The organism is Brevundimonas sp. (assembly GCF_035626535.1).
Lineage (GTDB): Bacteria > Pseudomonadota > Alphaproteobacteria > Caulobacterales > Caulobacteraceae > Brevundimonas.
Genome location: NZ_DASPNO010000079.1, coordinates 1 through 54,891, shown reverse-complemented (window position 1 = coordinate 54,891; position 54,891 = coordinate 1). Strand labels below are relative to the sequence as shown.

At 69.1% G+C, this 54,891-nt stretch carries 57 protein-coding genes (1 of these 57 only partly in view); 33 read left to right on the top strand and 24 right to left on the bottom strand.

Annotated features, from left to right (window positions below):
- The 3 genes in view from murD to murG are tightly spaced (at most 8 nt apart) and all read left to right on the top strand, a layout consistent with a single transcriptional unit that may run on beyond the window.
- Positions 1-144, top strand: partial view of a UDP-N-acetylmuramoyl-L-alanine--D-glutamate ligase gene (murD, locus tag VEC04_RS12450; RefSeq protein WP_324777309.1) — the end only. The gene continues 1,284 nt to the left of window position 1, outside the view; only the last 144 of its 1,428 coding nucleotides appear in the window; the start codon falls outside the window, past its left edge; the stop codon is at positions 142-144.
- Entirely contained in the window at positions 141-1,319 is a 1,179-nt protein-coding gene (ftsW, locus tag VEC04_RS12445) for a putative lipid II flippase FtsW (protein WP_324777308.1), read from the top strand. The genes murD and ftsW overlap by 4 nt, the downstream gene beginning before the upstream one ends.
- Before the next feature lie 8 nt (positions 1,320-1,327).
- A complete protein-coding gene (gene murG, locus VEC04_RS12440; protein ID WP_324777307.1) occupies positions 1,328-2,413 on the top strand; it encodes an undecaprenyldiphospho-muramoylpentapeptide beta-N-acetylglucosaminyltransferase in 1,086 nt (361 codons plus the stop codon).
- A gap of 3 nt (positions 2,414-2,416) precedes the next feature.
- Here the strand turns inward: murG and VEC04_RS12435 are convergent, their stop codons facing one another.
- Both VEC04_RS12435 and VEC04_RS12430 read right to left on the bottom strand, forming a co-directional pair.
- Positions 2,417-2,872: a hypothetical protein gene (locus tag VEC04_RS12435; RefSeq protein WP_324777306.1), complete on the bottom strand. Its 456-nt coding sequence runs from the start codon at positions 2,870-2,872 to the stop codon at positions 2,417-2,419.
- A 147-nt stretch (positions 2,873-3,019) separates the two neighbouring features.
- Complete coding sequence (locus tag VEC04_RS12430) at positions 3,020-3,493, bottom strand: hypothetical protein (RefSeq protein ID WP_324777305.1); 474 nt, start codon at positions 3,491-3,493, stop codon at positions 3,020-3,022.
- A gap of 69 nt (positions 3,494-3,562) precedes the next feature.
- Between VEC04_RS12430 and VEC04_RS12425 the strand changes: the two genes are divergently transcribed.
- Positions 3,563-4,276 carry a WecB/TagA/CpsF family glycosyltransferase gene (locus VEC04_RS12425; RefSeq protein WP_324777304.1) on the top strand — a complete coding sequence of 238 codons (714 nt, stop codon included), beginning with the start codon at positions 3,563-3,565 and terminating at the stop codon, positions 4,274-4,276.
- Positions 4,277-4,307: 31 nt separating this feature from the next.
- The gene (locus VEC04_RS12420; protein WP_324777303.1) at positions 4,308-4,778 is read left to right on the top strand and encodes a GNAT family N-acetyltransferase; all 471 of its coding nucleotides are present in this window, start codon (positions 4,308-4,310) and stop codon (positions 4,776-4,778) included.
- On the opposite strand, the gene smc is transcribed toward VEC04_RS12420, so the two are convergent.
- The 4 genes from smc to VEC04_RS12400 all read right to left on the bottom strand — a co-directional run bounded on the left by smc (position 4,775) and on the right by VEC04_RS12400 (position 10,307).
- Positions 4,775-8,212 (bottom strand): chromosome segregation protein SMC, encoded by a 3,438-nt coding sequence (gene smc / locus VEC04_RS12415; RefSeq protein WP_324777302.1) that lies wholly within the window; start codon positions 8,210-8,212, stop codon positions 4,775-4,777. The genes VEC04_RS12420 and smc overlap by 4 nt on opposite strands.
- Before the next feature lie 12 nt (positions 8,213-8,224).
- A complete protein-coding gene (locus VEC04_RS12410; protein ID WP_324777301.1) occupies positions 8,225-8,863 on the bottom strand; it encodes a thioredoxin domain-containing protein in 639 nt (212 codons plus the stop codon).
- A gap of 7 nt (positions 8,864-8,870) precedes the next feature.
- Positions 8,871-9,518 carry a DsbA family protein gene (locus VEC04_RS12405; protein ID WP_324777300.1) on the bottom strand — a complete coding sequence of 216 codons (648 nt, stop codon included), beginning with the start codon at positions 9,516-9,518 and terminating at the stop codon, positions 8,871-8,873.
- 222 nt (positions 9,519-9,740) lie between these two features.
- The gene (locus VEC04_RS12400; RefSeq protein ID WP_324777299.1) at positions 9,741-10,307 is read right to left on the bottom strand and encodes a DUF721 domain-containing protein; all 567 of its coding nucleotides are present in this window, start codon (positions 10,305-10,307) and stop codon (positions 9,741-9,743) included.
- Between the two features lie 21 nt (positions 10,308-10,328).
- Between VEC04_RS12400 and mutY the strand changes: the two genes are divergently transcribed.
- Entirely contained in the window at positions 10,329-11,402 is a 1,074-nt protein-coding gene (gene mutY, locus VEC04_RS12395; RefSeq protein WP_324777298.1) for an A/G-specific adenine glycosylase, read from the top strand.
- On the opposite strand, the gene VEC04_RS12390 is transcribed toward mutY, so the two are convergent.
- The 3 genes from VEC04_RS12390 to VEC04_RS12380 form a co-directional block, all read right to left on the bottom strand.
- On the bottom strand, positions 11,399-13,546 hold the full coding sequence (locus tag VEC04_RS12390; protein WP_324777297.1) for a glycogen debranching N-terminal domain-containing protein: 2,148 nt from the start codon (positions 13,544-13,546) through the stop codon (positions 11,399-11,401). The two genes, mutY and VEC04_RS12390, sit on opposite strands and share 4 nt — an antisense overlap.
- Positions 13,547-13,673: 127 nt before the next feature.
- Positions 13,674-14,786, bottom strand: a complete 1,113-nt coding sequence (locus VEC04_RS12385) for a glycosyltransferase family 4 protein (RefSeq protein ID WP_324777296.1) — start codon at positions 14,784-14,786, stop codon at positions 13,674-13,676.
- A gap of 122 nt (positions 14,787-14,908) precedes the next feature.
- Positions 14,909-15,988, bottom strand: coding sequence for a site-specific DNA-methyltransferase (locus VEC04_RS12380; RefSeq protein WP_324777295.1), 1,080 nt, complete (start codon positions 15,986-15,988; stop codon positions 14,909-14,911).
- Positions 15,989-16,122: 134 nt separating this feature from the next.
- Between VEC04_RS12380 and VEC04_RS12375 the strand changes: the two genes are divergently transcribed.
- The 4 genes from VEC04_RS12375 to VEC04_RS12360 all read left to right on the top strand — a co-directional run bounded on the left by VEC04_RS12375 (position 16,123) and on the right by VEC04_RS12360 (position 21,911).
- The gene (locus tag VEC04_RS12375; protein ID WP_324777294.1) at positions 16,123-17,385 is read left to right on the top strand and encodes an alpha/beta hydrolase; all 1,263 of its coding nucleotides are present in this window, start codon (positions 16,123-16,125) and stop codon (positions 17,383-17,385) included.
- A 418-nt stretch (positions 17,386-17,803) separates the two neighbouring features.
- Complete coding sequence (gene ppdK / locus VEC04_RS12370; RefSeq protein ID WP_324777292.1) at positions 17,804-20,494, top strand: pyruvate, phosphate dikinase; 2,691 nt, start codon at positions 17,804-17,806, stop codon at positions 20,492-20,494.
- Between the two features lie 184 nt (positions 20,495-20,678).
- Positions 20,679-21,203 (top strand): porin family protein, encoded by a 525-nt coding sequence (locus VEC04_RS12365; protein WP_324777290.1) that lies wholly within the window; start codon positions 20,679-20,681, stop codon positions 21,201-21,203.
- A gap of 180 nt (positions 21,204-21,383) precedes the next feature.
- Complete coding sequence (locus VEC04_RS12360) at positions 21,384-21,911, top strand: porin family protein (RefSeq protein ID WP_324777288.1); 528 nt, start codon at positions 21,384-21,386, stop codon at positions 21,909-21,911.
- Between the two features lie 71 nt (positions 21,912-21,982).
- Here the strand turns inward: VEC04_RS12360 and VEC04_RS12355 are convergent, their stop codons facing one another.
- Positions 21,983-22,246 carry a hypothetical protein gene (locus tag VEC04_RS12355; RefSeq protein ID WP_324777286.1) on the bottom strand — a complete coding sequence of 88 codons (264 nt, stop codon included), beginning with the start codon at positions 22,244-22,246 and terminating at the stop codon, positions 21,983-21,985.
- Positions 22,247-22,377: 131 nt separating this feature from the next.
- Between VEC04_RS12355 and VEC04_RS12350 the strand changes: the two genes are divergently transcribed.
- Complete coding sequence (locus tag VEC04_RS12350) at positions 22,378-22,860, top strand: hypothetical protein (RefSeq protein WP_324777284.1); 483 nt, start codon at positions 22,378-22,380, stop codon at positions 22,858-22,860.
- Between the two features lie 3 nt (positions 22,861-22,863).
- On the opposite strand, the gene ychF is transcribed toward VEC04_RS12350, so the two are convergent.
- From ychF to VEC04_RS12315, 7 genes are all read right to left on the bottom strand, one after another.
- Positions 22,864-23,961 carry a redox-regulated ATPase YchF gene (gene ychF / locus VEC04_RS12345; protein WP_324777282.1) on the bottom strand — a complete coding sequence of 366 codons (1,098 nt, stop codon included), beginning with the start codon at positions 23,959-23,961 and terminating at the stop codon, positions 22,864-22,866.
- 72 nt (positions 23,962-24,033) lie between these two features.
- Positions 24,034-24,510, bottom strand: coding sequence for a copper chaperone PCu(A)C (locus tag VEC04_RS12340; protein WP_324777280.1), 477 nt, complete (start codon positions 24,508-24,510; stop codon positions 24,034-24,036).
- Positions 24,511-24,585: 75 nt separating this feature from the next.
- Complete coding sequence (gene pth, locus VEC04_RS12335) at positions 24,586-25,206, bottom strand: aminoacyl-tRNA hydrolase (protein WP_324777278.1); 621 nt, start codon at positions 25,204-25,206, stop codon at positions 24,586-24,588.
- A 76-nt stretch (positions 25,207-25,282) separates the two neighbouring features.
- A complete protein-coding gene (locus tag VEC04_RS12330; protein WP_324777276.1) occupies positions 25,283-25,963 on the bottom strand; it encodes a 50S ribosomal protein L25/general stress protein Ctc in 681 nt (226 codons plus the stop codon).
- A gap of 142 nt (positions 25,964-26,105) precedes the next feature.
- Positions 26,106-27,200, bottom strand: a complete 1,095-nt coding sequence (locus tag VEC04_RS12325) for a hypothetical protein (RefSeq protein WP_324777274.1) — start codon at positions 27,198-27,200, stop codon at positions 26,106-26,108.
- Between the two features lie 131 nt (positions 27,201-27,331).
- Entirely contained in the window at positions 27,332-28,537 is a 1,206-nt protein-coding gene (locus tag VEC04_RS12320; RefSeq protein WP_324777272.1) for a hypothetical protein, read from the bottom strand.
- Positions 28,538-28,619: 82 nt separating this feature from the next.
- Positions 28,620-29,555, bottom strand: coding sequence for a ribose-phosphate pyrophosphokinase (locus VEC04_RS12315; RefSeq protein WP_324777270.1), 936 nt, complete (start codon positions 29,553-29,555; stop codon positions 28,620-28,622).
- A 203-nt stretch (positions 29,556-29,758) separates the two neighbouring features.
- On the opposite strand from VEC04_RS12315, the gene VEC04_RS12310 reads away from it, so the two are divergent.
- A complete protein-coding gene (locus tag VEC04_RS12310) occupies positions 29,759-30,619 on the top strand; it encodes an outer membrane protein assembly factor BamD (protein WP_324777268.1) in 861 nt (286 codons plus the stop codon).
- A 90-nt stretch (positions 30,620-30,709) separates the two neighbouring features.
- Positions 30,710-32,410 carry a DNA repair protein RecN gene (gene recN, locus VEC04_RS12305; protein ID WP_324777266.1) on the top strand — a complete coding sequence of 567 codons (1,701 nt, stop codon included), beginning with the start codon at positions 30,710-30,712 and terminating at the stop codon, positions 32,408-32,410.
- On the opposite strand, the gene VEC04_RS12300 is transcribed toward recN, so the two are convergent.
- The 4 genes from VEC04_RS12300 to VEC04_RS12285 all read right to left on the bottom strand — a co-directional run bounded on the left by VEC04_RS12300 (position 32,407) and on the right by VEC04_RS12285 (position 35,800).
- On the bottom strand, positions 32,407-33,312 hold the full coding sequence (locus tag VEC04_RS12300) for a cobalamin biosynthesis protein CbiG (RefSeq protein WP_324777264.1): 906 nt from the start codon (positions 33,310-33,312) through the stop codon (positions 32,407-32,409). The genes recN and VEC04_RS12300 overlap by 4 nt on opposite strands.
- Before the next feature lie 75 nt (positions 33,313-33,387).
- Positions 33,388-33,903, bottom strand: a complete 516-nt coding sequence (locus tag VEC04_RS12295; protein ID WP_324777262.1) for a hypothetical protein — start codon at positions 33,901-33,903, stop codon at positions 33,388-33,390.
- Between the two features lie 2 nt (positions 33,904-33,905).
- Entirely contained in the window at positions 33,906-34,703 is a 798-nt protein-coding gene (locus VEC04_RS12290; protein WP_324777260.1) for an exodeoxyribonuclease III, read from the bottom strand.
- Between the two features lie 101 nt (positions 34,704-34,804).
- A complete protein-coding gene (locus tag VEC04_RS12285) occupies positions 34,805-35,800 on the bottom strand; it encodes a hypothetical protein (protein WP_324777258.1) in 996 nt (331 codons plus the stop codon).
- 138 nt (positions 35,801-35,938) lie between these two features.
- Between VEC04_RS12285 and VEC04_RS12280 the strand changes: the two genes are divergently transcribed.
- Genes VEC04_RS12280 through VEC04_RS12255 form a run of 6 tightly spaced genes read left to right on the top strand, consistent with a single transcriptional unit; the run spans position 35,939 to position 40,814 of the window.
- The gene (locus VEC04_RS12280) at positions 35,939-37,030 is read left to right on the top strand and encodes an MBL fold metallo-hydrolase (RefSeq protein WP_324777256.1); all 1,092 of its coding nucleotides are present in this window, start codon (positions 35,939-35,941) and stop codon (positions 37,028-37,030) included.
- A complete protein-coding gene (locus VEC04_RS12275) occupies positions 37,027-37,800 on the top strand; it encodes an enoyl-CoA hydratase (protein ID WP_324777254.1) in 774 nt (257 codons plus the stop codon). The genes VEC04_RS12280 and VEC04_RS12275 overlap by 4 nt, the downstream gene beginning before the upstream one ends.
- Positions 37,801-37,834: 34 nt before the next feature.
- Entirely contained in the window at positions 37,835-38,317 is a 483-nt protein-coding gene (locus VEC04_RS12270) for an N-acetyltransferase (protein WP_324777252.1), read from the top strand.
- Between the two features lie 57 nt (positions 38,318-38,374).
- On the top strand, positions 38,375-38,938 hold the full coding sequence (locus tag VEC04_RS12265; RefSeq protein WP_324777250.1) for a DUF1285 domain-containing protein: 564 nt from the start codon (positions 38,375-38,377) through the stop codon (positions 38,936-38,938).
- Complete coding sequence (locus VEC04_RS12260; protein ID WP_324777248.1) at positions 38,935-39,597, top strand: CoA pyrophosphatase; 663 nt, start codon at positions 38,935-38,937, stop codon at positions 39,595-39,597. Before VEC04_RS12265 ends, VEC04_RS12260 begins: the two co-directional genes overlap by 4 nt.
- Positions 39,594-40,814, top strand: a complete 1,221-nt coding sequence (locus tag VEC04_RS12255) for a CCA tRNA nucleotidyltransferase (protein WP_324777246.1) — start codon at positions 39,594-39,596, stop codon at positions 40,812-40,814. Before VEC04_RS12260 ends, VEC04_RS12255 begins: the two co-directional genes overlap by 4 nt.
- Here the strand turns inward: VEC04_RS12255 and VEC04_RS12250 are convergent.
- Positions 40,795-41,664 carry an endonuclease/exonuclease/phosphatase family protein gene (locus tag VEC04_RS12250; protein ID WP_324777244.1) on the bottom strand — a complete coding sequence of 290 codons (870 nt, stop codon included), beginning with the start codon at positions 41,662-41,664 and terminating at the stop codon, positions 40,795-40,797. The two genes, VEC04_RS12255 and VEC04_RS12250, sit on opposite strands and share 20 nt — an antisense overlap.
- Positions 41,665-41,825: 161 nt before the next feature.
- Here VEC04_RS12250 and VEC04_RS12245 point away from each other — a divergent pair, with 161 nt between their 5' ends.
- The 14 genes from VEC04_RS12245 to VEC04_RS12180 all read left to right on the top strand — a co-directional run bounded on the left by VEC04_RS12245 (position 41,826) and on the right by VEC04_RS12180 (position 53,567).
- Positions 41,826-42,305, top strand: coding sequence for a DUF4112 domain-containing protein (locus tag VEC04_RS12245; RefSeq protein ID WP_324777241.1), 480 nt, complete (start codon positions 41,826-41,828; stop codon positions 42,303-42,305).
- 158 nt (positions 42,306-42,463) lie between these two features.
- Positions 42,464-43,942 (top strand): DUF2793 domain-containing protein, encoded by a 1,479-nt coding sequence (locus tag VEC04_RS12240; RefSeq protein WP_324777239.1) that lies wholly within the window; start codon positions 42,464-42,466, stop codon positions 43,940-43,942.
- A 5-nt stretch (positions 43,943-43,947) separates the two neighbouring features.
- On the top strand, positions 43,948-44,103 hold the full coding sequence (locus VEC04_RS12235) for a hypothetical protein (protein ID WP_324777237.1): 156 nt from the start codon (positions 43,948-43,950) through the stop codon (positions 44,101-44,103).
- Positions 44,100-44,378 carry a hypothetical protein gene (locus VEC04_RS12230; protein WP_324777235.1) on the top strand — a complete coding sequence of 93 codons (279 nt, stop codon included), beginning with the start codon at positions 44,100-44,102 and terminating at the stop codon, positions 44,376-44,378. Before VEC04_RS12235 ends, VEC04_RS12230 begins: the two co-directional genes overlap by 4 nt.
- A complete protein-coding gene (locus VEC04_RS12225; protein WP_324777233.1) occupies positions 44,378-44,761 on the top strand; it encodes a M15 family metallopeptidase in 384 nt (127 codons plus the stop codon). The genes VEC04_RS12230 and VEC04_RS12225 overlap by 1 nt, the downstream gene beginning before the upstream one ends.
- A complete protein-coding gene (locus tag VEC04_RS12220; protein WP_324777232.1) occupies positions 44,758-45,237 on the top strand; it encodes a hypothetical protein in 480 nt (159 codons plus the stop codon). The genes VEC04_RS12225 and VEC04_RS12220 overlap by 4 nt, the downstream gene beginning before the upstream one ends.
- Positions 45,238-45,612: 375 nt before the next feature.
- The gene (locus tag VEC04_RS12215; RefSeq protein WP_324777351.1) at positions 45,613-46,446 is read left to right on the top strand and encodes a flagellin; all 834 of its coding nucleotides are present in this window, start codon (positions 45,613-45,615) and stop codon (positions 46,444-46,446) included.
- 91 nt (positions 46,447-46,537) lie between these two features.
- Entirely contained in the window at positions 46,538-46,825 is a 288-nt protein-coding gene (locus VEC04_RS12210) for a flagellar protein FlaG (RefSeq protein WP_324777230.1), read from the top strand.
- 131 nt (positions 46,826-46,956) lie between these two features.
- Complete coding sequence (locus VEC04_RS12205; RefSeq protein ID WP_324777228.1) at positions 46,957-47,793, top strand: flagellin; 837 nt, start codon at positions 46,957-46,959, stop codon at positions 47,791-47,793.
- A gap of 266 nt (positions 47,794-48,059) precedes the next feature.
- Positions 48,060-50,816 carry a transcriptional regulator gene (locus VEC04_RS12200; RefSeq protein ID WP_324777226.1) on the top strand — a complete coding sequence of 919 codons (2,757 nt, stop codon included), beginning with the start codon at positions 48,060-48,062 and terminating at the stop codon, positions 50,814-50,816.
- A 76-nt stretch (positions 50,817-50,892) separates the two neighbouring features.
- Positions 50,893-51,558 (top strand): hypothetical protein, encoded by a 666-nt coding sequence (locus VEC04_RS12195; RefSeq protein ID WP_324777223.1) that lies wholly within the window; start codon positions 50,893-50,895, stop codon positions 51,556-51,558.
- On the top strand, positions 51,558-52,010 hold the full coding sequence (locus tag VEC04_RS12190) for a hypothetical protein (protein ID WP_324777222.1): 453 nt from the start codon (positions 51,558-51,560) through the stop codon (positions 52,008-52,010). The genes VEC04_RS12195 and VEC04_RS12190 overlap by 1 nt, the downstream gene beginning before the upstream one ends.
- A gap of 101 nt (positions 52,011-52,111) precedes the next feature.
- Positions 52,112-52,582, top strand: coding sequence for a single-stranded DNA-binding protein (gene ssb / locus VEC04_RS12185; protein WP_324777220.1), 471 nt, complete (start codon positions 52,112-52,114; stop codon positions 52,580-52,582).
- Between the two features lie 79 nt (positions 52,583-52,661).
- Positions 52,662-53,567 carry a DMT family transporter gene (locus tag VEC04_RS12180; protein WP_324777218.1) on the top strand — a complete coding sequence of 302 codons (906 nt, stop codon included), beginning with the start codon at positions 52,662-52,664 and terminating at the stop codon, positions 53,565-53,567.
- Between the two features lie 59 nt (positions 53,568-53,626).
- On the opposite strand, the gene VEC04_RS12175 is transcribed toward VEC04_RS12180, so the two are convergent.
- Together VEC04_RS12175 and lspA are read right to left on the bottom strand one after the other, a co-directional pair.
- Positions 53,627-54,190 (bottom strand): DUF3035 domain-containing protein, encoded by a 564-nt coding sequence (locus VEC04_RS12175; RefSeq protein ID WP_324777216.1) that lies wholly within the window; start codon positions 54,188-54,190, stop codon positions 53,627-53,629.
- Positions 54,191-54,250: 60 nt separating this feature from the next.
- The gene (gene lspA, locus VEC04_RS12170) at positions 54,251-54,760 is read right to left on the bottom strand and encodes a signal peptidase II (protein WP_324777214.1); all 510 of its coding nucleotides are present in this window, start codon (positions 54,758-54,760) and stop codon (positions 54,251-54,253) included.
- Positions 54,761-54,891 lie beyond the last annotated feature (131 nt).

The window sequence follows — 54,891 nt, the reverse complement described above, 5'->3', positions numbered from 1 at the left end:
GACGAGGTGGTGCTGCTGTCCCCCGCCGCCGCTTCCTTCGACCAGTATCCCGACTTCGAGGCGCGGGGAGAGGCGTTCCGCGCCGCCGTCCTAGCCCTCGGCGCAACTCCGCCAAACACCTCCAGCGGTGCTGCGTCGTCATGACCGAAAGCTACAGCCCCGCCTTCTCCCGCAATGACCAGAGCCCGATCGCCAAATGGTTCTGGACGGTCGACCGCGGTCTGCTTGCGGCGGCGCTCGGCCTGATGGCGCTGGGCGTGGCGCTCAGCTTCGCCTCCAGCCCGGCGGCGATCAATGCCGACCAGTCGATCACCGACCCCTTCCACTATTCCTGGCGGATGCTGGTCTGGGCCTCGATGGGGCTGGTGCTGATGCTCGGCGCCTCCCTGCTGTCGCCCCGGGGCGTCCGCCGCATCGCCGTCCTGGCCCTGCTCGGCGCCATCCTCACCATGATGGCCCTGCCGTTCATCGGCGACGAGGTGAAGGGCGCGGCGCGCTGGATCAATCTCGGTCCATTCAGCCTCCAGCCCTCCGAGTTCGCCAAGCCGGGCCTGATCGTCTTCGCCGCGTGGATGTTCGCCGAGGCCCAGAAGGGGCAGGGGGTCCCGGGCGTCAGCATCGCCTTCGGATTCTGGGCTCTGACCGTTGGCCTGCTGCTGATCCAGCCGGACATCGGCCAGACCCTGCTGGTCACCACCACCTTCATGGCCGTCTTCTTCATGGCCGGCGTGCCGCTGAAATGGGTGGCGGTGCTGGCCGCCGCCGGCATGGCCGGGCTGGTGTCCCTGTATTTCGCCTTCGGCCACATGCGAGATCGGCTGAGCCGGTTCCTCTCGCCGGAGACGACAGACACCCATCAGATCGACCGCGCCTCCGAGGCCATTCGCGCTGGCGGTTTGGTTGGACGCGGGGTGGGTGAGGGGGTGATGAAGCGCCACGTCCCCGACCTGCACACCGATTTCATCTATTCCGTCGGCGCCGAGGAGTTTGGCCTGGTCCTGTCGCTGGCCATGATCGGCCTCTACGCCTTCATCGTCGTGCGCGGCATGAAGCGGGCGATGAAGCTGAACGACGCCTATGAGCAGACCGCCGCCGCCGGCCTGTTCATGCTGATCGGCCTGCAGGCGTGCATCAACATTGCGGTCAATCTGAACCTGATCCCGACCAAGGGCATGACCCTGCCGTTCATCAGCTACGGCGGCTCGTCCATGCTGGCGATGGGCCTGACCATGGGTCTCGCGCTGGCCCTGACCCGCCGCCGCCCGGGCGCCTACGAGCCCGGCGCGACCCTGCCGCAGCGGCGGCGGATCTTGCCCTAGGGAGCGCCATGTCCAGAGTCTGCGTCGTCGCCGCCGGGGGTACTGGCGGGCACATGTTCCCCGCCGAGGCCCTGTCGCGCGAACTGGCGGCGAGGGGCTGGCGCATCGTGCTGGCCACCGATCACCGCGGCGAACAGTACGCTCACGCCTTCCCCGCCGAGGAGCGGATCGCCCTCGACGCCGCCACCGGCCGCGGGCCTGTCGGGCTAGCCAAGGCGGGCCTGACCATCGTGCGGGGCGTTGTTCAGGCCCGCCGCGCGCTGAAGCGGCTCGATGCGGCGGTGGTCGTCGGCTTCGGCGGCTATCCCTCGGCGCCGGCGCTTCTGGCGGCGCTCAGCCAGCGCAGGCCGACCCTGCTGCACGAACAGAACGCCGTGCTGGGCCGCACCAACCGCTGGCTGGCCCCCTATGTCGGCGCCGTCGCCTCGTCCTTCCCCAACCTGCAGAAGGTCCCGCAGGGCGTCGGAGCCCGGGTGACGCTGATCGGCAACCCGGTCCGGCCGGACATTAGCGCCCTGTACGATCGCCCGTTCAGCACTCCCGCGGAGGGCAAGCGAATCCGCGTGCTGGTCACCGGCGGCAGCCAGGGCGCGCGCATCCTCTCCGAAACGGCGCCGCGGGCGCTGGCGGCCCTTCCGGAGGCGATCCGCTCCCGGCTGAAGGTGCAGCAGCAGTCGCGCCCGGAGACGCTGGACGCGGCGCGTCAGATCTACCTCGACGCGGCCATCGACGCCGAGGTCGCCCCCTTCTTCCGCGACATGGCCCAGCGTCTGTCGGCGGCGCACCTGGTCGTCGGCCGGGCCGGCGCCTCGACTTGTTCCGAGCTGGCCGTGGCGGGCCTGCCCTCGATCCTGATCCCGCTCAAGATCGCCATGGACGACCACCAGCGCTTCAACGCCGCCAGCCTTGCGGACGCGGGCGGAGCCGAGGTGATGCTCGAGGACGAGGTCACCGTCGAAGCCCTGACGGCTCTGTTGGCCGGCATCCTTGCTGATCCCGCCCGGCTTGAGGCGATGAGCCGCGGTGCGCGGGCGGCGGCCCTTCCGGACGCCACCCGCGCGCTCGCCAACATGGTCGAGGCGGCGGCTCGCTAGAGCCTACCGCCGCCCTGCGGCCGCCGTCGCGGCGAACAGGGCGTTGGCGGCGGTCCGGGCGGCGGCGGCGTTGGCCACCGGCGTGGTTCGCGCCTGCTCCGGCGGTGCGCAGGCCGAGGCCAGGGTGATCGCGCCGGGTGATCCGGCCGGTGGAACCGAGCGTTCGGCCGGGCCTCCGTCGGTCTTCATGTGGGTTGATCCCGCATAGAGGACGGTCCGCACCGTCCGCGCCGCCCCTGCCGCGCAGTCGATCTCCCACTCCAGCGCCAGCGTATCCGCCCCGCTCGGAATGGCGTCCTTGAGGAACAGCCAGGTCCAGGTTCGCTTCAGCGGCCCGTCGTCCGTCGGCGTGGTCATGTAGCCGGCGACCGCAGGAGCGGCGAACACCTGTCGCATCGGGCCATCGAGGCCGCCGGTGGCGTCCTGCGCGAGCGCCGGTGTCGCGGCAAAGGCGAGCACACAAGCAGATGCAATCTTAGATATTGTATTCATTGAACATTCCCCCATCAGTCCCCAGCCGCACTATCGGGGGAAATCCGGGTTATGCAAACCTGCGGCGGCAACTCGCTTTGGATAAATCGCCACCGGGACAGCCTCGGGGGCGAGTCAGCCGGCCAGACGCAGCGCCGCCCGCCCGACCCTGACGGCGTCCGCCAGATTATCCGCGTCGGCCTCGCCCGCCGAGGCCGGGTCACAGGCGACGGCCAGCAGTTCCGCCGCGTCTCCGCCCGGTGCGGCGGGATAGGCGGGGGCGGGGTCCGGCGTCGAGGGGCCTTCGGCGCCGCCTTCACGAACTGACACGAAATCCAGCCGGTCGGCCGAGCGCGCCCGGCAATCGAACGCCCACCATGACCAGCCGCCCCAATAGGTCTGGCCGCCGGCTTCGAAGTCCTCCTCCGCCACTTGCAGCGCCCTCATCCGAACGGCGTCGCCCTCGCGATTGATCGTCGACAGGTCGGCGAGCACCGCGAACCGGCCCACGCCCGTCAGAACCAGGCGCGGCCCGTCCAGCGCCGGCGATATCGGCTCCGCGGAGGCCGGCGTCGCCAGCATCAGGCCGATCAGGACCGCGCGTATCATTGTTCCCATGCGCCTGTCGTAACCGCCCGTTGACCGGGTGGCGAGTAGGCTTGGCCGATGACGCGCTTCATGACACTGGACTTCGCCGATGGAGACCGCCCGGCCCTGCTGGCCCGCGTGGCCGCCATGGCGCGCGAGCCCTACGGCTATGTGGTCACGCCCAACGTCGACCATGTCATCAAGTTGATGGACGGCCGCGTCGAGCCGGACGTCTACAACGGAGCGGCCCTCAAGGTCTGCGACAGCCGTGTTCTCGCCCATCTGGCCCGGCTGCGCGGGAAGACGCTGGCTGTCTATCCGGGCTCGGACATGACCGCGGACCTGCTCGCGTCCCCCCTGACTGGCGATCTCACCATCGGCGTATTCGGGCCCGACCGGGCCGCATTCGGCGAACTCGCCGAGCGCTATCCGAGCCGGCGCTTCACCTTCATTGACGCTCCGGTGCTGACTCCGGGAACGCCCGGCTGGATCGCCGCCGTGGACGAGGCCGCCCGCGCCGAATGGGACGTCCTGCTGGCCTGCATCTCCTTTCCCAAGCAGGAGAGCTTCGCCCACGCCCTGTCCGTCGCCGGGCGCAAACAGGGGGTGGCCCTCTGCGTCGGCGCCTCGGTCGACTTCCTGACGGGCCGCCAGCAGCGTGCTCCGCGGCTCTACCAGCAGCTGTCGCTGGAGTGGCTTCACCGCCTGATGACCCAGCCGCGCCGCATGTTCCGCCGCTACGTCCTCGAGGGGCCGGCCATCTTCGGCCTGTTCATTCGCCACGAGGTGCTGGGGCGGGGTTGAAACCAGCCGCCGCCGGCATCAGCTTGGCCGTATGGCCAGTTTCACCCGCATCGACTTCCGCACCTCGGACGCCCTGTCCGTGAACGACCCCGCCGCGCGCCGGTCGCTGCTGCTGGAGGGCGAATCCCTGCATCGCCAGCTGCGACCGGCATTGGAAGCCGACTACCCGGCCCAGATCGAACGGCTGTTCGGCGAGGGCGCCCGGCTGGCCCAACTGGTCGACGAAGGCGAGGTGCGGGCGATCGGCCTGTGGCGGGTGTTCGAAACCACCTATTGCGGCCGCCGTCTCGAGATCGAGGACCTGGTGTCCAGCGAGGCACATCGCTCGCGCGGCTACGGCGCGGCCCTGCTTCGCTGGTTCGACGCCCGGGCCGTCGCCCTGGGCTGCCCCACCACGACGCTTCACTCCGGCGTGCATCGGGACCGGGCGCACAGGTTCTATTTCCGCGAGGGCTTCCACATCCTCGCCTTCCACTTCAGCCGCCCCAGCGGCGCCCGCTAGGCGACCAGCGTCTCCGCTTGGGTCAGGTCCACGCTGACCAGCTGGCTCACCCCCCGCTCCGGCATGGTGACGCCGTAGAGGCGGTCCATCCGGCTCATGGTCACAGGATTGTGGGTGATGACGATGAAGCGGGTGTCCGTCCGCTTCCGCATCTCGTCCAGCATGCGGCAGTAGCGGTCGACGTTGGCGTCATCCAGCGGCGCATCGACCTCGTCCAGTACGCAGACCGGGGCCGGATTGGCGAGGAAGACCGCGAAGATCAGCGCCGTCGCCGTCAAGGCCTGTTCGCCGCCTGACATCAGGCTCATCACTGACAGTCGCTTGCCCGGCGGACAGGCGTAGATTTCCAGCCCCGCCTCCAGCGGGTCGTCGCTCTCGACGAGCTTCAGCTCGGCCTGTCCGCCACCGAACAACGCCTCGAACAGGGTGCGGAAATTGTCGTTGATGATGTCGAACGCCGCCGTCAGCCGCTCGCGGCCCTCGGCGTTCAGTTCGTCGATGCCGTCGCGCAGCTTGGCGATGGCGCTGGTTAGGTCGGAGCGTTCGACCTTCATGGTCTGCAGCCGGTCGCCGTACTCCCCCGCCTCATCCTCGGCCCGCAGGTTCACCGGCCCCAGCGCTTCGCGCTCCCGCTCGAGCCCGTACAGCAGGCTTTCGGCCCCCGCCGCGTCGGGCGGGCGGGCGATAGCGTCGTCAGTCAGCTTCCGGCCCAGCTCTTCCGGCGACATCTGCGCCGTCTCGCGCACATTCGCCTCGGTCTCCGCCAGCTTCTCGGCGGCCGCTTCCGCCCGCGCCGCCAGTCCCGCCCGCGCCTCGCGCGCCGCCGAGGCCGCCGCTTCCGCCGCCCGCGCCGCCCGATCCGCTTCCGCGGCCTGACTTTCCGCCAGCGCCAGCGCGTCCGCCGCAGCCCGGCGCCGGGTTTCGGCCGCCGTCAGCGAGTCCAGCAGGGAAGAGCGCTGGGCCGCGAGCTGCTCCGGCGCGTCGGACGCGGCCTTCAGCCGCGCCGCCGTCTTCTCCGCGTCCTTCTCCAGTCCCGTGATCCGCGCCGCGGAATCCTTCGCCCGCGCCACCCAGCCCTCGCGCTCGCGGTTCAGTCCGTCCAGCCGCGTCTGCCGTCCGGCGACCTCGCGCGCCTCGGCGTCGCGTTCGACCCGAGCCGTCGCCGCCGCCCCCCGCGCGGCGTCTGCCGCCGTTCGCGCCGCCGCCAGTTCGGCCCGCAGCGCCTCCAGCGTCTCCGAGGGCGCCTCGGTCCCCTGCGCCTCGGCCAGCGCCGCCTGCGCCGCCTCGACCTCTCCGACCAGCCGCGCCAGCGTCTCGTCCAGCGCCTGCGCCCGAGCCTCGCGGCGGGCCTGCTCGCGGCCCAGCGCCTCGACCCGGTCCCGCGCCGCCGTAACCGCCTTGTCCAGCGGGAAGGGCGCGGCGCGGGCGGCCTTCACCGCCTCCTCGGCGGCGCGGAACGCCTCCGTCGCCGCCTTCAGCGCGCCCTGCGCCGACTCCAGCGCCGGCTTGCCTTCGTCGATCTCGGCTTCCAGTTCCGCCAGGCGGGTCCGCTGGGCCAGGCGCACGGCCGCCGGACGCGGCGCCTCGGCGCGCTGCACGAAACCGTCCCAGCGCCACAGGTCGCCTTCGCGGGTGACCAGCCGGGCGCCGACGGGCAGGCTCTTCGCCAGCGCTTCGACCGCCGCCCTGTCGGCGACCGCGCACCACGCCAGCCGCGCCCGCAACTGGTCCGGCGCCGAGACATGGTCCGCCAGCGGCTCGACGCTCTTCGGCCATGACGGCGACGGGACGTCCGCCCCGGCCCACCAGGCCGCCGCCCGCGCATCCAGCGCCGCGTCCAGATCATCGCCCAGCGCCGCCGCCAGCGCCGCTTCATAGCCCTTGTCGGCCTGGACCCGGTCCAGAGCGGGCGGATGCTCGCGCTTGCCCTGGACCAGCAGCTGGGCGAGCCCCCGCGCCTCGCTCTGCAGCCGGCCCAGCCGGTCCTCGGCCGCGCGGGCCGCCTGCCGCGCCTCCTGCTCGGCCCGCGCCCTGTCGCCGCGATCGGCTTCCGCCGCCTCGACCGCCGCCCGCGCCGCCGCCAGCTCCGCCTGAGCCTGCGCCAGCGTCGCCTTCGCGGTCTCGATCTCCGGCATTTCCAGCGGCCCCAGCGCCTCGCGCTCGGCCTTCGCTGTAGCCAGCTGCCCCTCCGCCCGGGCCACTCGCGCTTCCGCGTCGCGCTTGCGGGCGGTCTCCGCCGAGACCCGCGCCTCGACCGCCGCCACGGCGCCGGCCACCCGCTCGACCTCCGCGTCGGCCGCCTTGCGCGCCTCTTCGCTTGCGGCCAAGGCCGCCTCCAGCTCCGGACCGCGAGCCGGTGCGGCGGCGATCTCCGCCGTCAACGCTTCCACGGCCGCTCCCAGCCGCGCCAGCTCCGCATCGGCGTCTCCGGCCATCGCGGTTTCACGCTCGACATCGGCGGCGATGCGGGCGGCCTCAGCGGTCAGCCGCTCGACCTCGGCCCGCGCCGCCTGCTCGGCCATGTCCAGCCGGTCGCGCTCCAGCGAGGCGCGGTGCAGCAAGGCCCCGGCCACGGCGTCCTCCTCGCGCGCCGGCTTCAGGGCTTCCTGGGCGTTCAGCGACGCCGTCTGCGCCCGCCCGGAGGCGGTCGTCGCCTCCAGCACCGCCCGGTCGGCCTCGGCCAGCTCCTGCGTCGCGCCCTCCGCGGCTGCGCGGGCGTCGTTCCAGCGCACGAACAGCAGGGCAGCCTGCAACGCCCGAATCTCGGCGGAGATCTTCTTGTATTTCTCGGCCTGCCGCGCCTCGCGCTTCAGCCGCGTCAGGGTGGTCTCCAGCTCACGGCCGATGTCGTCCAGCCGTTCGAGGTTGGCCTCCGCCGCCTTCAGCCGCAGCTCCGCCTCGTGCCGCCGGGTGTGCAGCCCCGCGACCCCGCCCGCCTCCTCGAGGATGCGGCGGCGGTTCTGAGGCTTGGCGGCGATCAGTTCGCTGATCTGACCCTGACGCACCAGCGCCGGACTGTTGGCCCCCGTCGAGGCGTCGGCGAACAGCAGCTGCACATCGCGGGCGCGCACCTCCTTGCCGTTGATCCGGTAGGTCGAGCCCTGACCGCGGTCGATGCGACGGGAGACCTCGATGACGGCGCTGTCGGTGAAGGGCTGCGGCGCCTTCCGCTGCGTGTTGTCGATGGTCAGCTGGACTTCGGCGTGGCTGCGCGGCGGGCGGTTGGCGGCGCCGGCGAAGATCACGTCGTCCATGCCCTGGCCGCGCATCGCCTTGGCCGAGTTGGCGCCCATGACCCAACGCAGGCTTTCCAGCACATTGGACTTGCCGCAGCCGTTGGGGCCGACCACGCCCGTCAGGCCCGGCTCGATATGCACCTCCGCGGGATCGACGAAGGACTTGAAACCGACGAGCCGAAGGCGCTGGAACTGCATCCTGCTAGCGGATCACCGGCCGTCGAGCAGCGGCTGGACAAGGGGTTCGAACGCCGCCACGTCACGGGCCGCCATGGTCTCCGGCACGGGTTGGCCGTTGATGAAGAAGCTGGGCGTGGAGTTGACGCCGTCGGCGAACGACTGCTCGGCCCGCGCCTCGACCTCGGTGAACGACGCCTCGCTGGAGAAGCAGGCGTTCATCTGGTCGCGGTTCAATCCGCCGGCCGCCCCGCCCGCCGCCAGCCAGGCCACGACCGTCTGCTGCGGCGGCGGCCCCGGCTGGCCCCGCAGCTGCGACTGCCCCCGGAAGAGGGCGTCGAGCACGGCGTCATACTTCTCTTCCGGGGCGCAGCGGGCCATCACCGCGCCGGCGATAGCGACCTGTTGCGGCGGCGTCGGCAGATCGCGGAACGCCACCCGGACCTTGCCCGTGTCGACCCACCGCGCCTTGAAGGCCGGGAAGTCGTTGGTGTGCCAGTCTGCGCAGTGACTGCAGGTCGTCGACAGATAGACCGTCAGCGTCACCGGCGCGTCGGGCGCGCCCAACGTGCGGTCACCCGGGCGAACGGGCTCGACCGTCTGGGCGAGCGCCGCCGCGGGCGCAGCGATCGCAATCAGAAGCGTCAGCAGGAATCGCGAAAGCCGCTTCACCGGACGATCAGTTCTTGGCCAGTTCGGCGTCGATCGCCTTGGACAGGTCGGCCAGGCTGGTGCCCGACTGCGAGCCCGGAGTGATGATCTTCTCTTCGTTGACGAAGAACGTCGGCGTGCCCTCGACGCCCGCCGCACGAGCCTGCTGCGCGCGCTCTTCGATGGCGGCCATGCCCGCCTCGTCGGTGATGCACTGCTGGATGCGCTCATTGCTCAGGCCGGCGCCGTTGCCGACCCGGAAGAGGGTGGCGCGGGGATCGGCCCGCATCTCTTCCTGGGTGGAGAGAAGTTCGTGCACGACGTCGAAATACTTGTCCTCGCCGGCGCAGCGCGCGATCAGGAAACCGGCCACGGCGATCTCTGCGGGCGGCGTCGGAATCTCGCGGAACACGTAGCGCACCTTGTTGGTGTCGATGTAGGTCCGCTTGAAGGCGTCCCAGTTCTCGGCCTGCCAGGCGGCGCAGACGTGGCAGGTTACCGAGGCGTACTCGACCACCGTCACCTTGGCGTCTTCCGGCCCCATGGCCATGTCGCCCTCGGCGGCCCCGCCGGGCCCGCCGCTGTTGCAGCCGGCCAGGGCGACCATGGCGGTCAGGGCGGCGGCGGTGATCGCCGCGCGGCGGCTCATGGCGGCGTATCGGGTCGTGGCGCTCATCGAGTCGTCCTCACTGGCACGGGGATGGGAGGAGCATCGCGCGATTCCCCGAAAATGCGCGTGCCCGGGTCGGTGCGACGGACCGGTTTCGGCCAGTCTATCGCTGAACAGCCGATCTAGCCAAAGAAGATCGACCGCGCCAGCGGCTCTCGCGCCCACCCGGACTCCGCCTCAGGATCAAGGCGCCACCGTGACCTCCACGCAGCGCGGCCTGAAGCGGCCTCACTCGCCGGCGCGATCGCGGCCCTTCTGCGGATCACTCAATACCGCCCGGCCCAGCCGCTCCAGAGGCCCTTTCAGCGGATCGGGCGCGTCGGCGACGGCGGCCTTCAGCTCCGCTTCCTGATGCGCGGGCAGGGGGCGGGGACCGGAGCGCGGCCGGGGCGGCGGCGGCAGGCCGACCGGCGGCTTGACCGGGCCCTGGGCGATCCTCAGCTTCTCCACGCTGCCTGCCCCCAGGAACAGGTTGACCCGCTGCAGGATCTCCTCGGACTGGTGCTGCACCAGCAGGGCGGCAGGTCCCGCCACCCGAAGTTCCAGCGTTCCGCCGGCGCCTCCACGCCCCTTGGTCAGCTTCTGCGGCCGGGTCACCCGCGCCAGGCGTTCGCCGACGATCTCCGTCCAGCGCGGCTCCAGCGCGGAGGCGCCGCGGCCGAATTTCGCGTCCAGTTCCTTGATCAGCCCCTGCAGCGCCCGACCGGCCTTCGGCGCCGGTCGCGGGGCGGGGCGGGTGCGCCTCCGCGACAGGATTTCGCGGGCCTCGGCGTCGGTGGGCAGCGTGCGGCGCATTTCCGGTTTATAGCGCGGGGAATGTCTCCCGTCCCCGCTCAACTCCCGGCACAGATCGTCGACGATCCAATCGCCGTCCGGGCGGCCCTGCTGGACTGGTACGACCTCCACCGGCGTGTGCTCGCCTGGCGGCCGGGCCCGGAAGCGCCCCGCCCCGATCCCTACGGGGTCTGGTTGTCGGAGGTCATGCTGCAGCAGACGACGACGCCGCATGCGACGCCATATTTCAAGGCCTTTACGCAGCGCTGGCCGACCGTCTCAGATCTCGCCGCGGCTGCCGACGAGGACGTGATGGCCGCGTGGGCGGGGCTGGGCTACTACGCCCGCGCGCGCAACCTGCTGGCCTGCGCCCGGGCCGTGGCGGGTGAGCACGGCGGTGTCTTTCCCGAAACCGAGGCAGGCCTGCTCGCCCTGCCGGGGGTGGGCGCCTATACCGCCGCCGCCGTCGCCGCCATCGCTTTCGGCCGCGCGGCCAATGTCGTCGACGGCAATGTCGAGCGCGTCATGGCCCGGCTCTTCGCCGTCGAGACGCCGCTTCCCGCCGCGCGCCCTGACCTGCGACGGCTGGCTGGTTCGCTGGTCGCCGAAGATCGCCCCGGCGACTGGGCCCAGGCCCTGATGGACCTCGGGGCCACGGTCTGCCGGCCGGGTCGGCCGCTTTGCGAACGCTGCCCGCTGACCGTGTGGTGCGCCGCCTTCCAGTCGGGTGTTCCTGAACGCTTCCCCCTGAAGGTCAGAAAGGCCGACCGGCCGCGACGCCACGGCACGGCCTGGGTCCTGCGTGACGGCGAGGGTCGGGTGGCCCTGGTCCGGCGGCCCGCAAAGGGGCTTCTCGGAGGCATGCTCGGCCTGCCGACCTCGGACTGGACGGCGGCTGCGGGCGAAGGTCCAGCGCCCGTCCCGGCGCCGGCGGATTGGCGAGACGCCGGCGCCGTGGAGCACGTCTTCACCCATTTCGCGCTGACGCTCGAGGTGCGCGCGGGCGAGGCGCAACCGGGCGTGGGCGAGGGAAATTTTGTCTGGACGCTCATGGAAGACGCGCTCGCCGCCCTCCCCACGGTCTTTCGCAAGGCGCTGCAGCGCGCTCTCGCCTAGCCCAGCGTCCGCACTGTGACATTGCCCTCGCTGCGCCGGGGAATGGCGACCGTGTGCGCCCCCATCTGATGGAAGGCGAGGTCCACAACGGCGTCGCCCAGCTGCAGCCGGGTGATGTTCAACCGGTCGATGCCCGACGGCAGCAGCGGCTTGTTGATCTCGACGACGCCTTCGATGGCGTCGATGCGGATGCCCAGCGCGGCCTGCAACATCAGGAACACCGATCCCGCCGCCCAGGCCTGGGGCAGACAGGCCACGGGATAAGCGATGGGCGGCTCGCCCGGGATGCGCTCGAACCCGCAGAAAAGCTCCGGCAGGCGCATGTGGAAATGGGTGGCGGCGGCGTAGATTTCGCCGAGCAGCAGGGCAACGGCCCGCCGCTCACCGTAGCGCGCCATGCCCGCCGCCGCCATGGCGGTGTCGTGCGGCCAGACCGAACCGTTATGATAGCTCATCGGATTGAACCGCGCCTGGCCCGTCGCCAGCGTCCGCAGACCCCAGCCCGAGCGGAACTCGGCCCCGAGCATCCGCTTCGTCACCGCCCGCGCCCGCTCCCGCGACGGCAGGCCAGTGAACAGCAGGTGTCCCGCGTTCGACCCGATCGAGCGGCATTGCTCGCCGTCCCCGTCGAGAGCGATGGCGTAGAACTGCTCGTCCTCCATCCAGAACCGCTCCTCGACGAGGGCGCGCACCGCGCCGGCCCGGGCCGCCCATTCCGCCTGGCGCTCGTCGCCGATCAGCCGGGCCATGTCCGCCATCGCCTCCCAGGCGGCGAAGGCGTAGCCCTGCACCTCCAGCAGCGCGATGGGGCCCTTCGGGAACCGCCCGTCGCGGTGGAAGATCGAGTCCTCGGAATCCTTCCAGCCTTGGTTCGCCAACCCCGACTCGGCGGCGCGCTGGTAGCTGATCAGGCCATCGCCGTTGATGTCGCCGTGCTCCTTCATCCAGCCGACGGCGGCCAGCAGATTGGGCCACAGGGTGCGGATCGTGGCCGCGTCGCCCGTGCGCTTCAGATAGGCCCCCGCCAAGGCCACGAACAGGCAGGTGGTGTCGACGCCGCCGTAGTAGAGGCCGAACGGCACCTCCCCCAGCGCCGACATCTCGCCGGCCCGCGTCTCGTGCATGACCTTGCCCGGCGCCGAATCCTGAAATGCCGAGAATTCCGTCGCCTGCCGCATCGCCAGATAGGTCAGCACGCCCTTGGCCAAGCTAGGATCGAGCCACAGCATCTGCCAGGCGGTGATGATCCCGTCGCGTCCGAACGGCGTCGAGAACCACGGCACCCCGGCATAGGGATAAGGCCCGGTGGGCAGGTCGGTGGTCAGCAGCGCCACGTCGGCCCGCGACTGATCCAGCCAGTCGTTGAAGCGCGGATTGCGCGGTCCGCGGATCGAGGCCCCGCGCCGGCGTCGCGTGCGCATCGCCACCCGGGCCTGCACCGCATGGAACCGGAACCGCGCCTCGTCGGGTGCCTCGCACGCTCCGACCCCGCATTCGATATAGAGATCCATCCGCCGGCCCTTGGGCAGGCTGAGCATGAATTCGGCCCGTGAGGCGGTCAGCCGGGCGGGGGGTTCCGAAAAGGCCAGGCAGCTGCTGCGCTGCACGCCATCGACGCCCAGATAGCGGAACATCACCCGGCGTCCGTCGGCGGTCGGGGTCTCCTGAGTGCCCCGTTTCGCCCGGAGCGAGCCCCGCACCTGGAAGATGTCGGCGAAATCGGCCGCGAAGTCGAAGGCCAGCGGCAGCAGCACGTCCTCGACGCCGTGATTGACCATTCGCACCCGCTCGAACATCCGCCGGTCGCGCACGAAGCGTCGCCGTTCGATATGGATCACCCCGGCCGGCGCCGATCGTCCGCCCATCGGCGGCAGCGGCCGGTTGGTCGAATGGGCGGTGAAGAAGACGTTGTCCTGGCTGACCCCCGAGCTCAGCCGCGAGGGTCGCGCCAGACCCGCCGTCATCACGAACCGCGACAGCAGCCGGGTGTCGCGGTCGAACAGGCCGTCGGCGCCGCCTTTCATGTCGCCCCAGATGTCGGCCACCACGAATGTGTCCGCATCCTTCAGCGCCATCAGCTGCTCAAGGCCATCCGGGTCCTGCGACTCGGCGGCCGTGACCTGAACTGTATAGGCGTCGTCCATACGGAACCCCGGATCGGCTGCGGCAAGGACCCGACAGGGTCGCGGTCGAATGCGGACCCTTGATGACGGCAATAGTACGCTAATGGACAAACCGGCCGGAGGTTCAGGCCCTCGTCCCGCGCACCCGTCAGGCCAGGCTGGCGAAACTGCGGTCCTCGCGCGGCCGCAGCGGTGTCACGACAGTCTCCAGCGGCTCTTCCGCGAAGGGGCGGCGGGCCAGCAGGTCGCCGTAGACGTCGAGATAGCGCCGGGCCATGGCCGTGGCCGAGAAGCGTAGCTCGAACCGGGCCCGGATCGCTTCCCGGTCCAGCATGTGCGCCCGGCCGGCGGCCGCTATGGCCTGTTCCAGCGTGTCGACCAGATAGCCCGTGGCCCCGTCCTCGACGATCTCGGGGGCCGAGCCGCACCGGAAGGCCACCACCGGGGTCCCGCAGGCCATGGCCTCGATCATCACCAGACCGAAAGGCTCCGGCCAGTCGATCGGGAACAGCAGGGCCTCGGCCCCGCCGAGGAAGGCCGACTTCTGGTGGTCGCCGATCTCGCCCACGAATTCGACCAGCGGATTGGCCTCGACCATCGGCCGGATCACGGTCTCCCAGTAGACCTTGTCCTGCGGGTCCACCTTGGCCGCCATTTTCAGCGGCTTGTTCAGCTTGGTGGCGATCTCGATCGCCCGGTCCGGCCGCTTCTCCGGCGAGATGCGTCCCAGGAAGGCGAGGTATCCCCTGGGCGTTTCGGAGAATTTGTAGAGGTCGCCGGGCATGCCGTGGTGCACCGTCGCCTTCCAGTTGGCCAGCGGCAGCGGGCGCCGCTGGTCGTCGGAGATCGATACCAGTCCGAACTCGCTCCAGCGCTCATAGACTCCTGGCAGGTCCTTCAGGTCCAGCCGGCCGTGCAGGGTGGTGACGGTCCTGTCGGCATACCGGGCGAAGAACGGAAAATGGATCATGTCGGTGTGGAAATGGATGACGTCGAAATCCTCGACGCGCTTCAGCACCTCCGCCAGCTGGCTCATGTGCGCAGCGAGATCTGACTTGAGCGGATTGGGATCGAGCCGGATCGCCTGGTCCCGCACGGGGATCAGCCGCGCCCGCGTCTCCGCGTCGGCGGCAGCGAACAGGGTCACATCATGCCCCAGTTCGACCAGGGCGTCGGTCAGATGGGCGACCACGCGTTCGGTGCCGCCGTATAGTTTCGGCGGAACCGCCTCATAGAGGGGCGTGACCTGGGCGATCTTCATGGCGCGCGCTCTCAATGTCGGAAATCAGACATCGAGATTAACCTTCGCATTTGCGAAGGGTTCCTCGCCTACGGCCGGTTTTTCAGCCGCTTCTACCGGGGGTTACAACGTTACAGGGGGTGCTACTGCATGCCCGCGCGGACCTCGGCCCGCAGGGCGTCGATCGACCGCAACCCCTGATCCGACTTGAACCGCCAATAGGTCCAGCCATTGCAGGCGGGGGCGTTCTCGAAAAGCGCGCCGAGCTTGTGGATCGAACCGCTCAGCGACCCCGAGACCAGCGAACCGTCGGCCCGCACCCGCGCCTCCCGCTCACCCTTGGGGCAGTAAAGCCGATCGCCCGGCCGCAACAGACCGGCCTCGACCAGAGCCCCGAACGGCACCTTGGGCTCGGCCCGTTTGGAGCCCATGACCACCAGGTCTTCCGGGGCAGCCGGAACCACCCCCTTGATCCGCTTCTCGGCGACCTTGGCGTAGCCCTCGTCGCGCTCGATGCCGATGAAGTGACGGCCGAGCCGCTTCGCCGCCGCGCCGGTCGTGCCGGTGCCGAAGAACGGGTCCAGCACCACGTCTCCGGGCCGGGTGGCCGCCAGCAGGACGCGGTGCAGCAGGGCCTCCGGCTTCTGCGTCGGATGCGCCTTCTTGCCGTCCGCGTCCTTGATCCGCTCCTCTCCGGTGCACAGGGCGAAGGTCCAGTCGGAGCGCATCTGGGTGTCTTCGTTGAAGGCCTTAAGCGCGTCGTAGTTGAAGGTGTAGCGCTTCTGCTCCCGGCTCCGCGCGGCCCAGATCAGCGTCTCGTGGGCGTTGGTGAACCGTGTGCCCTTGAAGTTCGGCATCGGGTTGGACTTGCGCCAGATGATGTCGTTCAGCACCCAGAAGCCCAGGTCCTGGATCGCCGAGCCCAGGCGGAAGACGTTGTGATAGCTGCCGATCACCCAGATCGAGCCTTCAGGCTTCAGCACCCGGCGGCATTCCGCCAGCCAGGCGCGGGTGAACGCGTCATAGGCGGCGAAGCTGTCGAACTTGTCCCAGTCGTCGTCCACCGCGTCGACCAGGCTGTTGTCCGGCCGCAGGAGGTCGCCGCCCAGCTGCAGATTATAGGGCGGGTCCGCGAAGACCATGTCGACGGACGCGTCGGGCAGGCCCTTCAGCACCTCGATGCAGTCGCCCCTCAGAACGACGTCGGTCTTCAACCCGGACATTCAACTCGGCCCCGTACAGCTTGGAGATCGAGTGGTGAATCATCGCGGTTAAGGGCGGGTTATCTCCCGCGTTTTCACGGAACGAACAGAGGTGCGGCGGTGTTGGGCTGGCGCGCCTCTCCGAAAGTATCCCGATGATCCTGTTCGCCTTTCTTCAACGTCTCTTCGCCATCGGGTCACTCGCCGTTTTCGCCGTGGCCGGCTGGCTTCTGTGGCGTTGGTACGACGCCTGGCACGTGGCGGAGACGCTGGGTCTGACGGAGCCGTCCACCGCCCTCCTCTGGTGGGGCGCGGCCCTGATGAGCTTCAGCCTCCTCGGCCGGCTCCCGATCCTGATGCTGCTCGGCCGTGGTGAGACCACTGGACCCGCCCGCCGCGCGGAGGCCGTGACCGTACCCGGTGCCGACGGCGCCGCCCTGCACGTCGAGATGGAGGGCGCCGGCCAGGGACCGATCCTCGTCTTCACCCATGGCTGGGGCCTCTCCGCCCGCATCTGGGCCGAGGCCCGGGCGGACCTCGGCGCGCGCTTCGGCCTGGTTTTCTGGGACCTGCCGGGTCTCGGTCGCTCAAGCCGGCCCAGCATCGGCTATTCGCTCGAAGGTTTCGCCGAAGACCTGCACGCGGTGATCGACAGCCTGCCGGAGGACCGCCCGATCATCCTTGTCGGCCACAGCATCGGCGGCATGACGGTCCAGACCTTCTGCGCCCGCCATCCCGAGCTGCTGAACCGCCGGGTGGCCGCCATCGTGCTCGAGAACACCACCCACACCAATCCGCTGGAGACGATGATCTTCTCCCGGGTGTTCAAACCGCTGCAGCCGGTGGTCGAACTGGCCTGCAAGCTGGACATCGTCCTGTCGCCGGCGTTGTGGCTCATGAACTGGCAGGCCTGGCTCAGCGGTTCGACCCATGTCGCCGCCCGTCTCGCCGGCTTCGGAACTCGTCCGACACGCGAGCAGCTGGACCGCACCGCTCGCCTGCCGACCAAGAATTCTCCGGCGGTGCAGGCGCGGGGCAACCTCGCCATGCTCCACTGGTCCGTGACCGACCGCCTCCCGCGCATTGACGTGCCGGCCCTTGTCTTCGTCGGCAGCCGCGATCTGATCACGAAGGACCATGCGGGCGAGGCCATCGCCGCCGCCCTGCCGCAGGCCCGGCTCATCCGCGTCGAGGACGCCGGTCACATGGGCCCGGTCGAGAAGGCGGCCTTTTACAACGAGCAGATCGGTGATTTCGCCGAGTTCATCCGCCTGCTCCGCAGCCGTCCCGTCGCGCCGTCGCGCCGCTCCTTCCTGTCCACCGACGCCGACCTCGTGCCACCCGCCCGGCCGGATGATGAACCGGTCGAGCGGGGAGGGCCGGGGCTCAGCGCGGGCTCGGCGGCGCGCCCCATCTAGGCCTCTCCGTCGAATGGCCTGCCGTCCCGTACCCTGCCATCCCGGCCAATCCTCGCCGTTCACCGCCATCCCGCACCTCTCGCGAGCAGTGGCGGAGGCTTGGCGCGGCCCGTCTGCGTCCGCTTCTGACGCAGGCGCGTGCTCTCATTGCACAACGGGGGCGAACGGCTCTGCAGGAGGCCGATGGACCCCCGGAGCGTCTGGTCGGGGAACGGGAGAACGGCGCGGGAGCGTAGGGATGGCAGGGGTTTCGCGATTGTCGGATGACAGGGCCGCCGCCCTCGGCCGGAACCGTCACGACCGCTCACGTTTTGTTACGCGCTCAGCCTCGCCTTGCCGCCCCTCGCGCGCTAAGCGGGGCCATGCACCGCGAGCGGAGCGAGTCCGCCGCGTTCGATCACGGCTCAGGGGCTGGTAGATGACTCAGTGGGTGTACGGCTTCGGCGGCGGGTCCGCCGACGGCGACGCGTCGATGAAGAACCTTCTCGGCGGCAAGGGCGCGAACCTCGCCGAGATGTCTTCGTTGGGGCTGCCTGTGCCCCCCGGCTTCACCATCACCACCGAAGCCTGCGTCCACTACTATGCCAACGGCCAGACCTACCCCGCGGACCTGGAAGCCCAGGTCGCCGCCGGCCTGAAGAAGGTCGAGACCGTCGTCGGCAAGATCTTCGGCGATCCGAAGAACCCGCTGCTGGTCTCGGTGCGCTCCGGGGCCCGCGCCTCGATGCCGGGGATGATGGACACGGTCCTCAACCTCGGTCTCAACGACGAGACGGTCGAGGGACTGGCGGCCCTCAGCGGCGACCGGCGCTTCGCCTTCGACAGCTACCGCCGCTTCATCACCATGTACTCCAACGTCGTGCTCGGCCTCTCGCACGACGATTTCGAGGAGGTGCTGGACGATCACAAGGACCGGCTCGGCGTCACGATCGACACCGACCTGTCGGCTTCGGACTGGGAGAAGGTCGTCGCCGATTACAAGCGGGTCGTCGAGGATCATCGCGGCCATCCGTTCCCGCAGGACCCGAACGACCAGCTGTGGGGCGCCGTTTCGGCGGTCTTCGCCAGCTGGATGAACGACCGGGCGAAGTTCTACCGCCGCATGCACGACATCCCCGAGAGCTGGGGCACGGCGGTGAACGTCCAGTCGATGGTCTTCGGCAACATGGGCGACACCTCGGCCACCGGGGTCGCGTTCACCCGCAACCCGTCGACGGGCGAGGCGAAGCTGTATGGCGAGTTCCTGATCAACGCCCAGGGCGAGGACGTCGTCGCCGGCATCCGCACGCCCCAGTCGCTGACGAAGGCGGGCCGCGAGGAGATGGGCGAGACCGCTCCCTCGATGGAAGAGGCCATGCCCGAGGTGTTCGGCCAGTTCGTCGACGTCGTCGGGCGGCTGGAGAGCCACTACCGCGACATGCAGGACATCGAGTTCACGGTCGAACAGGGCCGGCTCTGGATGCTGCAGACCCGCAACGGCAAGCGCACCGCCAAGGCGGCGCTGAAGGTCGCGGTCGATCTCGCCGCCGAAGGAGTGATCACGCAGGAGGAGGCCATCGGCCGGGTCGAGCCGTCGGCGCTGGATCAGTTGCTGCACCCGACGCTGGACCCGAAGGCCGAGCGCAGGGTCGTGGCCGCCGGCCTGCCGGCCTCGCCGGGCGCAGCCACGGGCAAGGTGGTGTTCGACGCCGATGAGGCCGAGCGCCTGTCGCAGCTGGGCGACGCCGTCATCCTGGTGCGCGAGGAGACCAGCCCGGAAGACATCCACGGCATGCACGCGGCGCGCGGCATCGTCACCGCCCGCGGCGGCATGACCAGCCACGCGGCGGTGGTCGCCCGCGGCATGGGCCGCCCGTGCGTGTCAGGCGCCGGCGAGATCCAGATCGACGGACGGGCGGGAACCTTCACCGCCCGCGGCCGAACCTTCAGGGCAGGAGAGGTCATCACGATCGATGGCTCGAAGGGCGAGGTGCTGGACGGCGCCGTACCGATGATCGAGCCCGAGCTGACGGGCGACTTCCAGACCCTGATGGCCTGGGCCGACAAGGTCCGCCGCCTCAAGGTCCGGGCTAACGCCGAGACACCGCTGGATGCGAGGACGGCGCGTGGTTTCGGGGCCGAAGGCATCGGCCTGTGCCGCACCGAGCACATGTTCTTCGACGACGCCCGCATCGCCGCCGTGCGCGAGATGATCCTCGCCGACGATGAGGCGGGCCGAAGAGCCGCGCTGGCGAAGATCGCACCCTTCCAGAAGGCCGACTTCGTCCAGCTGTTCGAGATCATGACCGGCTTGCCGGTGACGGTGCGTCTGCTCGACCCGCCGCTGCACGAGTTCATCCCCCACAGCGAGGCCGAAATCGATGCGCTTGCCGCGACGCAAGGTCTCGACGCCGCCAAGCTGAAGCGGCGGGCGAAGGAGCTGCACGAAACCAACCCGATGCTGGGCCACCGCGGCTGCCGTCTCGGCGTGGCCTACCCGGAGATCTACGAAATGCAGGTCCGCGCCATCCTCGAGGCGGCGCTCGAGGTGAAGAGGACCGCCGCCGAGGCGCCCATCCCCGAGATCATGCACCCGCTGGTCGCCCTCGGACTGGAGATGAAATACCTCCGCGAGCTCACCGACCGAACCGCCGAGGCTGTCTTCGCCGAGGCCGGCGATCGGGTCGAATATCTGGTCGGCACCATGATCGAATTGCCGCGCGCCGCCCTGCGCGCCGGCGATCTCGCTCAACACGCCGAGTTCTTCTCCTTCGGCACCAACGACCTGACCCAGACCACCTTCGGCATCAGCCGGGACGACTCCGGCCGTTTCCTGCAGGCCTATATGGACAAGGGCATCTTCGAGACCGATCCGTTCGTCCGCCTCGACCAGGAGGGCGTCGGCGACCTGATCCGTATCGCCGCCGAGCGGGGCGGGGCGGCCCGGCCGGACATCAAGATGGGCATCTGCGGCGAGCATGGCGGCGACCCGTCCTCGATCGCCTTCTGCGAGCGGGCCGGCCTCAGCTACGTCAGCTGCTCGCCCTACCGTGTCCCCATCGCACGCCTCGCCGCGGCCCAGGCCGCGCTCGACGCCCCTTCGGGCGCGGAACGGGAGAAGGACCGATAGGAATCAGGCCGCCAAAATAAGAACACGATAAGGTCACGGTTGGCGTATCGTCGTCTGTGTCATGTCGTGCACAGTCCAGGTATAGTCGTGGCGGTTGCTGGAACGCCTTCGACCACGACCCATTTGTGTCCCGCTGGATGGGGCTGGTCACCGCAGAAGTGACCACATCTAGAGGATGCAAAAAATGCGTAACGTTCTTCTCGCGACTACTGCCCTTACTCTTCTCACCGCCCCGGCCATGGCGCAAGACCACGGGCCGGTGACCGGATCGCTCGGTTACACCCAACTGGACGGCGATGACGGCGACCTCGGTGCGATCACCGGCCGGATCGGCTATGATTTCACCCGCAACTTCGGCGTCGAGGGCGAGGCCTCGGTCGGCGTCAAGGACGGGGAAGTCATGTTCGGCGGCGTCAACACGACGCTTGAGCACGAGTACGACGCGGCCATCTACGGCGTCGCCAAACTACCCGTGAGTGAGAATTTCGAGCTCTTCGGCCGCGTCGGCTACGGCACTACCGAGGTGAAGGCCTCCACGGCCGGCTTCGCCGCCACCGAGGACGGCGAGAGCCTCAACTACGGCGTTGGCGCCAACTACTTCTTCGACGGCCGCAACGGCATCCGCGCCGACTGGACCCGTCGCGACTTCCAGGAGGACAACGGCGGCGAACTGGACACCTACGGTGTCAGTTACGTCCGCCGCTTCTGACCGCGTCAGGCCCGCGACCCCGGTCGCGGGCCTTCGACCTGCATAACGGCGTGTGTGCTCCGGCAGCTACAGCAACGCTTATGTCCTCGCCCGATGACTTGTAACGGTGAAGGTGGCTCCACACCTCCGTCGTTAGGGGGGCGTGGTGGCGAAAGCCACTTTTCTGGAGCCAACAAGCACATGCGTAACCTGCTAATCGCAACCGCCGCCCTGTCCGCGTTCGCCGCCCCGGGGGCGATGGCGCAGAGCGTCTCGGCGCCGCAAATCTACGGCACGCTCGGCTACAGCCAGCTCGACGCCGAAGGGCTCGACTTCGGTGCCGTGACCGGTCGGCTCGGGGCCAAATTCACCCCGCACCTCGGCATCGAAGGCGAGGCGTCCTTCGGCGTCACCGACGAGGAGGTCGCCCTCGGCATCCCCGGCACGACCATCGAGCAGAAGTACGATGTGGGCGCCTACGTCGTCGGCTATTTGCCGATCAACTCAAGCCTCGAACTGTTCGGCCGCGTCGGCTACGGCACGACGGAGTTCGAGGCCACCGCCACTGGCGTCACCACGGACGAGTCGTTCGACGGCCTCGCCTACGGCGCCGGGGGGAACTGGTTCTTCGACGAAAACAACGGCGTCCGCGCCGACTGGACCCGCCGCGATTTCGGAGACGACGGAGAAGCCGATGTCTGGTCGCTCAGCTACATCCGCCGCTTCTGATCCCTCGTCCTGAACGACGAAGGCCCGCGGCTATGGCCGCGGGCCTTTTCGCTGGCTGAAAACAGGATGGCTCAGGCCACGCCCGGCTGCAGAGCCCAGCGCATCGATCCTTCGCCGAACGGCTTGAAGAACAGGTCGCGATAGCGTTCGAATACCTCGACGATCCGGTTGGCCAGATCCTGGGCGACGGTCTCGCCCCGCTGTCGCTTCATGGCGGCGACGCACTGGACCACGTCCTTCTGATGCGCGGAACCGCCCATGCGCTTGAGCACCGCGGCGACGTCCTGCGCCAGCGGATCGATCTGCGCTGCCCATGGATTAGTGTTCTGAGTCATCCGGGACACCCCCTTGTTCTCGACACAGGGGAACCGGTCGCAAATACTGGCGAGGGATGCAAGCGTGACCGCGAATTCGTGATCGGAGCGAAGGCGGCGGAGCCGACACGTCCTGTGAGCGTTTTTAGCTCATGACACGGACCTGCCTGAGCCTGTTGGCCGCCCTGCTCGCCGTCGCCGCCTGTGATCGCCCGGAGCCCAATCCGGCGACCGATCCGGCCGAGCCCGTCGACACGCCTGAAGCCGCGGCACCGCCTGCCGCGCCGCCGCCCGGTTCGGGCACGATCCAGCCCGGCGCCGGCCCGCGTAGCTTCGTCGGCCGCTGGGCCGCTGACGTCTCCTGGTGTCCGAACACGACAGGACCCGAACAGCCGATCGAGATCACGACCACCCGTTTCGAGGGCTACGAGAACAGCTGCGCCATCGCCTCGATCGATCAGGTCGCCGACGGCTACGAAGCCACCCTGACCTGCACGGCCGAAGGGGTGGTCTCCAGCGAGCGGGTGCGCATGGCGGTGGCGGGCCAGGCTCTGCGCCTGACGTGGCTGAACCGTGACAACGCAGTGGTCACCCTGACGAAATGCACCACGCTGGAGGACACTCCGGCCGGCTAGGTCTCAGCCGTTGAACAGGAAATGCATCACGTCGCCGTCCTTGACGACGTAGCTCTTGCCCTCGGCCCGCATCTTCCCGGCCTCCTTCGCCCCCTGCTCACCCTTCAGGGCGACGTAATCAGGATAGGCGATGGTTTCGGCGCGGATGAAACCCTTCTCGAAGTCGGTATGGATCACGCCGGCCGCCTGCGGCGCGGTTGCGCCGATCGGAATGGTCCAGGCCCGCGCTTCCTTGGGGCCGACCGTGAAATAGGTCTGCAGGCCCAGGAGGGCGTAGGCTTCACGGATGAGGCGGTTCAGGCCCGGCTCCTCCAGGCCCATGCTCTCCAGGAACTCCGCCTGCTCGGCGGGATCGAGCACCGCCAGTTCGGAATCGATCTTCGCCGAAATGATCACGGCCTTGGCGTTGTCGGCGGCGGCGCGCTTCGCGACCAGATCCGACAGCTCATTGCCCTTGTCGGCCGACGCCTCGTCGACGTTGGCGACGTAGAGGGCCGGCAGGGAGGTCAGCAGCTGCAGCATGTGCCACGCCTTCTGGTCCTCCTTGTCGACCTGCACCACGCGGGCCGGCTTGCCGGCGCGCAGGGGCGTCAGGGCCATGTTGATCAGGCGCAGCGTCTGCTGCGCCTCCTTGTCGCCGCCCTTGGCCCGCTTCTCGACGTTGACGACCCGCTTCTCGAGACTTTCGAGATCGGCCAGCATCAGCTCGGTTTCGATGATTTCCAGATCCGAGACCGGATCGATGCGGTTTTCGACATGGGTGATGTCGTCGTCGACGAAGCATCGCGCCACGAAGGCGACGGCGTCGCAGTCTCGGATGTTGGCCAGGAACTGGTTGCCCAAGCCCTCGCCCCGGGAGGCGCCGCGCACCAGACCGGCGATGTCGACGAAGGTGATGCGCGAGGGGATGATTTCCTTCGAGCCCGCGATCTGCGCCAGCACGTCGAGGCGAGGCTCGGGCACGGCCACGTCGCCGGTGTTCGGCTCAATGGTGCAGAAGGGATAGTTGGCCGCCTGGGCCGCCGCCGTCTTCGTGAGGGCGTTAAAGAGGGTGGACTTGCCGACGTTAGGCAGGCCGACGATCGCGACTTTCAGAGCCATGGGGGCTGAGTTTTCCTTGGTGAGCGCAAGCCTTTAGCGGGTCGCGGCCGGTTTGTCAGGCCAGAGCCGCGCTCAGTGCGCCGCGTGGCCGGAGTCGGTCAGAGCCGGCTGGCCGACCGCCGCCGCGACCTCGACCGGTGCCGCCGAGGCGAAGGTCAGCGTCAGCGGCACGGTGTCGCCCGCCTTCAGCGGCTCGGTCACGGCCAGCAGCATGATGTGGTTGCCGCCAGGCTTCAGCTCGACCGTCTGGCCCGCGGGGAGGGGCAGGCCCTCCTTGAGCTCATGCATCATCATCATGTTGCTCTCCATCCGGCTCTCGTGAACCTGGGCGCGGCCCGCGATGGAGCTGGAGACGCTCACGAGCCTGTCGTCTGCTGCAGCAGTGAGGGTCAGGTAGCAGCCGGTGGTCTGGCGCCCGACCGGCGTCGGACGGCACAAGGCGCCCGAAACCTGCACCGTCCCGGCGGCATCGCCTTGCCTTGCGGCCTCGCCCTGAGAGCAGGCGGTCAACGCCAGCGAGGCGAGGACGATCGTGAGGGCGCGGGACATGGGGAGAACCTTCCGAGGGGTGGCGCGGTCTATCGTTCGCCGTGCCCGTCGGCAAGGCGGCCGGCTGTCACAGGCTCAACCGTCGCCTCTCGCCGCCTGCCGGGGACTGAATTTCGGCGCTGGGGCCAGTCGCATGACTTCGGCCTGGTAGCGGTCGTCGTCCCCCGCGATGGCGAAGGGCAGTGCGTCGGCGACCGCACCCAGCAGAGCCTCCAGCCACGGCTGGTCGGCCTTGTGGAAGTCGCTGAGGACATAGCCGTGCACCAGCTGGGGCTCACCGGGGTGCCCCACGCCCATGCGTCCCCGGCGGAAGTCGGGCCCAAGCTGACTGATGAGCGATCTCACGCCGTTCTGGCCCGCCGCCCCGCCGCCTGCCTTCATCCGGAAGCGGCCCGGCGCCAGATCGATCTCGTCGTGGAAGGCGATCACGTCTGATGGATCGACCTTGTAGAAGCGCGCCGCCTCAGCGACCGCCCGGCCGCTCTCGTTCATGTAGGTCTGCGGCTTCATCAGCAGGACGCGCTCGCGGCCTGAGGAGGTCTCGACCTCCCCTTCGCGGATCACCGACTGGAATTTGGCGCGCTCGGGTCCGAACGACCAGCGGCGGGCGATCTCGTCGGCGGCCATGAAGCCGATGTTGTGGCGGTTGCCCTGGTATTTCGGGCCCGGATTGCCGAGGCCGGCGATGATGATCATGGCGGGTTCCGGAAAAGGAAACGGCCCCGTCCGTCGCCGGATGGGGCCGTTCCAGTAGCAGCTTGTCGCGGGAGGATCAGCCCTCGGCGGTGTCTTCCGCGGCTTCAGCTTCGTCAGCGGCACCCTGTTCCGTCGCTTCGACGTCGGCGGCGACCTCGGCGTCGTGGGCTTCGTCAGCGGCGGCCGAGATGGCGGCCGAAGAGGTCTTGATGGAGGCGATCACGAAGTCGCGGTCGGTGATGGTCGGCTCGACGTCGCCGGTGCCCTTCAGGTCGGTCCAGCGGATGGTGTCGCCCAGCTTGTGACCGGCCAGATCGACGATCAGGTCTTCTGGAATGTGGTCGGCGCGGACCTTCACCTCGACCGAGTGACGGACGATTTCCAGCGAGCCGCCCTGACGGAAGGCTTCGCACTGATCCTGGTTGATGAAGTGCACGGGCACTTCGATCTTGATGGTCTGCGTCGCGTCGACCCGCATCAGATCGAAGTGCAGCGGGCGGTCCGACACCGGGTCGAACTGCACGTCGCGCGCGATGACCGGCTGGGTCTCGTCGCCGTACTTCAGCGTCACCAAGTGGCCCAACAGCTTGCCGGTGTAGAGCGACTTGCGGAAATCGCGCTCGTTCACCGAGATGGCGACGGGGGCCTTGTCGCCGCCGTACAGCACGCCCGGGACCATGCCCGCACGACGCGCGGCGCGGGCGCCGCCGGTGCCGACGCCGTCACGGACATCAACGTTCAGAATGATCTCGGCCATCTGGCTCGCCTCAACAACAGAAACGCCGCGCTGACTAATCGCCCGCGCGGCGGGGTCCTCGAACCCTCGAATTCAAGAGCGCGGGCTATTACACGCAGACGCCCGGGGACGCAACCGTCTGGACGCCCGGATTGCGCGCGGATCAGCCGTCGCTGTTCAGGGCCGCCGTCGCCGAGGCCGAGGCAGCCGCGGCCCCGGCGGCGACCGGGGTCTGAACGGGAGCCGGCTCGGAGCCTGCCACCTCGGTGGTCGGCGCCGCGATCGGAGCGGGCGTGATGTTCTGCGCCGTGCAGACAGCCAGGTCCCGGGCGACATGGCGGCCGACACAGAAGATGTCTTCATAGCTGGGGCGCGACGCGGCCAGACACTGGAACAGCATCAGCTTCGACATGTTCAGGCAGAACTCGCTGTTCTGCTCGACCGTCAGAGCCTCGGTGTTGGCGCGGGCGTCCTCGCCTCCGGCGCCCAGGGCGGCCAGCGCGGCCAGCGCGAGTGAACGCACCACCGCCGGCGTGTACGGCGGGCCGGAGCGGGCCGAGGTTACGCCAAGGCCCGAACCGCTGTTGGCGGCGGCGAACAGCCGGGCCGATTCCTCGGCCGAGGGCAGCATCTGGACCGCCGAGAGCGCCTTGGCGCCCTGCAGCCGGGTATCGCGGTCGGCGATGTGGACGGTGGCCCAGCGACGGCGCGGGTCGGAACGGCCCTGGATCGTGTAGGCGTCTTCCTCGACCGCATCCGCGATGGCCAGCATGGCGGCGGAATCCTTCCCGATGGCCTCGACGATCAGACCGGCCGCCGCCTCGGCGCCGGGCAGGGTGGCGGCATAGGCCGGGTCCGCGATGATCCTGGCGACCATTTCCTGCCGGACCGTCGGATCCACGGCGTAGGTGCGGACGCCCTGAACGAATTCGGGAGACTGAAGGGCGAGGATCGAGCCATAGGCGATCATGCCGCGGGACAGCTGCGCGGGCTCATACGACGCGCCCTTGCGAATGGCGGCCTGGATCGATTCGGCGTTCGGGAAGCCGGCTTCGATGGTGCCCACGTCTCGCATGAAGGCCACGTAGATCGAGGCCGCCTGCGCGACTCCTTCGTTCAGGCTGAGAGCCGGAGGCGGCGGCGGAGGCGGCGGCGGGGCGGGTTCGGGCTCCGGTTCTGGCGTGGCGCAGGCCGCGAGAACGGTTATCGCGGCGATTGCGGCCAGCGACAGGCCGCGGCGAAAACAAGCCTCAAGCATACGAAATCCCCACCCAGGACGCTCGGCGCCATCTTCCAGCGCCGGAACTTCGACCACTTATAACGCGGCCAAAGTGGTTCCACGAGCGTTAATGCCAGCTTGGCCGCAGCGTGAGGGGCGGGAAATTTCGATTATTCAGACGGGGCGCGGCCCGGCTCGGTGTTCAATCTTTCCGTTATCGACGGAGCCGGGCGCGGAGGAGCGGCCGGCGCGGGCCGCGATACCGCCGGCGCCGTCTCCCTCGGCGCCGGGGGCGGCGGGGTGATGATGATCGGCTCAGGCGTCGGGGCCCGTGTCTCGACAGGAACGACATCCGACACCGTGACGATCGGCGCCGGCATGGCCGCGCCCCGCGAGCAGGTCGCCAAGTCGCGGACGATGTGTCGGCCGAGGCAGAACATGTCCTCGTAGTTGGGTCGCGAGGCTGCGAGGCATTGGAAAAGGTTCAGCTTCGACATGCTGAGGCAGCCATGGCTGACGCGATCGAATTGCAGGGCGTCGGTATTGGCCGTGGCGTTGTCTCCCGCGTAGCCCAGGGCGGCGAGCGCGGCGAGCGCCAAGGCGTTCACCACCGCCGGCGGGTAGGGCGGCTTGCGTGGTTCCCCGCTGACCGCCAGCGCGCCGCCGCCGCTGTGGGCGGCCGCGAACAGACGCGACGCCTCCTGCGCGGACGGAAGCATCGTCTGGGCTGAGCGGACCTTGGCGGTTTCGAGCCGACCTTCGCGATTGGTGACCTCGGCGACGCCCCACGGCCGACGCGGGTCGTATGGCGCCTGGATTGCGTAGGCGTCGTTCTCGATCGAGTTCGCGGCCCGGCCCAGAGCGTTGATGTCGGCCGCCAGCGTCGACATCACGAGACCCGCGGCCGCCTCCGCGCCTGGCAACGTCGAGGCGTAGCTGGGATCGGCCACAATGCGGCCGACGAGTCTTTCGCGCGTCACCTGATCATCGGCGAGCGAACGAACGCCGGAGACGAACTCCGGAGACTGGAGAGCGAGGATCGATGCATAGGCCACCAGCCCGCGCGAAATCTGGCCGGGATCGTAGGCCGAGCCGCGTCGCAGCGCCGCCTGGATCTGTTCCGGATCAGTAAAACCGCCCTCGAGCGCGGCCATGTCACGGCTGAAGGCCATATAGACCGCCGCGGCGTCGGCCACGCCCTGGTTCAACCTGATGGGCGGCGGCGTTCGGGCGGCGATCGCCGCGGCTTCGGCGGCGGCGACGCGAGCCGCCTCAACCTCAGCCCGGGTCGGAGTGTCGGAAGCGCAGCCGGCCAGGAGGGCGGCGGCGGCGAGGGCGGCGGTGGACAAGCCGCAGCGTGAGAAAACCGGACGCATCAGGACTCCTCGGATTACCGGCGTCCAGCAACGCCCAACCTGACGGCGCAAATGGGGCAGCCGCCGATAGGGTTCCGTGAATCTAGTCGAAGAGCTTCGAGACGGATTCCTCGTTGGCGATGCGCCGGATGGCCTCGCCGATCAACGGAGCCACGGAAACCCGGCGGATTTTGGCGCAGGTCAGGACCTCATGGGGCTGTTCGATGGAGTCGGTGATGACCAACTCCTTCAGCGGACCGTCGGAAACCCGTTGCACGGCCGGTCCGGACAGGACGCCATGGCTGATGTAGGCCGAAACCTCCGTCGCGCCCTTGTCGATAAGGGCTTGGGCCGCATTCACGAGGGTGCCGCCGGAATCGACGATGTCGTCAAACAGGATGCACCGCCGCCCCTCGACGTCGCCGATGATGTTCATGACCTCGCTCTCGCCCGCCTTGGGCCGCCGCTTGTCGACAATGGCGAGATCGGCATCCAGCCGCTTGGCCAGCGATCGCGCCCGGACCACGCCGCCGACGTCCGGCGAGACGATCATCAGGTCGTCACCTTTGCGGTAATGCTCCTTGATGTCCTGCGCCAGAACCGGCGTGGCCAGCAGATTGTCCGTCGGAATGTCGAAGAAGCCCTGGATCTGACCGGCGTGCAGATCCATGGTCAGGACCCGATCCGCTCCGGCGCGGGTAATCAGATTCGCCACCAGCTTTGCCGAGATCGGCGTCCGACCGCCGGTCTTCCGGTCCTGCCGAGCATAGCCGAAATAGGGCATCACCGCCGTGATCCGCTTAGCCGAAGCCCGCACGAGGGCATCGGTGATGATCAGCAGCTCCATGAGGTTATCGTTGGCGGGATAGCTGGTCGACTGGATGACGAAGACGTCCTCGCCGCGGACGTTCTCCTCGATAACGGCGAACACCTCGTTGTCTGCGAATCGCTTCACGTCGGCCTTGGTCAGCGGCATGTCGAGATGGGCGGCGATGGCTTGGGACAGGGTCCGGTTGGAGTTGCCAGAGAGCAGCTTCATGTCCGGTCATCCTTTCGCCGTCATCGCCCGGCTGAGAATACCGCCGTCGCGCTGGCGCGCTTCATATCAGGGGACGGCTCCGCCACAAGCGCCGAGAGTCTTTTTGGCGGACTTCTTCCCGCATTGGCGCGGGGTTGTCGGCTGGTGTAGAGATCGCGTCACGTATCCGGGGGCGCCGATGGGTGGATGCCCGCCGGCCTGTCATGTTGAGGTCGTCCTTGCCTGCTTCCAAGTTTCGCGCCGGTCTGATCCTGGCGGCCGTGGCCGTCTCGGCCCTGACGATTTCCGCCTGCGGCAACCGGGGCAACCGCCCGCGTCTCGCCTACGAGGAGCGGCCGGTCGAGGCCCTCTACAACACTGGCTACCAGCGTCTGGAAAGCCGGCGCTGGGGCGACGCCATCGACTATTTCCAGGAGGTCGAGCGCCAGCATCCGTATTCGGAGTGGTCACGGCGCGCGATCCTGATGCAGATCTACGCCCACTATCAGAGCAACGACTACGCCGAGGCGATCGCCGCCTCGGATCGCTTCATCCAGCTGTTCCCGGGCAATCCGAGCGCGCCCTACGCCTTTTACATGAAGGCCCTGTCCAACTTCGAGCAGATCACCGACGTCGGCCGCGACCAAGGTTATGCACAGGCGGCGCTGGACGGCCTGCGTGATGTGGCCCGCCGCTATCCCGGCACTCCCTACGCCATCGACGCCACGGTCAAGATCGACATGGTCAACGACCAACTGGCGGGCAAGGAGATGGAGATCGGCCGGTATTACCAGCGCGCCGGCCAGCCGCTGGCGGCGCTGAACCGGTACAAGACCGTCATCGACAACGAGTCCTACCAGCGCACCTCGCACACGCCGGAGGCTCTCTACCGCCTGGTCGAAGTCAATCTGCAGCTCGGGCTGAAGGAAGAGGCGACCCGCAACGGCGCAGTGCTGGGCCACAACTACCCGGGAAGCCCGTGGTACGCCGAGGCCTACGCCCTGCTGACCGAGCAAGGCCGCCAGCCCGATGTCGCGCCCGAAGGCGAGCGTGAAAGCTGGCTGCGCCGTCTCATCCCGGGCTGACGTCCGTTTCTGACGCACAGGGCGGTTATCACGGGCGATCATCGCTAGACTGAGGGCCATGGCGAATCAGACCCGGACCACCGCGCCCTCATGCTGACCGCCCTTTCCATCCGCGACATCGTGCTGGTGGACGCGCTCGATCTCGAGGTCGAGGGCGGCCTGACGGTGCTGACCGGCGAGACCGGGGCGGGCAAGTCCATCATCCTCGACGCGCTGGGTCTGGCCTTGGGCGCCCGCGCCGACGCCGGTCTGGTCCGCAGCGGAGCGAAACAGGCTTCCGCCACCGCCGTCTTCACAGCGCCCGACGACCCGTTCCTGATCCAAATGATCTCGGAGCGCGGCTTCGAGGTCGCCGCCGGCGAGGAGTTGATCCTGCGGCGCACCTTGGCGGCCGACGGCCGCAGCCGCGCCTTCGTCAACGACCAGCCCGCCGGCGTGACGGCCCTGCGCGAGATCGGCCAGGCGCTGGTCGAGGTGCACGGCCAGCACGAGACCGTCGGTCTGCTGGACTGGAAGACCCACCGGGCCCTGCTCGACAACTACGGCGGCCTGCAGCCGCAGCTGGCGGGCGTCGCCGCCGCCGCCGAGCGGCTGAAGACCGCGGAGCGGGCTGTGGCCGATCTGAAGGCCGCCGCCGCCGCCGCCGCGGCCCATCGCGAGGAGCTGGAGCAGAACCTCGCCGACCTCGACGCGCTCGATCCGCGCGCCGATGAGGAAACCGAACTGGCCGGCGAGCGGGCTCTGCTCGGCGCGGCGGAGAAGGCCATCGCCGATCTGGCCGACGCCAGGACTTCGCTGGGTGGAGACAAGCTGTCGCGCAATCTGGCCGCCGCCCTCCGCGCCGTCGAGCACGCCCGCCAGCGGGCTGGGCAGGCGGGCACGGATCCCGAGCATCCACTGCTGAAGAAGCTGTCGGCGGCCGCCGAGGCCATCGATCGGACGCTGGTCGAGGCCGAGGAGGCTATCGCCTGCGTCGACGCCGCCGCGGACGCTTTCGATTTCGAACCGGGCCGGTTGGACAAGGCCGAGGAGCGGCTGTTCGCCCTGCGCGCCGCCGCCCGCAAGCTGAACGCCTCGGTCGAACTGCTGCCGACGCTGCGGGTCCGCTTCCGGGAACAGCTGAAGCTCATCGAGGACGGGGCCGAGGCGATCACCGCCGCCCAGCGCGCCGCCTCGGCCGCCCGCGAGGCCTATGACCTCGCCGCCATGCTCCTGACCTCCGCAAGGGAAGCGGCGGCTGATCGGCTGACCTCGGCCGTCATGGGCGAGCTGGGCCCGCTGAAGCTGGACCGCGCCCGTTTCCGGGTGGCGTTCGAACCGGTGGCGGATGGCCGGCGTGGACCGCTCGGCATCGAGACGGTACGGTTCGAGATCGCCACCAATGCCGGGACGCCCTTTGGGCCGCTGGACGCGATCGCGTCAGGCGGGGAGCTGGCCCGCTTCGCGCTCGCCATGAAGGCGGCGCTGGCGGAACGCGAGGATCAGCGTCAGCCGGTAATGATCTTCGACGAGGTTGATCAGGGTGTCGGCGGGGCCGTGGCCTCGGCCGTGGGCGCGCGGCTGCAGCGGCTGGCGCGGGGGGCGCAGGTTCTGGTGGTGACCCACAGCCCTCAGGTCGCCGCCCGTGGCCACGCCCATTGGAAGGTTCGCAAGGCTGATCACGCCGGGCTGACCACTACGACCGTCGATGCGCTCGATGAACCGGCGCGGCGTGAAGAGATCGCCCGCATGCTGTCCGGCGCGACCATCACCGACGAGGCGCGAGCCGCCGCCCGGGCCCTGATCGGCTAGGCGCCGAGAATCCAGCCTTCTTCCTGTTCGACCCGGGTGATCAGCGCGTCGTCTGCTCCTTTCGGCGGGGCGAAGGCTTTCGACAGGTCGCCGGTCTCATCCATTTTCGCCAAGGCCTCGGCGGTCGCGCGGACCTGCGCCTGATCCTTGAACTCGCCGGGGTTCGGCCGGCCATCGAACATCGAGGGCCAGACCTCGACCACCAGTGCGGACAGCGGTTCGACGTCGGCGGCGTCCAGAGCCCGCCAGCCCGTCCCGAACGGCCATACCGCTCCGGACGGCCCCAAGCTCTCCAGCAGGCGGCGCACGGCCGGGATGCCGACCAAGGTCTGGCCGCCGACGGCGCCCGCGCCATGCATCTGCCAGACGCTCTTGGGCTGGAGCCTGCCCTTGCGGACCGCGTCCTCGGTCGCACGGAATTCCGGGATGTCGGCCCCCGCGCCGGCCGGGGGCTTGGTCGTGGTCAGCCAACGCTGGGCCTGCTTAGCGGGCGCGCCCCACATCGGCCAGGCCTCGTCGGTCATCAGCCGGTTGATCTTGGCGGCCACCTGATAGCGGTTGTTGGTGTTGTCCGGCTTGTCGACGACGTTGGACGCGATAAATTTCCACATCGCCTGCCATGGTGTTCCGTTCAGCTTCAGCCGCTCCGCCGTTCCCGCCGGATAGCCGAAGTTGAAGTCGAACCCGATCAGCACCCGGTCGCCGCGCTTGCGGTGGTCGGCCAGCAGCGACGCCAGCAGTTTCTCGCCCTCGGCCCGCGTGGCGACGTTATGCGTCTCGGTATAGAGCCGGAAGCGCACGTCCCGCTTGGCCACGCCAATCCAGACCGACTGATCGCCGAGTTTCTTGCCCTCGGCGGCGGTCCAGTCAGCGATGATATAGGCGTCAAACAGGCGGGCCACGGCGGGCGCTCCGGAATACTCGGGCGGCAGGGATTGGGCGCTTCTAGCCTCCCGGCGGCGGAGGAGGAAGGGCGATCAGCCTTTCAGCAGCGCCTCAAGGTGCGACAGCCAGCGTCGACCCAGACGCAGAGCCTCGCCGGGCGAGCTGGTCTGGACCGGCAGGGTCGCATCCCACAGGGCGAGTTCGAACTCGGGGTGGCGGGCGTCGCCGAACATCAGCCTCAGGACGACCTGCTCCGCGTCCGGCGCGAGGATGTCGAGCGACTTCCGGGTCTCCCCACGGCGGACCCGTGCGACGACGTGGCCATCGACGATGATCTCACCGCCGTCGATTTCCTCGAAGGCGTAGACCAGCCCGGCGGCGCCCCGGTTCCAGAGCACGGCGATCTGGGCGCCGTCGAAGTCGAGGCCCGCGGCGCGACCCTCTGCGGGCGACAGCGCCTCCGCCTCCGGGATGGCGCCGAGGGACTTCAGAAGGGCTCGGCGCATTCGGCGCACGGGCTCCATCCACCAGGCCAGGACCAAGGCCGCAGTCGTCAGCGCCGCCGCCGCCAGCGCCACAAGCAGGATGACCCGGAGCGCCTCGGCCATGTCTAGTCTTCCAAATCGATCACGACCGGAACGTGGTCTGACGGTTTGTCCATGTCGCGGGCGTCGCGGTGGGTCTCGATCGATCGGAAACGGTCGGCCGCCTGCGGTGACAGCAGGTGGAAATCGATGCGGATGCCGTGGTCGCGCTGCCAGGCGCCCGCCTGATAGTCCCAGAAGGTAAAGGTCCCGGGCGGCTGGCCGCCCAGGTCTCCGGCGTCCGAAAGGCCGAGATGGCGCAGCGCCTGGAAAGCGGCCTGGCTCTGGGGCTGGAACAGGGCGTCGCCGACCCAAGCCGCGGGGTTTTTGGCGTCAGCCGGAGTGGGAATGACGTTGTAGTCGCCGCACAGGGTGAACGGCTCCTCCAGCGCCAGCAGATCGCGGGCATGGGCGTACAGCCGGTCGAACCAGGCCAGCTTGTAACCGAACTTCTCCGTGCCCACGGGATTGCCATTAGGCAGGTAGATGCAGCCGACCCGAACCGGCCGCGTCGCCTCTACGACGGCTTCGATGTAGCGGGCCTGTTCGCTCTCGGCCTCGTATCCGGACGCATCCACGCCGGGCAGTCCACGCCGCACGTCGGACAGCGGGTGTTTGGAAAGAATGGCGACGCCGTTGTAGCTCTTTTGGCCGTGGGTCTCGACGTTATAGCCGAGGCTCTCAAAGGCCTCCCGAGGGAATTTCTCGTCCACGCATTTGATTTCCTGGAGGCAGGCGACATCGGGCATCGCCGCCTCCAGCCAAGCCAGCACGGTCGGCAGGCGGGCGTTGACCGAGTTCACGTTCCAGGTGGCGATGCGCATCGGCCATGATTACGGCGCGTCGGGGGCCTCTGTGAAGCGCCGATCGCCCAAACAAAACGCCCCGGAGCGAACCCCGGGGCGTCGTGTTGATAATCCGCCCGTTACTGTTCGGTGGTCGCCGGAGCAGCGGCGGTCAGGGTGCAACCGCCGGCGATCGTCGCGGCCTCGGCGCAGGGGTGAACCCGCTGGGCCGTGAAGGTGTCGCCGACGCGGGCGAAATAGCCGTCGCCGGCGCCGCACTTCACCTCGTAGACTGTCAGGCCCTGGGCGTCGCGGCCGACCCGGCGGGCTTGCTGCACGTCACAGGCTGCGGCGTCGGTGCCGGCCAGGACGGTGCGCCATGCGCCAGTCGTTTCCGCGGCGGTGGAGTAGCGGCAGGTGTCCTGCTGCAACGCCAGGTCCCAGCAGGGCGTGGCCTGCCAGGCGCCGCCGGCGTTTTCGAGCCAGTAACCGTCGCGGTCTGCGCAGCCGATCTCATAGATGACGTTGCCGGCGGTACTCTTGCCGATGGCTGAGCCCTGGTCGACGGTGCAGTCGACGCCGGCGGCGCGGGCGTAGGCCGACAGGACCGGCACCGGATTCAAGTTGACCGGCAGGGTGCACTGCTGACCCACGTCGGCGGCGGGATCGCGCAAGCGCGTGGTCTCGGCCTGACCGGCCAGTTCGAGGCAGTTGAAGGTCTGCGGCGGCGTCGAGCTGACGGCGAGGTAGCCGGGTCCTTCGGCGCAGGTCGCTTCATAGGTCGAGTGCTGTTCGGCGGTGACTCCCAACAGGGTCGCTTCCGACACCTGGCAGCTGACGCCGGCGGTGGTCAGGATCGCCTGCGCCGCCGCCCTGTTCTCTTCCGGCGTGGCGGCGGGTGCAGGTTCAGCCTCCTGCTGGTTGCGATTGCGGTTGCGGCGATTCCCGCGCTCGTTGGCCCCGTCGCTCATCCGGCCGGGCAGGACGCGGTCTCCGCGGATGGTGCCGCTGGCGCGGTCGGAGACTTCGTCTCCCCCCCGCGTGTCCGGAGGATCCTGGGCCAGAACGGGCTGGGCCGCGAGCAGGGTCAGCGCCATCGCGCCGCCGATCAGCGCAAGCAACTTCTTGTGGAACACGGTGAAACTCCGGGAAGGGCAATCGTCGGGAAATCCTTGGCCGCCGGTTGTGGCGGGGTCAAGGCGACAGAGTCGAGGGTGCTGGACGGGCCTCCCGGCTTGGGCCTATCCTGCCTAAGTTGCGATTGGAGACGGACTTTGGCGGACGGCGTCGCATTGTCGGACAGCGGGAGGACGTCGCGCGAGGTGCGCGGCCTGATCTATCCGTTCGGCCCGCCGCCCGGGTCCGGCGAGGCTGTAGAAGTCGCGCCCGATATCCTCTGGATGCGGCTGGCGATGCCGATCGCCCTCAATCACATCAACGTCTACGCCGTCCGCGATGGTGAAGGCTGGGCGCTCGTGGACACGGGACTGGACCTGGCCGCGACACGCGAGGAATGGGAGCGCCTTCTGACCGGGCCGCTGGAAGACCGTCCTGTGACCCGGGTCATCTGCACCCACATGCATCCGGATCACATCGGACTGGCCGGCTGGCTGTGTGCGCGGTTCGAGGCGCCGCTCGAGATGGCACGGCTGGAATATGTCACCGCCCGGATGCTGCTGGCCGACACCGGACAGGCCGCACCGGAAGAAGGCGCGGTCTTCTATCGAGCGGCCGGCTGGGATGACGCGCAGGTCGAAGGCTATCGAACGGGGTACGGCCAGTTCGGGCGCTTCGTCTCGCCGATGCCGGCGGGGTTTGCGCGGATGCGCGAAGGCGGTCGGGTCTGGATCGGCGGTCAGGACTGGCGCGTCGTCGTCGGCGAAGGTCACAGTCCGGAGCACGCCTGCCTGTGGCGCGAAGCTGACGGGATCGTGCTGGGCGGGGACCAGATCCTGCCGAAAATCTCATCCAACGTCTCCGTCTGGCCGACGGAACCGGACGCCGACCCTCTGGGGGACTGGCTGGCCTCGCTGAAACGGATGAAGACCGTCTTCCCGGACGAGGTGCTGGTCCTGCCGTCCCACGGGGAGCCGTTCCGCGGCGTGCAGGCGCGTCTTGAGGCGCTGATCCGTGGGCACCTCGCAGCCCTGAAGCGGCTGGAGCGGACCTTGCGTACGCCCTGCCGGGCGGTCGATGTTTTTCCCGCCTTGTTCGCACGCCCGGTCGGCGACGGGGTGCGGAGCATGGCCACGGGCGAGAGCGTGGCGCACCTCAACTACCTGCTCCACCGGGGCCGCGCCTCCCGCAGCCGGGATGCCGACGGCGTGGACTGGTGGACCGCAAACAGACAGGGACCAGCGGCGTGACCGACCACATCCAGACAGAGTTCGCCGGCGGGGTCCTGACCGTGACGCTCGCCCGGCCCGAGAAGAAGAACGCGATCACCCAGGCCATGTACGCCGCCCTGTCGGACGCGGCGGAGCGGGCTCGTACAGACGATAGCGTGCGGGTGCTTCTGTTCCGCAGCCAGGGCGACAGCTTCTCGGCCGGAAACGATATCGCCGACTTCATCGCTCTCGGCTCGCGCGGTCAGCAGCCTCTGGACATGTCGGTGTTCCGCTTCCTCAAGGCGCTGGCGGACCTGGACAAGCCGGCGGTGGCGGCGGTGCGGGGGCGAGCGGTCGGCATCGGCCTGACGCTGCTGCTCCACTGCGACATGGTGGTGGTGGCGGAGGACGCCCTGTTGTCCGTACCCTTCATCAATCTCGCCCTCGCGCCCGAGGCGGCGTCCTCGATGCTGCTGCCGGCGGCGATCGGACACCGCCGGGCGTTCGAGATGTTCGCGCTCGGCGAACCCATCGACGGGCGGACAGCGGTGGCCTGGGGGCTCGCCAATCGTGCGGTCGCGGCTGATCAGGTCGAGGCGACGGCTGCCGAACTTGCCGGCAAATTGGCGGCCCGTGCGCCCAACTCGATCCGCAAGACGAAGAGGCTGATGCGCGACGCCGAGGCCCTGTGGGCGTTGATGCAGCGCGAGGGCGAGGCCTTTGGCAGCCAGATGTCGAGTCCGGAAGCGATGGAGGCTTTCATGGCCTTCAGCCAGAAACGCGCGCCCGATTTCTCGAAATCCGGTTGATTCGCCGGCGCGGGGCCCTTAGGTGCGCGCGCCCATGTCCGCCACGTCCGCCCCGTTTCCCGTTCCGCACATCGATGCGGAACTTCCCGCCGACGTCCTCGCAATTGAGGCGCTGGTGCTGGCCGCCTTCGGCCCGGGCCGCTTCGCTAAAACCGCCGAGCGCCTCCGCGAGCGCGCGACCGTGGCGGTTGGGTTCGTGGCGCGCGATGGCGCGACCTTGCTCGGCTCGGTGCGGCTATGGTCGATCACGGTGGGCGGCCGGCCCGCCCTGTTCCTCGGGCCGATCGCGGTCGCCGCTGACAACCGGAGGGCTGGCTTGGGAGCCGAGCTGGTGCAGGCCTGCCTGACCTGGGCCGCAGACGCGGGACGGGGCGTGCTGCTGGTCGGCGACGCCCCCTATTTCGGCCGCTTCGGCTTCGAGGCGGCGCCGGATGTGCGCCTGCCCGGTCCGGTCGATCCGCGGCGCGTTCTCTGGCGCGGTGAAAGCGCTGCGGCCGGAGCGGTCGTGCCGGCCTGACTTTGGAACGGCGGATAGAGGATTGCCAGCACGGCCGGGAACCTTAAGTCTGCATCCATGCCCGTCCCCGCCGACAGCAAGACTGGACTGGCCTCTGTCGCCGAGGCGGCGCAGCCGCCGGGCAGTGGCCTGCCCCCCGTGCACCTGTGGAACCCGGCCCATTGTGGCGACATCGATATCCTCATCCGGCGCGACGGGACGTGGCTGCACGAAAACTCGCCGATCAGCCGACCCGAACTCGTGCGCCTGTTCTCGACTGTGCTGCGCAAGGACCCCGACGGTTATTGCCTCGTCACCCCAGTCGAGAAGCTGACGATCCGGGTCGAGGATCTGCCGTTCCGGGCGGTTGCTGTGGCCGGGGTGGAAGGCACCCTGTCGTTCACGACGGATGTCGGCGATGTGGTCGAGGCCGGGCGGGATCACCCGATCCGGGTAGACACGGACCCTGTTACGGGCGAGCCGTCGCCCGCCCTGCACATCCGTGCGGATCTCTGGGCCCGCATCGTCCGGCCGGTGTTCTATGAGCTGGTTGAACGGGCGAAGGTCGAGGAGGACCGACTAGTGGTCCGCTCTCGCGGCGAGGCGTTCGCGCTCGGCCCGCCCGGAGCCGACGTCGCATGAGCCTCATCTCTCTGCGCCAGAGGCTTGTCGAACGGCTTTCACCGGCCTCGAGCTGGCGGCCGGATGGCGTTCCGTTGCGGTCCGATTTCGATCTGAACCCCGACACGGCCCGGCCCGGCCAGACGCTGCGGCCGGCGGCCGTGCTGGTTCCGGTCATTGCCCGGCCCGAAGGCGCGACGGTGCTGTTGACGCGCCGCTCCGACAGCCTCGCCAGTCACACGGGGCAGATCGCCTTCCCCGGCGGGCGGCTCGATCCCGGCGAAACCGCCGCCCAGGCCGCCCTTCGCGAGGCATGGGAAGAGGTGGCGCTGGCGCCCGACAGCGTCGAGGTGCTGGGGATCGGCGACGGGTACGAAACCGTCACCGGATTCTTGGTCACGCCCGTGGTCGGCTGGCTGACCGAATCGCCGGTGGTGTTCCCGTCGCCCGACGAGGTCGCCGAGGTGTTCGAGGCGCCGTGGGACTTCCTCATGGACCCGGCCAACCATCGCCGCGACTTCTATGATCCCGAAAGCGGCCCGCGGCGCTGGTTCTGGGCCATGCCGTGGCGCGAGCGCTACATCTGGGGCGCGACGGCCGCCATCGTACGGGCGCTGCGCGCGCGGCTCTACGGCGACGAGGGCGAAGCCGCCGCCGCCGTCGACGAAGACGCCGCGTGACGCACCGCCTCTCAGACCAGCCATGGCTGACCGCCGCAGCCACACGCGCCGTGATGGCCGCGCTTGAAGCCTCCGGAGGGCCGGGCTGCGCCCGTTTCGTCGGCGGCTGCGTGCGCAATGCCCTGATCGGGCGACCTGTGGCCGACATCGACATCGCCACCACCCTGAGGCCGGAAGAAACTGAGCGAGCCATCCGGGCGGCCGGGCTGAAGGCCGTCCCGACCGGCATCGCCCATGGCACGGTCACGGCCGTGGCGGAGCGCAGACCGTTCGAGATCACCACCCTGCGCCGCGATGTCTCGACTGACGGGCGCAACGCCACAGTGGCTTTCACCGGCGATTGGGCCGAGGACGCCGCCCGTCGCGACTTCCGCCTCAACGCCCTCTACGCCGACGCAGAGGGGCAGGTGTTTGATCCCACAGGGAAGGGCGTCGCTGACGCGCTGGCCGGTCGGATCGTCTTCGTCGGCGATCCCGAGACCCGCATCCGCGAGGACTTCCTGCGCGTCCTGCGCTTCTTCCGCTTCCACGCCTGGTACGGGCGCGGGGAGCCGGACGCCGCGGCGCTCGCCGCCTGCCGCGACCTCGCTCCCGGTATGAGCCGCCTTTCGGCGGAGCGGGTCTCCAGCGAGCTGATGAAGCTGCTGTCGGCGGAAAATCCCCGCGCCGCCGTGGCCGCCATGGCCGAGGCCGGCGTGCTCGCGCAGGTGTTGCCGGAGGCGCGCCTCACGCCCCTGTTCGAGGCCGCGGTCGTGCAGGGCGCCGAACCCGTGGTTCGGCTGATGATGCTGCTCCCGCCTGATGACGCCGTCGTCCGGGAAGCCTCCGCCCGGCTGCGCTTCCCCAACGCCACGCGCGACCGGTTGGTCCACGCCGCTCTGGTGCTCCCCGCCATCAGCCTGTCGATGACCGATCGGCAGGCTCGCTCCGCCCTGTATGGCCACGGCGCGCGGGCCTTCTCGGACGCGGTCCGCCGCCGGTGGGCCGAGGCTCCGGACCGGGCCGTCGACGCCCGAAGGCTGCTGGCGCTCGCGGAGGGCTGGACACGGCCGCCGTTGCCGGTCGGCGGACGGGATCTCGCCAGGCTGGGCGTCGAACCGGGTCCGGAGACCGGTCGCCTGCTCAAGGCCTTCGAGGAGGCGTGGGTCGCCGACGACTTCCCCGCCGCCGGGCACGCGGAGCGGTTGCGGGCCCTGGTCAGTCAGCAGCGCGGGTGAACTCCGTCACCACCGGGCGATGGTCGGAACCATTCGGGCGGCCAAGCCGACGGCGCACGAAGGCGAGATCCGGCGTGGCGTAGACCTGATCGATGGTCATGGCGAGTGCGGCGGGCGCGGCGGCAGGCCAGGTGCCGGGAAACCCCGGCGCCGGATGCAGGCCGAGGTCGCGCCTCACCTGCTTGCCAATGCGGGCGCTCGACACGCTGTTGAAGTCGCCCGCGACGACGACCGGCCCGGTCAGGCCATCGACCACCTTCTGCAGGCTTATGGTCTGGCTGATCTGGCCCCACTGTTCCTGGAAAGGCCACGGCCGGGTCAGATGAACGCCTACGATGTTCAACCGGCCCAACGGAGTCCGCGCCACGGCCGCGACTGCGTGAAGGCCATCGGGAGGGTCGGCCAGGGCCGTCAGTGGATAGCGGGAGCCGATCACCGACCGGGATGGCCCCCGTGTCTGGTCCATCCGCATCGAGGCGGCGCGATGGGGATAGCCTTCCAGCACCTCATCGATCCGGGTTGCGGCGTCGCGGCCGAGTTCGATCAGCACCACCACATCGGCGTCGGCCTCTTCGATCGAGGCGCGGATCGCGGCGACATCGTCGTTCAGATAGTAGAGATTGGCCGAGTACAGCCGCACGACCGGTGCGCGCGCATCGGCCTCCGGCCCGGCGGGAAACCACTGCGGGCCGACGGCTATCAGCAGGGCAAGGCACGCCGCCAGCCCGTGGAGGGCCGCGACCTTCAGCCGGGTCAGGAGCAGCAGCAGGCTCAACACCGCTGTCGCGACCAACGCCGGCGCGGTGAACTGGGCGAGGATATCGAACCAGCGATGGCCGATGCCGCCCACCGCAAAGAGTCCAAGGCCCAACGGCGCCGCCAGCGCGAGTCGGATCAGGACATCGACCCTGCCGGTGGGCGTCCAACGTCGCCGCCACCCTCGCAGGCCTTGCCTGAATTGTTGAACGGGCGGCGTCATGGCGCGTTACGGTCTCGCTTCGGGAGGGCTGAATGGCAAGACGAACCATCGGCGATATCGAGAAAATCTGGACCAATGTCGAGGGCGTGAAGAAGCTCTCGGATCGGGCGGTGGGCATCGGTCCATTCGGCATCGGCCTCGACGGCCTGCTGACGTGGGTGCCGGTGGTGGGTACGGCCTACACCCTCGGCGCGGCCGGCTGGCTGCTGATCCAGGCGGCGCGGGTCAAGGCCTCGCCGGCCACCGTGGTTCGGATGCTGGGCTACCTCGGGCTGGACAGCCTGACGACGGCCGTGGGGGAGGTGCCGTTTCTAGACTTCGTGCCCAGCGTGGTCGACGTGTTGTTCCCCGGCCACCTGATGGCGGCGAAGGCGCTGCAGAAGGACATCGAGACCACCCACTGGGTCGAGGCCAGCGAACGGGAGGCGCGGGCGTCTGGCGAGCACGAACGGCACGTGGCCGAGATGCGGCGCAGGGGCGGGCTGCGGCGGGTGGCCTATCTGCACGACTGACCACCGTTATCGAGTGCTGGCATTTCGGCGCCAGTCCGCAATCTTTTCCGACCCAAGTCTCTGATCTGACACGACATGACGCGCGGCCGAGCGTCCTGAACGCGCCGCAGGAGCGGGCGGGCGCAGACTGATCTCCGAAGAGTTTTCGGAGACTTTCAATGAGCGATGACCAGACCGCCCGCCTCGGCCTTCCCTATCTGGCGGCGGGCCAGATGCAGAAACATGTAACGCTGAACGAGGCCCTGACCCGGCTCGACGCCGTGGTCCAGACGGCTGTCGTCAGCCGTACGGAGCCCACCCAGCCGGCGGCTCCGCCGGACGGCGCCCTGTACATCCTGCCCGCGGATCCGGCCGGAGCCGCATGGAGCGGCCGGCCCGAGGGAGCGTTGCTCCGTGCCGAAGCGGGCGGCTGGACCGTCGTCGAGGTTCCGGAGGGGCTGGTGGCCCTGGTGCTCGACGCCGGCGAGGTGGTGGTGCGCGAAGGCGGGGGCTGGGTCCCGCTCGGCGAACGTCTGGACGTGATCCAGAGTCTGACCCGGCTCGGTCTCGGAACGACCGCGGACGCGCTCAATCCGTTCTCGGCCCGCCTCAACAAGGCCCTGTGGACCGCGCTGGAGGGCGGCGACGGAGGTGACGGCGACCTACGTCTGACCTTCAACAAGGAAGGACCCGCCGATGTCCTGTCGCTGCTCTTCCAGAGCGCTTGGGCCGGGCGCGCCGAGCTCGGGCTGATCGGCGACGAAGACCTGAGGCTGAAGGTCAGCGCCGACGGCTCGACCTGGCGGAACGTCTGGGCCGTGGATCGAGCCTCGGGACGGGTCAGCTTCGACGTGGGCGCCACGCGGCGCGCGGTGACGGTCCTGACGGCCAATGGCAGCTACGCCGTGCCGGCTTGGGCGCGGACGATCGAGGCCGTAGCCATCGGCGGCGGCGGCGGAGGAGGATCGGGGGCGTTCGGCGCCGTCGGGTCGCGGTTCGGCGGCGGCGGCGGCGGCGCGGGCGGCGTCGGCCGCGGAGTCTGGCCGGCCGACCAGTTGGCGTCAGGCCTGAGCGTGGCCGTGGGCGCTGGTGGCGCGGGCGGAGTCGCGACGGCAGGGGCCGGTGGCGGCGGTTCGGCCATCTACCTGGGCTCGACGATCCTGCTGGTCGCCACGGGCGGGGGCGGCGGCGGCGTGGGGGGAGCCGTCAGTGGCGCGGCCGGTGTCGCGGGGGCCGGTGTTCCCAACTCCAACGGAGGCGGAGCCTCCAGCGTCACAGCCACGGCGGCGGCCGGCAAGAGCCTCGACCGACCGGATGCGTCCGGCGGAGGCGGCGGCGGGGGCGGTCTCGACGGTGCGGGAACTGTCCGCTCGGGCGGGGCCGGTGGCGACGGCGGCGTGCTGGCGCTCAAGGCGATCGGCGGCGCGGGCGGGGCGGGAGCGCCGGGAGCAGCCGGGTCGGCGTCACCCCTGCCGACGCTCTATTGGGCCGGTGGCGGTGGCGGCGGTGGCGGATCTACAGCTTCGGGCGGCGGTCATGACGGTGGCGGCGGCGGTTCGGCCGGCGGCGGCGGCGGTGGCGGAGGAGCTGGTGAAACCGCGGGTGGCGCTGGCGGCCCGGGTGCGGCCGGCCGTGTCTGGCTGATCGCCCAAGGATGAGCGCCATGACCCGACACCGCAATCAGGTCGATCCCATCCTGCTGGACTTCGATGCCTGGGAGGCCCCGGTCCGCCTCTCGGACGACGATTTCTATGCCGAGGTGGGCGCCCAGCGCCGCCTTCGCGGCCGTCCCGTCGACGAGCGGGAGGACGAACGATGAGCGAGCCGACCGACACCCCGGTCACGCCTTCTCCGCTGGCGGAAGGCCGCTGGCTTTGGCGCAGGCTCTATGTGTTCGCCAGCACCGGCGCCGGTTGGCTGCTGCTGGACCGCCTGATCGCCCTGACTCCGCCGGAGGCGGCGCTTCCGCTGGCCAAGGGGCTGATGGCCCTGCTGGCCCTGACCATGATCCTGTATCTTGTCGCGCCGACGGCCCAGCAGCTGATTGCCAGCCTCCGATCGCTGCGGCCGCCGTCGGGCGGGGAGGGACGCTGATGGGTTTCCGTCTCTCCACACGCTCGCTGAAGCGGCTGGACGGGGTTCATCCCCGGCTGGTCGCCCTGGCGCGCGAGGCCATCGCCCTGAGCCCTGTCGACTTCATGGTCACCGAAGGTTTGCGGACGAAGGAACGGCAGATCGCGCTGGTCCGGGCCGGCGCCAGCCGCACGAAACACTCCCGCCACCTGACCGGCCACGCCATCGACATCGCGGCCATGGTCGATGGTCAGGTGCGTTGGGACTGGCCGCTTTATCCGCGCATCGCCGCAGCCTTCAAGGCGGCGGCCGCCCGACAGGGAACGGCCATTGTCTGGGGCGGCGACTGGCCGACGCTGCGGGACGGACCTCACTTCGAACTCGACCGGAAGGTGTTCCCATGAGGATCCCCGTCCTGCCGTTCATGCTGAAGCCGGCCGGCTGGTTGATTGCGGGCCTCCTCGCGGTCGCTGCGCTCATTCTCCTCGTGCAGACGCTGGGATTCCGCTGGGACCCGTTCGATCGTACCCACCGGAGGCTGGAGGCGGCGGAGGTCCGCGCCGAGATGGCCGAGGCCCACGCGGCCACCCGCCGTCTCGAGGTCGCCGGCGCCGCCGTTCAGGCCCGCCGTCTCGAAACCCATCATCGACAGGCCCTGGATCTCGGCCGGGCCACCGCCCGCGCCGAGGCCGGGGCGAGGAGCTCCAATGACGCTGAACAACCCCTGGATCAGGCTCGCGCCGCTCGCCTTGCTGGGCATGATCGCGAGCTGTGCCGCCTCGCCCCCGGCATCTGCGCCGCCCCCGAGGCTGAACCTGCCGTCGGTGGTCACGACACCCTGCCGGCTGGACCGACTGCCGGAACGGCCGACCCTGCCTGACTTCGAGGTCTCCTATATAGCTCGGGGCCAACGACTCGCGGAATGCGATGCGGCGCGCGCCCTGGCGGTGGAGACCCTGCTGACCGAGCGGGCGCTGCAGGACCGCTGGCGCGCAGAAGCGGCGCCGCGCCCTTGAGCTCGCCCTGCGCGAGTCCAGGCACCTTCTGCCGGGCCAGGCGGCAAATCCTGCCGGGCCCCCGGCACATTCTGCCGGGCGGCGGACGTGCTTAACAGGATCTAACCTAGCGAATTCAACGAAACTCGCCGTGGCACGGGGGATCCGGCGCTGGTCCCGTCCTTGCTGCGATGCAGCCGAGCAAAATGCTCCCGGCAGCCAAAATGGCGCCGGACACCTTGAAAGAAGGACTACGTGCCATGGCGCTGAACAGCGTTAACACGAACGTGGGCGCGATGATCGCCCTGCAGAACCTCTCGGTCACCAACAGCCAACTGAGCACGGTTCAAAACCGCATCAACACCGGCAAGATCGTCTCGTCCGCCAAGGACAACGGCGCTATCTACGCCATCGCTCAGGGACAGCGCGCTGAAATCGGCGCCCTGAACGCGGTCAAGGACAGCCTGAACCGCGGCCAATCGGCCCTGGACGTCGCCCTCTCGGCTGGTGAGTCGGTCGCCGACCTGCTCAGCCAGCTGAAGGAAAAGGCCCTCGCGGCCACCGACAAGAGCCTGACGACCTCGGCTCGCTCGGCCCTGAATGAAGACTTCAAGGCCATTCGTGACCAGATCGCCACCGTGGTGTCGAACGCCAAGTTCAACGGCGTCAATCTGCTGGACAACTCGACCGGCACCAACGGCTACAAGGCCCTCGCCAACACAACCGGCTCCACCATCAAGGCCGCGGGTGAAAACCTGTCGCTGGGCGGCGCCAACGTGACGGTTGCGGCCACCACGACCATCGGCACCTCGACCCTGGCCACCACGGCCCTGGGGCTGGTCAACGCCTCGATCGACAATGTTTCGGCCTCCCTGGCTCGCCTGGGCACCGGCTCCAAGTCGTTCGGGACCCACCTGACCTTCGTCGGCAAGCTGCAGGACACCATCGAAGCCGGTGTCGGCAACATGGTCGACGCCGATCTGGCCAAGGAAAGCGCCCGACTGCAGTCTCTGCAAACCAAGCAACAGCTCGGTGTGCAGGCGCTGTCGATCGCCAACTCCTCGACCTCCATCCTGCTCGGACTGTTCCGCTAAGGATCGACCGGAAGGGCGGGGCCTCGCGGCTCCGCCCGACCGATCCGGGCCGCACCACGGAGACGCCGGCTAACCGCCGGCGGAAGGAGAGATGCAGAGCAATGCCAAGATAGACCCCATCGGCGCCGGCGCCGTTCCGCCCGCCGCCGCGTCCACCGCGAGCGGCGATTTCCACGATTCCCGGTTCGCGCAGGAGGCCGAGCGCGCCGCCCGCTACCGGCTGATAATCGAGGAGGGGCCGCAGTCTGGGTCCTTTATCTACAAGACGCTGGACCGGATTACCGGCGAGGTCGTCAAGCAACTGCCCCGCGAACAGGTCGTCGACCTGATGCAGGCGGTCGAGTACAGCGCCGGCTCGGTGATCGACACCAAGGCCTGACGCACCAGCGTAACTGCAATATACCGCCGCGCAGGAGCGATCTGCGCGGTTGAAACGCGTGGTTAGCGGCCGTTAACCATGTGTGCACGGTTCGCCCCATAGCCTTGGCCAAACCTTGAGGGCCGAGTCGGATGACGAACAGCGTCCATACCAACACTTCCGCCGCGATCGCGCTGCAGAATCTGACGCGCACCAATGAGCGGCTGGGCGACGTCCAGAGCCGGATTTCGACCGGGCTGAAGGTCCAGGGCGCGAAGGACAACGCTGCCATCTGGGCCATCGCCCAGCAGCAGCGGGCGGATGTCGGGGCGCTGAGCGCCGTCAAGCAGAGCCTCGACCGGGCCACCTCGATTGCCGACGTGGCGCTGTCGGCGGGCGAATCGGTCTCCGACCTGCTGAACCAGCTCAAGGAAAAGGTCGTCGCGGCGAAGGACACGTCGCTGAAGACCCAGTCGCGCGAACTGCTCAACGCCGACTTCCAGGCCCTTCTGAAGGCGATCGCCTCGGCCGTGGACAATGCGACCTTCGATGGCGGCAACATTCTTAACGGGACGCTGACCTCGGGCATTCGCTTCCTCGCCAACGCCGACGCTACCTCGTTCGTGACGTTGTCGGCCAAGGATCTCAGCCTGAGCGGCTCGATCATCGAGCTGTCGATGTCGGACAGCCTGCTGACGATCACCGGCGCGACCCAGGCCCTGACCCGGCTCGACAACTCGATCACCCAGCTGAACGCCTCGCTCGGCGAGATCGGCGCCCAAGCCAAGCAGATCGAGGCCCACAACAGCTTCGTGACGAAGCTGGTCGACACGCTGGAATCCGGGATTGGCAATCTCGTCGACGCCGACCTCGCCAAGGAAAGCGCGAGGTTGCAGGCATTGCAGGTTCAGCAGCAGCTGGGCGCGCAGTCGCTGTCGATCGCCAACCAGGCGCCGCAGGTCATCCTGTCGCTGTTCCGGGGCGGATAGGCCTCAGATCCGGCCGGCCCCCGGGCGGCCAATGTAGACGGGCGCAGGCCTCCGCCGTTGGGCGCGGTGGCCGAATCCGTACAGGGCGAGCAACGATCTCAGGGCTTCGACGAAGGCAGACATGACGCACGTCTCCTGCTTCAACGGCGAGGGTTCAACCGTCGCCGGCGGTCATTGTTCCCTGAGTCGCGCTCGGAGTCGCTCTGCGGACGGATGTTAAGACCTCATTACGCCCGTCCCGTCACACTCGCGGCCGGGAGCCCGGCGTGATCAACAACAGCTATCTTCTGGGATTGTTCGGCGGCACGGCGCCGTTGGCGCTGGACGCGACGACGGCCGCCACGCTGAGGCAGGCCGCGCGAAAGCAGCCGACGCCGCCGTGGTCCACCAGCGTTGACCCTCCCAAGGCGGACGCCCTCGTGCGTGCGGCACTCGGCGGCCGGAAATTCATCAACGAAGACGCCGCCCAGCTCGACACCAGAACGGCGTCTGCGGACTACCGGAAGCTCTTCGCCCTCTATCAGGGGCTCGACACGCTCAACGCCCTGGTCAACCGGTCGGCGACGAAGGGCGTCAGCAGTCTCGAACTGGCGCAACTGGGCAAGCGCTTCTCGGCGGGGCTGGCCGAGGTCGGATCATGGCTGTCCACCGCGGAGTTCGAGGACATCCGCATGGTCCAGGGCACGTCGAAAATGACGAGCAAGACCACCGCGGCGGTGCCGCGCGATAGCGCCCGGTCGATCACGGGCCCGATCCACGAGGGCTCGGTCGATTCGCCGGTGGCCGCTTTCCAAGGCGATACCCGCTTCAGCATCACGATCAAGGTGCCGGTCGGGATCGACGGTTCACAGACGACGGCGGTGCCGATCGATCTCGCCGACTTGGGCGGGACGCCGCGCACGCTCGGCGCCGTCCTAGACCACATCAACAGCAAGCTGGAAGCGGCCGGATTCCAGACCCGGATCGGGCGCGAGCAGATCAAGGCCGAGGCCAAGACCATTCAGGTGAACGGCAAGGCGGTGACTCTGCCGGCAGGGCCGGACAAATGGGCCCTGGTCATCCGCGGCACGTCGACGGAGACTGTGGGTTTCACCGCCCCGGAAGCGTCCGACGCCGTATACGTGGTCCAGTCGGCCGGCGCCGAAGGCGGAGCCCAGCTGCTGAAATTCCAGAGCGACGGCGGGACGGCGGCCCAGCCCACAGGCGGCGGTGTTGGGGAAACCCAATGGGTCGCGGGGCGGCTGTCGCAGGACGCGCTGCCCTCCGGCGTCGAGAACGTCCGCGCCAGCGCCACGGGGCCTGACGGTTCGCTGTGGATTGTGGCGGATGTCACGGCGGGGCCCGACACCCAGCCAATCAAGGGTCTGCGGGACGTAGCCCTGATGAAGTACGACACGGCCGGTCGGTTGGTGGCGACCCGGACGCTCGGTGCGGCGTCTACCGCTAACGGTTACGCCATCGCGATCGATGCGAACGGCGACGTGGCGGTGGCGGGATCCGTCACCGGCGCGCTCAACACCACGGCGGCCGATGCGGGCAAGACCGGTGATGTCGCCGAGGTCGCCGACAGCTTCGTCACGGTGTTCGACAAGGAAGGCTTCGAGCTCTGGAGCCAGCGCCGTGGCGCCCGCGCCGCCGACGAGGCGACATCGGTCAGCTTTGGCGCCGACGGAACCGTCTATATCGGCGGCCGCGCGAAATCGGCCGTGACGGGCGCTGCCGCGGTCGGCGGCTGGGACGGCTATGTCCAGGCCTTCAAGGCGGGAGAGCCGTACCCGACCGCCGGCATCGTCTCCAAGGCCATAGCTGCGACCCAGTTCGGGACGAGCAGCGACGACAGTGTCGACGCGGTGACGGTCGACGGCGCGAACCTCTACACGGCCGGCGTCGAGAACGGCCGCGCCGTCGTGCGCCACTTCACCCTCGACGCGGAGGGCGTCCCGACGCTGGCGTCGGCCCGTGACCTCGGGGAGATCAGTGGCGAGATCTGCGGGGTCGCGGTCTCGGGAGGACAGGTCGTGGTCACCGGCGCGAGCCGCGACAGCGGCCTGTCAGCGGGAACCGCGACCACGGCTCACTCCGGAGGCCGGGATGTCTTCGTAACGGTCCTGTCGGGGGATCTCACCTCCTCGGCCGCCGATCGAACGACCTGGTACGGCGGGGCGGGGGAGGATAGCGCCGCCGACGTCAAGGTTCATAACGGCAAGGTCTGGATCACAGGCGTGGCCGATCGCGATCCAGTGGCGGATGCAGAGGATCCGACCAGAGGGTATCTGGTGCGGCTCGACCCTCTGACCGGGGCGGTCGAATACGAGAAGACCTGGTCCGGCGATGGCGACCAGGCGCGTCCGTTGACTCTGGCCGTGGCCTCCGGCGGCGCCAGCGTCCTGGACCGGTTGGGCCTGCCCCAAGGCGAGATCGACCAGAGCGATTCGAAACGTCTGATCGACGCGACCTCGCTTCGTGTCGGCGACCGGTTCTATATCAGCCCGGCCGACGGTGGCCGTTCGGTCTCGGTCACTATCGCCGCCAAGGACACCCTCGCCACACTGGCCCGCAAGATCGAGATAGCCTCGAATGGCAAGCTCAAGGTGACGGTGGCTTCCGAAGGCGGCTCGGTGACCGGCAAGGAGGGCGAGATCACCACCACCACCGGCGGCTTCCAGCGCCTGTCGATCATGGCGCGCGATGGAAAGTCCGGCGCGGTGCTGACCGCCGGAGAGACCGGCCGCGACGCCTTGGCAGGCCTCGGTCTTTCATCCGGCTATATCGGCGCCTCGGCGGGCGACGATGTGCGCAAGACCTTTGGCCTCGATCTGCCGGGCAGCCTTCGCCTCACTGACGCCGCGTCGATCAAGACCGCCGGCGAACGCCTGCAGGCGGCCATGAAGGCGGTCCGCGACGCCTACCGCTCGCTCGACCCGGGCGCCAGCGCCTCCGCCGCCGCCAATGGCCCGGTTCCGGCCTATCTGACCAACCAGCTGGCCAACTATCAGGCGGCTCTCGCGCGTCTCGGCGGCTAGGGCGATCAAGGACGAAGGTCGTTGACGCGGCATGGCCCGCCGGGGTTATTGGACTCTCCAGCCGCGCGAGCCTTCCATGCCCCAGGACAACCGCACACTCATCGCCATCGGAGCCGGCGTGGCGGTTGTGGCCGCCGTGGCGATCGCGCTGGTCTTTTCGGCGGGACGCGACCGCGATTCCGCCCCGCCGCCCGCCGCGCAAGGTGGGCTGACGGTCGATGTCGCCGACGCGCCTGAGCTGAACACGACCCGCGAACTGCGTTGCTATGTCGACGGGCAGTTCGCCGGCATGGCGACGCTGGCCGACTGCGCCCGCCGCAACGGGGTGGCGACGGATGCTCTCGATGTCGGCGTCGACGAAACGGGAGCGCTGGTCGCCCTGCCGGCCGCGCCTGTGATCGAACCGCCGGCGGATGTCGCCACCGCAGAGCCGGAGCCCGCGCCCGGAGCCATTGAGCCGGGCCAGCCCGAACAGCCGCCGGTGCAGACCGCCTCGGGCGCCCAGTGCCTGCGCCACACCGGGGCCGACTGGCGCGCCCTGTCCTCGAACATGACCCTCAACGCCTGTGTGCAGGCGCTCTACTCCGGCACCTGCGTTCGCCCCGGCGACGCGCTCTACGGTCGTTGGGGCAACACGACCCTGAGGCTCGTGCCCCGGCGAGTGGAACAATCGCCCGACAACAATCGCTTCCGCACCCTCGTCGAACAGGATCGAAGCTGCCAGTTCCCGGATCTCCGTTGATGACTCGTGTCTCCTTTCTGCTGGCGATCGGCGCCGGCGCGGCAGCCGTCGCGGCCTGCAGCCAGTCGGTCGAGGCTCCGTACGAGCCGGGCGTCTGTTTCGCCGTGGAGGCCGGCGCCGAGGGCGAAGCGCCTGTTTTCAACAAGCTGGCAGAGGATCAGCCGCAGCTCGAACATTGCGCCGCGCGTCTCGAGGAGATGCGGCTGAACTTCCTGCGCCATGGCGGCAGCCGCCAGGAGATCACCGGCGCCTACCAAGGTCAGTACCTCTTTATCGACCGGGAGGGGATATGGGTCAGCAAGTCGCTGGATGGGCCCCGTTTCATCTTCATGGCCCGGACCGGAGACGGGCGCCTCGCCTGGCCGGGCGCTATTTCAAGAGACGAGTCCGGCAGGCCGGTCGGTGTAGCGGCGCCTTCTGAGCCGCCGTCGGCGCCTGCAGCAGGGCAGTAGAGAACAAAACTGGAACATTTGTCCGCAATCGACTAGGTTGCGGCGGAGAAATCAACCGGCCAGCGACGAAGCACGTCAGGGCCTACAAAAAGGATTCGGTGATGGCGGGCAGCGTCAACAAGGTCATTCTGGTCGGCAACCTGGGCAAGGACCCGGAAATCCGCACGCTCAACTCCGGCGAACGCGTCGCCAACCTGTCGCTCGCGACGTCGGAGCAGTGGCGCGACAAGGCGACCGGCGAACGCAAGGAGAAGACCGAGTGGCATCGCGTGGTCATCTTCAACGAGAACATCGTCAAGGTGGCTGAGAATTACCTGAAGAAGGGCTCGACGGTCTACGTCGAGGGTTCGTTGCAGACCCGCAAGTACGAGCAGAATGGGGTCGAGAAATACACCACCGAGATCGTGCTGCAGAAGTTCCGCGGCGAACTGACGATGCTGGGCGGCCGCGACGGCGGCGGGGCTCCGCGCGGTGGAGACGACGACTATTCGTCTGGCTTCTCGACGGGCGGCGCCAACAAGCCGAGCGGCCCCAAGGAAAGCTACGACCTGAACGACGACATCCCGTTCTAGGGCCGGTCTCCTGCGGGTCGAAACGGTCGGTTACCGCCTTTGAGGGGCGGAGCGTTGCTGGGCGTGGCATAGGCGTCCTGTGATCACTCCCGACAAGCCGCACAGCCCGCTCAGCCTCATTGAAATCGCCGCCATCGTAGCGGTGGTGGTGATCTGGGGAGTCAACAACGCCGCGGCCAAGCTGGCTACGGAGACCATGCCGCCGCTGCTGGTCGGCGCCTTGCGCTTCGCCATCGCGGCGATCTGCCTGGTCCCGTTCGTGCGCCCGCCGTTTCCGAACTGGAAGAGCCTGCTGATCATCGTCGGGCTTGGCGGGCCGGTTCATTACGGCCTGATCTATGTGGCCTTCTGGCTGGCGCAGGATGTCAGCCCGGTGTCCGTGGCGGCGCAGCTGTGGGTGCCGTTCACCGCCCTGTTCGCCTTCATCCTACTGCGCGAGCGTCTGTCGCGGTACGCACTGATCGGCATGGGCGTCGCTTTCGCGGGTGTCGCGTGGATGACCTTGGACCCGCACGCCATCACCGACTGGAAAGCCATCCTCGTTGGGATTGCGGCCAGCGCGGCCTGGGCCATGACGACGGTGATCGCCCGGCGGACGACCTCCATTCCGCCGCTCAAGATGCAGGGCCTGCTGGCGCTGGTGGCCCTGCCCACCCTGGCCTTCGGTTCGGCGGTGTTCGAGCGAGGGCAGGTGCAGGCGATCCAGGACGCAGACGCCCTGGTGTGGGCCTGCGTCGTTTGGGCCGGGCTGGTGTCGTCCGTGCTGGCCACAACCCTGGTCTTCTGGCTGGTCCAGAAGCGTGAGGCCGGACGGGTCACGCCTTACCTTCTGGCCACGCCGGTGGTCTCGATCCTGATCGGATGGCTGTTCATGGGCGACGTGCTGACGCCGCAGATTCTCACCGGCGCGACCCTGACTATCGCCGGCGTGGCCGTCGTGGCTCTGGCGGAGCGGGGCTTGAGAGCCGGGGCGGCCAAGGCCTGAACGCAAGAAAGGCCCGGATGCCGGTCGCATCCGGGCCTTTCATGTGCGTGACCGGAACCCTACAGGCCGGGGAGCTTGAACCCGGTGTCGCGGCGCGGCGCGATCACGATGCCGGCGCGGCCGCCGGTCAGCGCCTGCAGCCGCGCGTATTCGCTGGCGGCGTCGATAGTGACGGCGCCGTTGGCGGTCTGGGTGGTCGTCGGCGCCTGAGAAGCCGCGTCGTCACGACGCCAGAACAGGATGCGATTGGCCCAGCCCTCCTCCTTGTGGGCCAGATCGCCGAACTCGTCGTCGATCACGTAGCGGGCGAGGGGATCGGCCCGGTCGCCGCCGGCCTGGGAGACCAGAACCTGCTCGCCGGGCGAACGGGTCACCGCCTGCCGCTGACCCAGAAGGATCTGGCGGGCGGCCGATTCAGGAGCCAGCTCCTGCGGGCGCGGCTGGCCCGGCGCCGGCGGACGCAGGCCATACTCCGGCGGCACGGTCAGCGGCGCGGTCGACACCGTCAGAAACTCGTCAGGCGTCACCTTGGTCAGGCCGATGCTCTGGCGCATGCTGCTGCATCCGCCCAGCACGAGGGCCGAGGCGGCGAGAGTCAGGACGGCGGTGCGGGTGAGGCGCATGGACAATCTCGGCTGGGCGCGCCCGGAAGCGCGCGCGTAAACCCTAGAGGAAGCGGCTGATTACGACTTTTCGGCGGCGACGCCAACCTTGGCCGCCCTTTCGGACAGGATGCTGTCGAGGATGAGCAGGATCACCCCGATAGTGATGGCGCTGTCGGCGACGTTGAACACCCACGGAAAGACGCCGGTGCCGGAAAAGTCGAGGAAGTCGACCACGAAGCCGAAGCGAATGCGATCGATCACATTGCCGATGGCGCCGCCCATTATCAGGCCGATGGCGCTGACCAGCAGGCGGCGATCGGCCTTCAAGGCCCACCAGCCCAGAACGCCGGCGACGGCGACCGAGAAGACGCTGAGCATCCATCGCGCCGAGCCGTCGCCGAACAGGCCGAAGCTGACCCCCTCGTTATGCACCAGGGTGATGTTAAAGATCGGTGCCCAGATCGGGTGCGACTGGCCCTCGAAGCGCAGGCCAAGCCCGTTCAGGACCCAGGCCTTGGTCAATTGGTCGACGACGATGATCAGGAGGGCGAAGCCGTAGGCCGCCAGGGCGATGCGTGGGATTTTCATTCGGGTCGCTGAAAGGTGAGACCGTCCGGTTAGCAGGCGGCGCGCCGGGCGCGAAGGGGCAATCGTGTCGCGTCGAGCCGGGCCGGCGTCCGGGGTTGCCGGGGGCGATGCGAGCCGTCAAATGTCAAGGT

What these genes read in the sequence shown, in the direction of transcription:
- VEC04_RS12375 (WP_324777294.1), top strand. Translation starts at nt 16,123, where the DNA reads ATGATCCTGTTCGCCTTTCTTCAACGTCTCTTCGCCATCGGGTCACTC.
- lspA (WP_324777214.1), bottom strand. Translation starts at nt 54,760, where the DNA reads ATGAAAATCCCACGCATCGCCCTGGCGGCCTACGGCTTCGCCCTCCTG.
- VEC04_RS12245 (WP_324777241.1), top strand. Translation starts at nt 41,826, where the DNA reads ATGGCAAGACGAACCATCGGCGATATCGAGAAAATCTGGACCAATGTC.
- ssb (WP_324777220.1), top strand. Translation starts at nt 52,112, where the DNA reads ATGGCGGGCAGCGTCAACAAGGTCATTCTGGTCGGCAACCTGGGCAAG.
- VEC04_RS12260 (WP_324777248.1), top strand. Translation starts at nt 38,935, where the DNA reads ATGAGCCTCATCTCTCTGCGCCAGAGGCTTGTCGAACGGCTTTCACCG.
- VEC04_RS12420 (WP_324777303.1), top strand. Translation starts at nt 4,308, where the DNA reads ATGGCCAGTTTCACCCGCATCGACTTCCGCACCTCGGACGCCCTGTCC.
- VEC04_RS12230 (WP_324777235.1), top strand. Translation starts at nt 44,100, where the DNA reads ATGAGCGAGCCGACCGACACCCCGGTCACGCCTTCTCCGCTGGCGGAA.
- VEC04_RS12295 (WP_324777262.1), bottom strand. Translation starts at nt 33,903, where the DNA reads ATGGCCGAGGCGCTCCGGGTCATCCTGCTTGTGGCGCTGGCGGCGGCG.
- VEC04_RS12340 (WP_324777280.1), bottom strand. Translation starts at nt 24,510, where the DNA reads ATGTCCCGCGCCCTCACGATCGTCCTCGCCTCGCTGGCGTTGACCGCC.
- ppdK (WP_324777292.1), top strand. Translation starts at nt 17,804, where the DNA reads ATGACTCAGTGGGTGTACGGCTTCGGCGGCGGGTCCGCCGACGGCGAC.
- ftsW (WP_324777308.1), top strand. Translation starts at nt 141, where the DNA reads ATGACCGAAAGCTACAGCCCCGCCTTCTCCCGCAATGACCAGAGCCCG.
- VEC04_RS12330 (WP_324777276.1), bottom strand. Translation starts at nt 25,963, where the DNA reads ATGGCCGAGATCATTCTGAACGTTGATGTCCGTGACGGCGTCGGCACC.
- VEC04_RS12380 (WP_324777295.1), bottom strand. Translation starts at nt 15,988, where the DNA reads ATGTCCGGGTTGAAGACCGACGTCGTTCTGAGGGGCGACTGCATCGAG.
- recN (WP_324777266.1), top strand. Translation starts at nt 30,710, where the DNA reads ATGCTGACCGCCCTTTCCATCCGCGACATCGTGCTGGTGGACGCGCTC.
- VEC04_RS12205 (WP_324777228.1), top strand. Translation starts at nt 46,957, where the DNA reads ATGACGAACAGCGTCCATACCAACACTTCCGCCGCGATCGCGCTGCAG.
- VEC04_RS12225 (WP_324777233.1), top strand. Translation starts at nt 44,378, where the DNA reads ATGGGTTTCCGTCTCTCCACACGCTCGCTGAAGCGGCTGGACGGGGTT.
- VEC04_RS12315 (WP_324777270.1), bottom strand. Translation starts at nt 29,555, where the DNA reads ATGAAGCTGCTCTCTGGCAACTCCAACCGGACCCTGTCCCAAGCCATC.
- VEC04_RS12350 (WP_324777284.1), top strand. Translation starts at nt 22,378, where the DNA reads ATGACACGGACCTGCCTGAGCCTGTTGGCCGCCCTGCTCGCCGTCGCC.
- VEC04_RS12290 (WP_324777260.1), bottom strand. Translation starts at nt 34,703, where the DNA reads ATGCGCATCGCCACCTGGAACGTGAACTCGGTCAACGCCCGCCTGCCG.
- VEC04_RS12175 (WP_324777216.1), bottom strand. Translation starts at nt 54,190, where the DNA reads ATGCGCCTCACCCGCACCGCCGTCCTGACTCTCGCCGCCTCGGCCCTC.
- VEC04_RS12265 (WP_324777250.1), top strand. Translation starts at nt 38,375, where the DNA reads ATGCCCGTCCCCGCCGACAGCAAGACTGGACTGGCCTCTGTCGCCGAG.
- mutY (WP_324777298.1), top strand. Translation starts at nt 10,329, where the DNA reads ATGTCTCCCGTCCCCGCTCAACTCCCGGCACAGATCGTCGACGATCCA.
- VEC04_RS12190 (WP_324777222.1), top strand. Translation starts at nt 51,558, where the DNA reads ATGACTCGTGTCTCCTTTCTGCTGGCGATCGGCGCCGGCGCGGCAGCC.
- VEC04_RS12195 (WP_324777223.1), top strand. Translation starts at nt 50,893, where the DNA reads ATGCCCCAGGACAACCGCACACTCATCGCCATCGGAGCCGGCGTGGCG.
- VEC04_RS12360 (WP_324777288.1), top strand. Translation starts at nt 21,384, where the DNA reads ATGCGTAACCTGCTAATCGCAACCGCCGCCCTGTCCGCGTTCGCCGCC.
- VEC04_RS12240 (WP_324777239.1), top strand. Translation starts at nt 42,464, where the DNA reads ATGAGCGATGACCAGACCGCCCGCCTCGGCCTTCCCTATCTGGCGGCG.
- VEC04_RS12425 (WP_324777304.1), top strand. Translation starts at nt 3,563, where the DNA reads ATGACACTGGACTTCGCCGATGGAGACCGCCCGGCCCTGCTGGCCCGC.
- VEC04_RS12320 (WP_324777272.1), bottom strand. Translation starts at nt 28,537, where the DNA reads ATGCGTCCGGTTTTCTCACGCTGCGGCTTGTCCACCGCCGCCCTCGCC.
- VEC04_RS12390 (WP_324777297.1), bottom strand. Translation starts at nt 13,546, where the DNA reads ATGGACGACGCCTATACAGTTCAGGTCACGGCCGCCGAGTCGCAGGAC.
- VEC04_RS12310 (WP_324777268.1), top strand. Translation starts at nt 29,759, where the DNA reads ATGTTGAGGTCGTCCTTGCCTGCTTCCAAGTTTCGCGCCGGTCTGATC.
- VEC04_RS12365 (WP_324777290.1), top strand. Translation starts at nt 20,679, where the DNA reads ATGCGTAACGTTCTTCTCGCGACTACTGCCCTTACTCTTCTCACCGCC.
- VEC04_RS12220 (WP_324777232.1), top strand. Translation starts at nt 44,758, where the DNA reads ATGAGGATCCCCGTCCTGCCGTTCATGCTGAAGCCGGCCGGCTGGTTG.
- VEC04_RS12405 (WP_324777300.1), bottom strand. Translation starts at nt 9,518, where the DNA reads ATGAGCGCCACGACCCGATACGCCGCCATGAGCCGCCGCGCGGCGATC.
- VEC04_RS12325 (WP_324777274.1), bottom strand. Translation starts at nt 27,200, where the DNA reads ATGCTTGAGGCTTGTTTTCGCCGCGGCCTGTCGCTGGCCGCAATCGCC.
- smc (WP_324777302.1), bottom strand. Translation starts at nt 8,212, where the DNA reads ATGCAGTTCCAGCGCCTTCGGCTCGTCGGTTTCAAGTCCTTCGTCGAT.
- VEC04_RS12270 (WP_324777252.1), top strand. Translation starts at nt 37,835, where the DNA reads ATGTCCGCCACGTCCGCCCCGTTTCCCGTTCCGCACATCGATGCGGAA.
- VEC04_RS12210 (WP_324777230.1), top strand. Translation starts at nt 46,538, where the DNA reads ATGCAGAGCAATGCCAAGATAGACCCCATCGGCGCCGGCGCCGTTCCG.
- VEC04_RS12385 (WP_324777296.1), bottom strand. Translation starts at nt 14,786, where the DNA reads ATGAAGATCGCCCAGGTCACGCCCCTCTATGAGGCGGTTCCGCCGAAA.
- murG (WP_324777307.1), top strand. Translation starts at nt 1,328, where the DNA reads ATGTCCAGAGTCTGCGTCGTCGCCGCCGGGGGTACTGGCGGGCACATG.
- ychF (WP_324777282.1), bottom strand. Translation starts at nt 23,961, where the DNA reads ATGGCTCTGAAAGTCGCGATCGTCGGCCTGCCTAACGTCGGCAAGTCC.
- VEC04_RS12235 (WP_324777237.1), top strand. Translation starts at nt 43,948, where the DNA reads ATGACCCGACACCGCAATCAGGTCGATCCCATCCTGCTGGACTTCGAT.
- VEC04_RS12215 (WP_324777351.1), top strand. Translation starts at nt 45,613, where the DNA reads ATGGCGCTGAACAGCGTTAACACGAACGTGGGCGCGATGATCGCCCTG.
- pth (WP_324777278.1), bottom strand. Translation starts at nt 25,206, where the DNA reads ATGATCATCATCGCCGGCCTCGGCAATCCGGGCCCGAAATACCAGGGC.
- VEC04_RS12355 (WP_324777286.1), bottom strand. Translation starts at nt 22,246, where the DNA reads ATGACTCAGAACACTAATCCATGGGCAGCGCAGATCGATCCGCTGGCG.
- VEC04_RS12430 (WP_324777305.1), bottom strand. Translation starts at nt 3,493, where the DNA reads ATGATACGCGCGGTCCTGATCGGCCTGATGCTGGCGACGCCGGCCTCC.
- VEC04_RS12400 (WP_324777299.1), bottom strand. Translation starts at nt 10,307, where the DNA reads ATGCGCCGCACGCTGCCCACCGACGCCGAGGCCCGCGAAATCCTGTCG.